This is a genomic window from Nocardia sp. IBHARD005 (genome assembly GCF_052814245.1).
The window spans coordinates 1601930-1655695 of record NZ_CP199935.1 but is presented as its reverse complement, the minus strand read 5'-3'; the positions used below and the strand labels follow the sequence as shown (position 1 = coordinate 1655695).

72 protein-coding genes and 2 pseudogenes (2 of these 74 only partly in view) are annotated in these 53766 nt (G+C 66.1%); 16 read left to right on the top strand and 58 right to left on the bottom strand.

Annotated features, from left to right (window positions below):
- From ACTWPB_RS07835 to ACTWPB_RS07820, 4 genes are all read left to right on the top strand, one after another.
- Positions 1-375 carry the end of a DNA cytosine methyltransferase gene (locus tag ACTWPB_RS07835; RefSeq protein ID WP_446225012.1) on the top strand. Its footprint begins 1302 nt before the window's first position, so the window shows 375 of its 1677 coding nt (coding positions 1303-1677); its start codon lies off the left edge, out of view; the stop codon is at positions 373-375.
- 444 nt (positions 376-819) lie between these two features.
- Complete coding sequence (locus ACTWPB_RS07830; protein ID WP_446225011.1) at positions 820-1266, top strand: hypothetical protein; 447 nt, start codon at positions 820-822, stop codon at positions 1264-1266.
- A 175-nt stretch (positions 1267-1441) separates the two neighbouring features.
- A complete protein-coding gene (locus tag ACTWPB_RS07825) occupies positions 1442-2785 on the top strand; it encodes a hypothetical protein (RefSeq protein WP_446225010.1) in 1344 nt (447 codons plus the stop codon).
- 866 nt (positions 2786-3651) lie between these two features.
- The gene (locus tag ACTWPB_RS07820) at positions 3652-4695 is read left to right on the top strand and encodes an HNH endonuclease (protein ID WP_446225009.1); all 1044 of its coding nucleotides are present in this window, start codon (positions 3652-3654) and stop codon (positions 4693-4695) included.
- Between the two features lie 120 nt (positions 4696-4815).
- On the opposite strand, the pseudogene ACTWPB_RS07815 reads toward ACTWPB_RS07820, so the two are convergent.
- Positions 4816-5959, bottom strand: a pseudogene (locus ACTWPB_RS07815) (IS3 family transposase).
- A gap of 1256 nt (positions 5960-7215) precedes the next feature.
- Between ACTWPB_RS07815 and ACTWPB_RS07810 the strand changes: the two are divergent.
- A complete protein-coding gene (locus tag ACTWPB_RS07810) occupies positions 7216-7767 on the top strand; it encodes a type II toxin-antitoxin system PemK/MazF family toxin (protein ID WP_357371344.1) in 552 nt (183 codons plus the stop codon).
- A 55-nt stretch (positions 7768-7822) separates the two neighbouring features.
- On the opposite strand, the gene ACTWPB_RS07805 is transcribed toward ACTWPB_RS07810, so the two are convergent.
- The 4 genes from ACTWPB_RS07805 to ACTWPB_RS07790 all read right to left on the bottom strand — a co-directional run bounded on the left by ACTWPB_RS07805 (position 7823) and on the right by ACTWPB_RS07790 (position 12112).
- Positions 7823-8599: an aquaporin gene (locus ACTWPB_RS07805; protein ID WP_446225008.1), complete on the bottom strand. Its 777-nt coding sequence runs from the start codon at positions 8597-8599 to the stop codon at positions 7823-7825.
- 66 nt (positions 8600-8665) lie between these two features.
- The gene (locus ACTWPB_RS07800; protein ID WP_446225007.1) at positions 8666-9508 is read right to left on the bottom strand and encodes a transglutaminase family protein; all 843 of its coding nucleotides are present in this window, start codon (positions 9506-9508) and stop codon (positions 8666-8668) included.
- Positions 9505-10482 carry an alpha-E domain-containing protein gene (locus ACTWPB_RS07795; RefSeq protein WP_101463949.1) on the bottom strand — a complete coding sequence of 326 codons (978 nt, stop codon included), beginning with the start codon at positions 10480-10482 and terminating at the stop codon, positions 9505-9507. Before ACTWPB_RS07795 ends, ACTWPB_RS07800 begins: the two co-directional genes overlap by 4 nt.
- 4 nt (positions 10483-10486) lie before the next feature.
- Positions 10487-12112 carry a circularly permuted type 2 ATP-grasp protein gene (locus tag ACTWPB_RS07790; protein WP_446225006.1) on the bottom strand — a complete coding sequence of 542 codons (1626 nt, stop codon included), beginning with the start codon at positions 12110-12112 and terminating at the stop codon, positions 10487-10489.
- Between the two features lie 309 nt (positions 12113-12421).
- On the opposite strand from ACTWPB_RS07790, the gene rpsT reads away from it, so the two are divergent.
- Together rpsT and ACTWPB_RS07780 are read left to right on the top strand one after the other, a co-directional pair.
- Complete coding sequence (gene rpsT, locus ACTWPB_RS07785; RefSeq protein WP_056821462.1) at positions 12422-12682, top strand: 30S ribosomal protein S20; 261 nt, start codon at positions 12422-12424, stop codon at positions 12680-12682.
- A 184-nt stretch (positions 12683-12866) separates the two neighbouring features.
- A complete protein-coding gene (locus tag ACTWPB_RS07780; protein ID WP_378637424.1) occupies positions 12867-13121 on the top strand; it encodes a hypothetical protein in 255 nt (84 codons plus the stop codon).
- A 1-nt stretch (position 13122) separates the two neighbouring features.
- Here ACTWPB_RS07780 and ACTWPB_RS07775 read toward each other — a convergent pair whose 3' ends face one another.
- The 5 genes and pseudogenes from ACTWPB_RS07775 to ACTWPB_RS07755 all read right to left on the bottom strand — a co-directional run.
- Positions 13123-14331: an LCP family protein gene (locus tag ACTWPB_RS07775; RefSeq protein ID WP_446225005.1), complete on the bottom strand. Its 1209-nt coding sequence runs from the start codon at positions 14329-14331 to the stop codon at positions 13123-13125.
- A 165-nt stretch (positions 14332-14496) separates the two neighbouring features.
- The gene (locus ACTWPB_RS07770) at positions 14497-14622 is read right to left on the bottom strand and encodes a hypothetical protein (RefSeq protein WP_446225004.1); all 126 of its coding nucleotides are present in this window, start codon (positions 14620-14622) and stop codon (positions 14497-14499) included.
- Positions 14623-14627: 5 nt separating this feature from the next.
- Complete coding sequence (gene holA / locus ACTWPB_RS07765) at positions 14628-15599, bottom strand: DNA polymerase III subunit delta (protein ID WP_446225003.1); 972 nt, start codon at positions 15597-15599, stop codon at positions 14628-14630.
- A 9-nt stretch (positions 15600-15608) separates the two neighbouring features.
- A complete protein-coding gene (locus ACTWPB_RS07760; RefSeq protein WP_446226258.1) occupies positions 15609-16934 on the bottom strand; it encodes an MBL fold metallo-hydrolase in 1326 nt (441 codons plus the stop codon).
- Between the two features lie 123 nt (positions 16935-17057).
- Positions 17058-17747 (bottom strand): annotated as a pseudogene (locus ACTWPB_RS07755) (ComEC/Rec2 family competence protein); the annotation flags it as partial.
- 55 nt (positions 17748-17802) lie between these two features.
- Between ACTWPB_RS07755 and ACTWPB_RS07750 the strand changes: the two are divergent.
- Both ACTWPB_RS07750 and ACTWPB_RS07745 read left to right on the top strand, forming a co-directional pair.
- Positions 17803-18381, top strand: coding sequence for a hypothetical protein (locus ACTWPB_RS07750; protein ID WP_446225002.1), 579 nt, complete (start codon positions 17803-17805; stop codon positions 18379-18381).
- Positions 18378-19082, top strand: coding sequence for a hypothetical protein (locus tag ACTWPB_RS07745; RefSeq protein ID WP_446225001.1), 705 nt, complete (start codon positions 18378-18380; stop codon positions 19080-19082). Before ACTWPB_RS07750 ends, ACTWPB_RS07745 begins: the two co-directional genes overlap by 4 nt.
- A gap of 481 nt (positions 19083-19563) precedes the next feature.
- Here the strand turns inward: ACTWPB_RS07745 and ACTWPB_RS07740 are convergent, their stop codons facing one another.
- Together ACTWPB_RS07740 and ACTWPB_RS07735 are read right to left on the bottom strand one after the other, a co-directional pair.
- Positions 19564-19920 (bottom strand): hypothetical protein, encoded by a 357-nt coding sequence (locus ACTWPB_RS07740; RefSeq protein WP_446225000.1) that lies wholly within the window; start codon positions 19918-19920, stop codon positions 19564-19566.
- Positions 19917-21107, bottom strand: coding sequence for a hypothetical protein (locus ACTWPB_RS07735; RefSeq protein ID WP_446224999.1), 1191 nt, complete (start codon positions 21105-21107; stop codon positions 19917-19919). Before ACTWPB_RS07735 ends, ACTWPB_RS07740 begins: the two co-directional genes overlap by 4 nt.
- 183 nt (positions 21108-21290) lie before the next feature.
- Between ACTWPB_RS07735 and ACTWPB_RS07730 the strand changes: the two genes are divergently transcribed.
- From ACTWPB_RS07730 to ACTWPB_RS07700, 7 genes are all read left to right on the top strand, one after another.
- Positions 21291-21488 carry a hypothetical protein gene (locus tag ACTWPB_RS07730; protein WP_446224998.1) on the top strand — a complete coding sequence of 66 codons (198 nt, stop codon included), beginning with the start codon at positions 21291-21293 and terminating at the stop codon, positions 21486-21488.
- Positions 21485-21724 (top strand): helix-turn-helix domain-containing protein, encoded by a 240-nt coding sequence (locus ACTWPB_RS07725; RefSeq protein WP_446224997.1) that lies wholly within the window; start codon positions 21485-21487, stop codon positions 21722-21724. Before ACTWPB_RS07730 ends, ACTWPB_RS07725 begins: the two co-directional genes overlap by 4 nt.
- The gene (locus tag ACTWPB_RS07720; protein WP_446224996.1) at positions 21721-22149 is read left to right on the top strand and encodes a hypothetical protein; all 429 of its coding nucleotides are present in this window, start codon (positions 21721-21723) and stop codon (positions 22147-22149) included. Before ACTWPB_RS07725 ends, ACTWPB_RS07720 begins: the two co-directional genes overlap by 4 nt.
- Positions 22150-22186: 37 nt before the next feature.
- Positions 22187-22321 (top strand): hypothetical protein, encoded by a 135-nt coding sequence (locus ACTWPB_RS07715; RefSeq protein ID WP_446224995.1) that lies wholly within the window; start codon positions 22187-22189, stop codon positions 22319-22321.
- Positions 22322-22777: 456 nt separating this feature from the next.
- The gene (locus ACTWPB_RS07710; protein WP_446224994.1) at positions 22778-22921 is read left to right on the top strand and encodes a hypothetical protein; all 144 of its coding nucleotides are present in this window, start codon (positions 22778-22780) and stop codon (positions 22919-22921) included.
- Between the two features lie 47 nt (positions 22922-22968).
- Complete coding sequence (locus ACTWPB_RS07705) at positions 22969-23136, top strand: hypothetical protein (RefSeq protein ID WP_446224993.1); 168 nt, start codon at positions 22969-22971, stop codon at positions 23134-23136.
- 130 nt (positions 23137-23266) lie between these two features.
- Positions 23267-23914, top strand: a complete 648-nt coding sequence (locus ACTWPB_RS07700) for a hypothetical protein (RefSeq protein ID WP_446224992.1) — start codon at positions 23267-23269, stop codon at positions 23912-23914.
- 66 nt (positions 23915-23980) lie between these two features.
- Here ACTWPB_RS07700 and ACTWPB_RS07695 read toward each other — a convergent pair whose 3' ends face one another.
- From ACTWPB_RS07695 to ACTWPB_RS07470, 46 genes are all read right to left on the bottom strand, one after another.
- Complete coding sequence (locus ACTWPB_RS07695) at positions 23981-24433, bottom strand: hypothetical protein (RefSeq protein ID WP_446224991.1); 453 nt, start codon at positions 24431-24433, stop codon at positions 23981-23983.
- Positions 24433-25788 (bottom strand): hypothetical protein, encoded by a 1356-nt coding sequence (locus tag ACTWPB_RS07690; protein ID WP_446224990.1) that lies wholly within the window; start codon positions 25786-25788, stop codon positions 24433-24435. The genes ACTWPB_RS07695 and ACTWPB_RS07690 overlap by 1 nt, the downstream gene beginning before the upstream one ends.
- Positions 25789-25801: 13 nt before the next feature.
- Complete coding sequence (locus tag ACTWPB_RS07685) at positions 25802-26074, bottom strand: hypothetical protein (RefSeq protein ID WP_446224989.1); 273 nt, start codon at positions 26072-26074, stop codon at positions 25802-25804.
- On the bottom strand, positions 26075-26284 hold the full coding sequence (locus tag ACTWPB_RS07680; RefSeq protein ID WP_446224988.1) for a hypothetical protein: 210 nt from the start codon (positions 26282-26284) through the stop codon (positions 26075-26077).
- Positions 26284-27003, bottom strand: a complete 720-nt coding sequence (locus ACTWPB_RS07675; RefSeq protein WP_446224987.1) for a peptidoglycan recognition protein family protein — start codon at positions 27001-27003, stop codon at positions 26284-26286. Before ACTWPB_RS07675 ends, ACTWPB_RS07680 begins: the two co-directional genes overlap by 1 nt.
- Complete coding sequence (locus ACTWPB_RS07670) at positions 26987-27604, bottom strand: hypothetical protein (RefSeq protein ID WP_446224986.1); 618 nt, start codon at positions 27602-27604, stop codon at positions 26987-26989. Before ACTWPB_RS07670 ends, ACTWPB_RS07675 begins: the two co-directional genes overlap by 17 nt.
- Positions 27601-28644 (bottom strand): hypothetical protein, encoded by a 1044-nt coding sequence (locus tag ACTWPB_RS07665; RefSeq protein WP_446224985.1) that lies wholly within the window; start codon positions 28642-28644, stop codon positions 27601-27603. The genes ACTWPB_RS07670 and ACTWPB_RS07665 overlap by 4 nt, the downstream gene beginning before the upstream one ends.
- On the bottom strand, positions 28641-29717 hold the full coding sequence (locus ACTWPB_RS07660) for a hypothetical protein (protein WP_446224984.1): 1077 nt from the start codon (positions 29715-29717) through the stop codon (positions 28641-28643). The genes ACTWPB_RS07665 and ACTWPB_RS07660 overlap by 4 nt, the downstream gene beginning before the upstream one ends.
- Complete coding sequence (locus ACTWPB_RS07655; protein ID WP_446224983.1) at positions 29717-30778, bottom strand: hypothetical protein; 1062 nt, start codon at positions 30776-30778, stop codon at positions 29717-29719. Before ACTWPB_RS07655 ends, ACTWPB_RS07660 begins: the two co-directional genes overlap by 1 nt.
- 8 nt (positions 30779-30786) lie before the next feature.
- Positions 30787-32391: a Gp37-like protein gene (locus ACTWPB_RS07650; RefSeq protein WP_446224982.1), complete on the bottom strand. Its 1605-nt coding sequence runs from the start codon at positions 32389-32391 to the stop codon at positions 30787-30789.
- Positions 32392-32423: 32 nt separating this feature from the next.
- Positions 32424-33296, bottom strand: coding sequence for a phage tail protein (locus ACTWPB_RS07645; protein ID WP_446224981.1), 873 nt, complete (start codon positions 33294-33296; stop codon positions 32424-32426).
- Positions 33293-36049 carry a phage tail tape measure protein gene (locus ACTWPB_RS07640; RefSeq protein ID WP_446224980.1) on the bottom strand — a complete coding sequence of 919 codons (2757 nt, stop codon included), beginning with the start codon at positions 36047-36049 and terminating at the stop codon, positions 33293-33295. Before ACTWPB_RS07640 ends, ACTWPB_RS07645 begins: the two co-directional genes overlap by 4 nt.
- 314 nt (positions 36050-36363) lie before the next feature.
- Positions 36364-36786, bottom strand: a complete 423-nt coding sequence (locus tag ACTWPB_RS07635; RefSeq protein ID WP_446224979.1) for a DUF5361 domain-containing protein — start codon at positions 36784-36786, stop codon at positions 36364-36366.
- Positions 36747-37043, bottom strand: coding sequence for a hypothetical protein (locus ACTWPB_RS07630; protein WP_446224978.1), 297 nt, complete (start codon positions 37041-37043; stop codon positions 36747-36749). Before ACTWPB_RS07630 ends, ACTWPB_RS07635 begins: the two co-directional genes overlap by 40 nt.
- A 107-nt stretch (positions 37044-37150) precedes the next feature.
- On the bottom strand, positions 37151-37735 hold the full coding sequence (locus ACTWPB_RS07625) for a phage tail tube protein (protein ID WP_446224977.1): 585 nt from the start codon (positions 37733-37735) through the stop codon (positions 37151-37153).
- Between the two features lie 57 nt (positions 37736-37792).
- Entirely contained in the window at positions 37793-38191 is a 399-nt protein-coding gene (locus tag ACTWPB_RS07620; RefSeq protein ID WP_446224976.1) for a hypothetical protein, read from the bottom strand.
- Positions 38191-38463 carry a hypothetical protein gene (locus ACTWPB_RS07615; protein WP_446224975.1) on the bottom strand — a complete coding sequence of 91 codons (273 nt, stop codon included), beginning with the start codon at positions 38461-38463 and terminating at the stop codon, positions 38191-38193. The genes ACTWPB_RS07620 and ACTWPB_RS07615 overlap by 1 nt, the downstream gene beginning before the upstream one ends.
- Positions 38456-38830, bottom strand: a complete 375-nt coding sequence (locus ACTWPB_RS07610) for a hypothetical protein (protein WP_446224974.1) — start codon at positions 38828-38830, stop codon at positions 38456-38458. The genes ACTWPB_RS07615 and ACTWPB_RS07610 overlap by 8 nt, the downstream gene beginning before the upstream one ends.
- Positions 38827-39366 (bottom strand): hypothetical protein, encoded by a 540-nt coding sequence (locus ACTWPB_RS07605; RefSeq protein ID WP_446224973.1) that lies wholly within the window; start codon positions 39364-39366, stop codon positions 38827-38829. Before ACTWPB_RS07605 ends, ACTWPB_RS07610 begins: the two co-directional genes overlap by 4 nt.
- Before the next feature lie 9 nt (positions 39367-39375).
- The gene (locus ACTWPB_RS07600) at positions 39376-40056 is read right to left on the bottom strand and encodes a hypothetical protein (RefSeq protein ID WP_446224972.1); all 681 of its coding nucleotides are present in this window, start codon (positions 40054-40056) and stop codon (positions 39376-39378) included.
- A 3-nt stretch (positions 40057-40059) separates the two neighbouring features.
- Positions 40060-40221, bottom strand: a complete 162-nt coding sequence (locus ACTWPB_RS07595; protein ID WP_446224971.1) for a hypothetical protein — start codon at positions 40219-40221, stop codon at positions 40060-40062.
- A 3-nt stretch (positions 40222-40224) separates the two neighbouring features.
- A complete protein-coding gene (locus tag ACTWPB_RS07590) occupies positions 40225-40506 on the bottom strand; it encodes a hypothetical protein (protein WP_446224970.1) in 282 nt (93 codons plus the stop codon).
- Between the two features lie 60 nt (positions 40507-40566).
- Positions 40567-41961, bottom strand: coding sequence for a phage major capsid protein (locus ACTWPB_RS07585; protein WP_446224969.1), 1395 nt, complete (start codon positions 41959-41961; stop codon positions 40567-40569).
- Positions 41962-42091: 130 nt separating this feature from the next.
- Positions 42092-42820, bottom strand: a complete 729-nt coding sequence (locus tag ACTWPB_RS07580; RefSeq protein ID WP_446224968.1) for an HK97 family phage prohead protease — start codon at positions 42818-42820, stop codon at positions 42092-42094.
- Complete coding sequence (locus ACTWPB_RS07575; RefSeq protein ID WP_446224967.1) at positions 42801-44048, bottom strand: phage portal protein; 1248 nt, start codon at positions 44046-44048, stop codon at positions 42801-42803. The genes ACTWPB_RS07580 and ACTWPB_RS07575 overlap by 20 nt, the downstream gene beginning before the upstream one ends.
- Complete coding sequence (locus tag ACTWPB_RS07570; protein WP_446224966.1) at positions 44045-44212, bottom strand: hypothetical protein; 168 nt, start codon at positions 44210-44212, stop codon at positions 44045-44047. Before ACTWPB_RS07570 ends, ACTWPB_RS07575 begins: the two co-directional genes overlap by 4 nt.
- A complete protein-coding gene (locus ACTWPB_RS07565) occupies positions 44209-45666 on the bottom strand; it encodes a terminase large subunit domain-containing protein (protein WP_446224965.1) in 1458 nt (485 codons plus the stop codon). Before ACTWPB_RS07565 ends, ACTWPB_RS07570 begins: the two co-directional genes overlap by 4 nt.
- A gap of 109 nt (positions 45667-45775) precedes the next feature.
- Positions 45776-46195 (bottom strand): terminase small subunit, encoded by a 420-nt coding sequence (locus ACTWPB_RS07560; RefSeq protein ID WP_446224964.1) that lies wholly within the window; start codon positions 46193-46195, stop codon positions 45776-45778.
- Positions 46189-46470: an HNH endonuclease gene (locus ACTWPB_RS07555; protein WP_378913121.1), complete on the bottom strand. Its 282-nt coding sequence runs from the start codon at positions 46468-46470 to the stop codon at positions 46189-46191. The genes ACTWPB_RS07560 and ACTWPB_RS07555 overlap by 7 nt, the downstream gene beginning before the upstream one ends.
- 170 nt (positions 46471-46640) lie before the next feature.
- Positions 46641-46853, bottom strand: a complete 213-nt coding sequence (locus ACTWPB_RS07550) for a hypothetical protein (protein ID WP_446224963.1) — start codon at positions 46851-46853, stop codon at positions 46641-46643.
- 173 nt (positions 46854-47026) lie between these two features.
- Positions 47027-47206, bottom strand: coding sequence for a hypothetical protein (locus tag ACTWPB_RS07545; protein WP_446224962.1), 180 nt, complete (start codon positions 47204-47206; stop codon positions 47027-47029).
- A 453-nt stretch (positions 47207-47659) separates the two neighbouring features.
- Positions 47660-48196: a GIY-YIG nuclease family protein gene (locus ACTWPB_RS07540; protein WP_446224961.1), complete on the bottom strand. Its 537-nt coding sequence runs from the start codon at positions 48194-48196 to the stop codon at positions 47660-47662.
- A 14-nt stretch (positions 48197-48210) separates the two neighbouring features.
- Positions 48211-48978: a hypothetical protein gene (locus ACTWPB_RS07535; RefSeq protein ID WP_446224960.1), complete on the bottom strand. Its 768-nt coding sequence runs from the start codon at positions 48976-48978 to the stop codon at positions 48211-48213.
- Positions 48979-48988: 10 nt separating this feature from the next.
- Positions 48989-49186, bottom strand: coding sequence for a hypothetical protein (locus ACTWPB_RS07530; protein WP_446224959.1), 198 nt, complete (start codon positions 49184-49186; stop codon positions 48989-48991).
- The gene (locus tag ACTWPB_RS07525) at positions 49183-49473 is read right to left on the bottom strand and encodes a hypothetical protein (RefSeq protein ID WP_446224958.1); all 291 of its coding nucleotides are present in this window, start codon (positions 49471-49473) and stop codon (positions 49183-49185) included. The genes ACTWPB_RS07530 and ACTWPB_RS07525 overlap by 4 nt, the downstream gene beginning before the upstream one ends.
- A complete protein-coding gene (locus ACTWPB_RS07520) occupies positions 49470-49991 on the bottom strand; it encodes a hypothetical protein (RefSeq protein WP_446224957.1) in 522 nt (173 codons plus the stop codon). The genes ACTWPB_RS07525 and ACTWPB_RS07520 overlap by 4 nt, the downstream gene beginning before the upstream one ends.
- Complete coding sequence (locus tag ACTWPB_RS07515; RefSeq protein ID WP_446224956.1) at positions 49984-50502, bottom strand: hypothetical protein; 519 nt, start codon at positions 50500-50502, stop codon at positions 49984-49986. The genes ACTWPB_RS07520 and ACTWPB_RS07515 overlap by 8 nt, the downstream gene beginning before the upstream one ends.
- Positions 50495-50725, bottom strand: a complete 231-nt coding sequence (locus tag ACTWPB_RS07510) for a hypothetical protein (protein ID WP_446224955.1) — start codon at positions 50723-50725, stop codon at positions 50495-50497. Before ACTWPB_RS07510 ends, ACTWPB_RS07515 begins: the two co-directional genes overlap by 8 nt.
- 72 nt (positions 50726-50797) lie before the next feature.
- Entirely contained in the window at positions 50798-51127 is a 330-nt protein-coding gene (locus ACTWPB_RS07505) for a hypothetical protein (RefSeq protein WP_446224954.1), read from the bottom strand.
- On the bottom strand, positions 51120-51455 hold the full coding sequence (locus ACTWPB_RS07500; RefSeq protein WP_446224953.1) for a hypothetical protein: 336 nt from the start codon (positions 51453-51455) through the stop codon (positions 51120-51122). Before ACTWPB_RS07500 ends, ACTWPB_RS07505 begins: the two co-directional genes overlap by 8 nt.
- 87 nt (positions 51456-51542) lie before the next feature.
- Positions 51543-51884: a hypothetical protein gene (locus ACTWPB_RS07495; RefSeq protein ID WP_446224952.1), complete on the bottom strand. Its 342-nt coding sequence runs from the start codon at positions 51882-51884 to the stop codon at positions 51543-51545.
- Positions 51877-52311 carry a hypothetical protein gene (locus tag ACTWPB_RS07490; RefSeq protein ID WP_446224951.1) on the bottom strand — a complete coding sequence of 145 codons (435 nt, stop codon included), beginning with the start codon at positions 52309-52311 and terminating at the stop codon, positions 51877-51879. The genes ACTWPB_RS07495 and ACTWPB_RS07490 overlap by 8 nt, the downstream gene beginning before the upstream one ends.
- Positions 52311-52721: a hypothetical protein gene (locus ACTWPB_RS07485; protein ID WP_446224950.1), complete on the bottom strand. Its 411-nt coding sequence runs from the start codon at positions 52719-52721 to the stop codon at positions 52311-52313. The genes ACTWPB_RS07490 and ACTWPB_RS07485 overlap by 1 nt, the downstream gene beginning before the upstream one ends.
- Complete coding sequence (locus tag ACTWPB_RS07480; RefSeq protein ID WP_446224949.1) at positions 52718-52921, bottom strand: hypothetical protein; 204 nt, start codon at positions 52919-52921, stop codon at positions 52718-52720. Before ACTWPB_RS07480 ends, ACTWPB_RS07485 begins: the two co-directional genes overlap by 4 nt.
- Entirely contained in the window at positions 52918-53094 is a 177-nt protein-coding gene (locus ACTWPB_RS07475) for a hypothetical protein (protein WP_446224948.1), read from the bottom strand. Before ACTWPB_RS07475 ends, ACTWPB_RS07480 begins: the two co-directional genes overlap by 4 nt.
- On the bottom strand, positions 53091-53766 hold the 3' portion of the coding sequence (locus tag ACTWPB_RS07470) for an AAA family ATPase (protein WP_446224947.1). The gene runs 629 nt beyond the window's last position; 676 of the gene's 1305 nt are visible here — the last part of the coding sequence; its start codon lies off the right edge, out of view; it ends in the stop codon at positions 53091-53093. The genes ACTWPB_RS07475 and ACTWPB_RS07470 overlap by 4 nt, the downstream gene beginning before the upstream one ends.

Here is a 53766-nt window from a genome sequence, read left to right as displayed (position 1 = left end):
CACCACGGCATTGTCACTCCGCCGACCGGAATGTCGACTCAGCTGTGGAACTCGATGCTGCTGCCCTACTACGGAACCGGCACCGCGCGCCCAGTCGCGGACCCGATCGGCGCACTCAGCACTCGCGATCGGTTCGCTCTGGTCGACACGATCACCGAGCAAGACATCGACGACGTGCGCTTCCGCATGCTCGAGCCAGAGGAGATCCAGAACGCCATGGCGTTCCGTTCGGACTACATCGTCCTGGGCAACAAACGCCAGCGAGTGCGGCAACTCGGCAACGCAGTTACCCCGCCCGCCGCCGAAGTCCTCATCTCCGCACTGGTGGAGGCAATCACCGGCGAAGAACTCGACCGCTACGTCCTAGCCGCGTAACTAACCAGTGAGGGCTCGGCCCCGACAGCCCGAGCCCTCACCGGTTCCCTCCTCTTTCGTCCACTCTCGCAAGCACTTCCATAACCAACCCCCGCATGTTCGAGGCAACCATCCAGCCAACGACAGCGGAGTCAGGGTCGTCGCGGCCAGCAGACCGCGACCGTTATGAATTCAGCGTCGCCGGAACCGAACCATCGGTGAATCGCAGACAGAGGTCGGGCGGCCTGGCGAAGCCACGATCGACAGACCACAGCTCGGACACGCCAAGCCGCCCGAAAGTGCCCCACTCGCAAAAGGAAGGGCATCACCAGTCTAGCAAGCCAATCCCACCGCCACGGGTGCGCCGCCGTTCGCAACCCACCTGATGAAAGGAGGCCGCTGATGATGCCCGTCGGGACAGATCCTGGCGTGGGCGCTGCGTGAGTGACCGGCCACAATGAAGGGGTGGGAACACTGATCACGTTGAAGGAATGGGCCGCCCTGAACGAGCGCAGCTACGGCTCGATTCGCAACACCTGGGTAAGCCATCCCGACTTCCCGGACCCGAAAAACCCCCGCTCACGCACCGTCATGGGCCGAGGCACCCCCGCCCATGAGTACGACAGCGACGAACTCGATGCCTTCGCAAACCATTGGGAAGCCACCAACCGGCCACCACAGCTGCCCATGCCCGACGAACCCGACGAATACCGAACCCTCGGCGCGATTGCTCGTTTGCTCGGCGTCGACGGCAAGACCGTGACCCAGTACCGCGAGACCATCAACGAACAGGTCGATCACACCGACCGCGGCACCCGCACCATCTACCACACCAGGGGTGTCGTCGAGGTACTCAACAAACGACGCGGTATGGGCATGGCCCGCCCGCGCAAAGACCGATCCCCCGAGTAGCAACTCTTCGCCCAAGGTCATGTCTCCCAATAGCTTCGGTGATCAACACCGCCAGGCCCCGTCCATTGGGTCGGTGCGGCAGCAGTTTCTTTGACATCGAGTAGAGACAACGGAAACATTGCCGATCATCGGGGCGGGCGCATCGGTCTGCCGGGACCGTCAAGGGGGAACAAGCGTGTTCATGCCGCAATTGTTAGATGAGCGCCGGAGGACGGCGTTGTTGGCCGCAGGAATGGCCATGGTGGCGTGTGCGGTAATGACCAGCTGCGGCAGCTCCAGTTCCGAATCGTCTGCGGCTGGCAGCCCCTCGGCGGCAACGACCACCGCGCCGCGAGCGAGCTTCGACCCGCCCAAGACCTTCGGCACGCAAGCTGCCGCGAAAATCGCTATCCCAGATCCGCAGAACTGGTCGAGGGAATGCGCCCTCGCCGACAGCGACCTGAAGTGCACGTCGCGGCGCGGCTGGATGAGCGCCTTAGATCCAGCATCGGGTACCGCTGCCTGGAAGGTCTCGTCGACGCTCACGCCGGTCGAAGTCTCACCGTCCCCCAACTACGGGGTCGTCTCTGCGCCGGTTACCCAGGGTACGACCGTGGTCGGTGCGTTCGCTGGCGTCGTCGCGGCGGTCGGGACAGCTCCCGCCCAAGACGCGATCGAAGTCGTCGCGGTCGATACCACCACCGGCAAGTTGGCGTGGAACGCGGTACTCAACATCGGTGCCTCACCGCAGGACGGGCGTCGGGCGATGGCTGACATCCCCGCGGTCTCGGTGGTTGGGGTCACTGACACCTCTGTCGTGGTCGGTGCGTCCCTTGGGTGGAAGAAGCGGTCAACTTGGGTGCTAGATCGTGCCACGCATCAGGTGAAGTGGCAGAACAACGACTTCCTCGCGAAATATGTCGGTGGCGACACTGTCATCGGTGAAGCGCCAGGCACCCCGGACATGCTCGGGTCAGTCGGAGTCGCACGGAAAGGACTTGCACTCGCCGACGGACATGATCGCTGGACAACTGAGATGCGCGGCAATGAGACGGCCTACCTTGCGCCCAGCGTCTCGAATGCGGTCTTCGTGGTGAGTTACAAGAAGTTCGCGGTCCTTGATCCGACGACCGGAACCGCGATGTACTCGATCGACGACCCCGACGCCAACGGCACTGGCGCAGGTCTGGGCATGACCACCACCTGGAAGTGCTACTACGACAACCGCCAAACGGTGACTTGCCAGAACAAGTCTCAGGTCGCAGGGTTTGACCTGAGCAATCTCACCACCCCGGCGTGGGGGTTTCGGGCCGACAGCCACCGCGTCCCGCCCACAATCACCGCCGCGTACCACGGTGTGCTTTACGGGCTAAACACGAGCAATCAGCCCATCATGCTCGACGCTACGACCGGAAAAGACCTCCCCGGTAACCCTGGGATCGCGCCCGCGATGGTGAACCGGTCCTACGGCATCGTCTCGACCCCGGTGCCGCTCAGCATCAACGAGACCAATGGGATCGTGTACCGGGCAACTTCATAGTCCGGTGTATTCCACGCCACACGGGCCCACCGTGCTGGAATAGGCCGCGACGCTGGGCCTGCCAGCGGGTAGCAGAGCCAGGCGCGCTCGCTTCATGGCGTGCTACGGCGGCCTACGCCCCGCATCGCCATCGCCGCGCGACGACCCCAGTGCTCAGCCAGCAGGTCCGCTACCTGGAGAACGGTACGCATGGTCGCTACCGTCTCGCGGCCGATCGCATCGGCCCTTCGCCACCGCCGCTGAGGTCCTCGGTAGCCAGAGAGCTTTGGTAGTCAGCCCGCCCCGAGACCGGCCGATACCGTGATCAGCCGGCTCATAACTCACCATCTGGACCGGCAGCGGGCCCGGCACCGCGACGAGTGTTGGCGCCGTGCTGATGAACCCGCACGATCGTCGAATCGACCGAGACCACCCAATCGAGGTTCCCGGTCGCATCCGCCAACGCGGTCAACGCGACCAGCACCCGATCCCAAGTGCCATCGGCGGCATATCGGCGGTGCCGTTTCCACACCACTGCCACGGACCGAACACCTCGGGCAGATCACGCCAGGGCATCCCGGTCCGCAACCGGACAACATTCCCTCCACGACCTGGCGGTTGTTGGAGAAGTTACCGGCCCACGCGGCCATCGGATTTCGGTAACAGCAGCTCGAGCAGTTCCCACTGATTGTCCATCAGAACCTGATGCCGATCACCGACAGTCTCCGCCACTGCGAACATGATGCCCGATCTGACGGGCTACCGGCCGTGAACCGAAGATCCGATTGGGAGACATGACCTAGCAGCCAGGCGCAAGGTGCGAAACGTACTGTCTCCCTATGCGCATGGCCAGATACCAGCCAAATGGTGACAACACAGTCCTCCGTATGGCTATCTACGAAGTTTGGGGTTCGAAGTGCTACCTCTGTACGCAGCCTAAGGACTACAACGACATCGAGATCGATCACATTCTGCCCAAGACCGCCAGCCAAGCGCAGTTGAGGGTACTCGTATCGCAGTTGGCTTCCCACGAAGGCACCGTCTACGACGTGCACGACCCTTATAATTTGGCGCCCATCTGCGGCCCCTGCAATGTCAGAAAGCGCGACATCGACCTGACGCGCTCTGGGATCTTCGCCACATACCTCCATCTAGCCCAAGAGCGTCGCGCTCAAGTTGCGCGCCGCGTCGAAACCTTCGCTACGGCGGGAAAAGTCAGCAAGTCGCTTCTCGTCGCGTTGAAGGCGAACATTCGGGATCCCGCGGCAAGGAAGGCACTCGACCGTCACGGGCCAGCAATCATTCAGAAGTTCGCTCTTATGGATCCAGCAGTAGCCGAAGGTTATGTGATCCATAGGGAGCTAGCGTTTGAAGACCGGAACATCTGCTGCCGTGTTCACATATTGCTCGACAACGTCGCAAGACGGGCTATCCAGCTGCTCGAAGATGTGGCTGGAGCAAGGCTGGAATCTGTGCTGGATGACCCGATACGGGACCTTGAAGACCAACTTGTTGAGCATATACGGGAAGCGCTGCACGAGTTCCCGGAGATCATCGACGCACCGCAACGCAGCCATCTGCGGGGAACGATCGATGTTGGGATCGAGTCCGTCGTACTGGACAGGCAAGGAACGGAGTTCGAATTCCGGTTCCGTGGCGACTATGAAGCAAACTTATCGGCACCGACCGATGTAACGAGCGAGGAGGAGAGCCACATGCAGCATGCGGACGCAGATGCTCGTTGCGACGGCACAATACTTTTCGCCGCGTGGTGGAACCCGGCGAAGGACCGCGAGCTTGAATCCAGTGACTGCACAATTTCGATTTCTTACGAGAACTACCAGATAGAGGGCACCGACCACACCGGCAGCCGGTTCAGGGCGAGTTTCGGGACAGGAGAGGACGACGCGGACAACAGCACCATCTATTGAGTGAACGAACCAGCTCCACACGAGGCCCAAACGCCATCGCGTTCCACCCGCTACGTCTCTTGGCAGGTCCCCGATATCGAGTCCACCCGGTCATAGAGCCCGGGTTGTGTTCGATCCGTTTCAGTTGATACTGCAGGCCACCGGATGGTGGCGGTGGCTGCAGCGGGCAGAGTACTCGGCCGGGGTCAGATAGCCCAGCGCCGAGTGCCGATGCCGTAGGTTGTGCTCGGTTTTGAAGTCGCCGATCACGACCCGCGCTTCGAGCAAGCTCGTCCAGTGGTTGCGGTTGAGGCATTCCGCCCGCAACCTGCGGTTGAACGATTCGATATGGCCGTTGTTCCATGGCGTGCCCGGCGGGATATATGCCAACCCGACCCGGCCGTCGCAGAACTGTTGCAGCGCAACAGAGATGAACTCTGGTCCGTTGTCCATCCGTAACACCTTCGGCGGCCCGCCGGCCGCGTCGAAGACCTTGGAGAGCTCGGTGACCAACCGGTCGGCGGTGATGGACCGCTCGACCAGGTGTAGCAGCGACTCGCGGGTGTGTTCATCGATCATCGATGCGATCTTCACCGCCTTGCCATCGATGGTGGAATCGAACTGGAAGTCCAACGCCCACACCACCTTCGGCGCATCAGCATCGACCTGAGGGACCGAGGAGATCCCGGCCCGTTTTCGTGGGGAATGCGCCCGGATCTGCAGGCCTTCCTCGCGCCAGAGCCGGTGGACCTTCTTCTTGTTCACCTCCTGGCCCTCGTCATGACGCAGTGCTGCCCACGCACGCCGGAACCCGTGGCCTGGATGTTTGGTCGCGTACACGCGCAACCAGGCCCGAAGATCGGCATCCGGGTCAGCGGGGTCTGCGCCAGAGGTGAACGTCTGTAGGTGGATCGAGCGAGCCCAACAGCTTTGCAGGCCAACCGTTCCGACATTCTCAACGTGTCTTTGAGCATGTCCACGGCGCGGCGTTTAGCGGCTGGGCTCAGAATTTTCCCTTCGCGACCTCGCGCAAGGCGTCTTTTTCCAGCTCGGCGTCGGCCAGCAGACGCTTGAGCCGGGCGTTCTGTTCGCGGAGTTCTTTGAGTTCTTTGGCGGCGTCGGTGTCCATGCCCGAGTACTGGCGGCGCCAGTTGTACAAGGTCGCCGCGGAAACTCCCAGCTCAGCAGCGATCTGCTCGCCTGTTTTGCCTTCCGCGGTCAACTCGTCCGCGCGACGCAGCTTGCGCACGATGCCCTCCGCGGAATGCCGCTTCCGACCAGCCATAACTCTCAGTGTCCCTTCCAGCCCACGTCGGGGCCAACAGGACTCTAATAGCGAGTGGTCTCATCCACGGGGGTCAGGCCACTCTCTCGGCAACCAACGCCAACGAGTGCGTCAACTCGGCAATGCCACCACTTTTCGAGGCGAATACCGGCGACGAACTCGACTGCTACGCCCCCCGGCCACTACGCACGAGGGACCCCAATCGGGGGCCTAGCCCGAGACCTTCGGACCCCGTCCCTCGGCTCTCGCGGGTCAGCGAATCGCAACCCGGTTTCCCGAACCCCGGGCGGGGAATTGTCCGACGAACCAACTAGTCACCCGCATCAGAAACCCGACTGTCGCGCGCACTGCAACCCCTTCGAGCGAAGCAGCCGACGTGACCCCCTCAAGGCCACCCCGGACAGAGGGAAGGGCGGGGGCTTGACGAAGCCATGATCGTAAGACCACAGGTCGGACACGCCGAGCAGCCCGACATGCCGCACTCGCAGGAGGTAGGGCACCTAGAGCTCATCTGCACCAGCCGATGGGCTACGACGTGATCACCGACACATAGGTAGCCAATAGATTGCTGTCTCGAAAAACCCGTCGGCGTGTCGGATTGCGACACGCCGACGGGGTCTCAGCCCCCGACGCGGCAACGTGGGCTGGATACGCGCACAGGGGTAGCCGAACTCATCCCATTCTCGTCCCATCGCCCAGGAAACCACCACGGGAAACGCCAGGTCGCAGTAGGAAGCAATGGGAAGTATGGAAATAGGCCATTACCTGGCAAAACAGGCCACTACCGGGCGATCAGGAAATTACTCTGCGCGATGATGCAGAAGTTCCGGATCCGGGACGGATCGGTGAACGTCGTATCGGCAAAACTGGAAGCCACTCCACTCCTCGAGGGGTATCGGCGAACTGCGCCCATCGTCCCATGCACCCAGCCACACACCTGTCACCGGTGCACCCGACCGCGAGTAGACGACACATTTCACCCAGCCACACCCCCGCCACCGGTACACCCCACCGCGAGTAGACGACACATTTCACCCAGCCACACCCCCGCCACCGGTACACCCCACCGCGAGTAGACGACACATTTCACCCAGCCACACCCCCGCCACCGGTACACCCCACCGCGAGTAGACGACACATTTCACCCAGCCACACACCTGCCACCGGTGCACCGAAGTGCGAGCGGATGACACATTTCACCCAGGCACCCCCTGTCACCGGTGCACCGAAGTGCGAGTCGGCGTTATATTTCAGGAATGGCCAGCAGTTGGAACAGTCTCGGCAAGCAGCTCGGCGTCATCGCCAAGGAGCAGGGGCCCAAAATCGTGCGCAAGCAGGGGCCGCGACTGCTCGAGAAGCTGGTGGACGCACTGGCGACCAAATCAGGACCCGCCGTCGCAGTGCGCCCGACGGCCTCGACACCCGTGCCGACGGCACATCGCGCCCGCCAGATCGTCTACTGCCCGCAGCTCGACGGGCGCGCCGACCCCGGCGAGATCGTCTGGACCTGGGTGCCGTTCGAAGAAGACCCGACCAATGGCAAGGACCGGCCGGTGCTGGTGGTGGGACGCGACCGCAAGACCCTGCTCGGACTGATGCTGTCGTCCAAGGCCGACCGTGCCCACGACCGCAACTGGGTCGGGATCGGCACCGGGCCATGGGATCACGACGGCAGGCCGAGCTGGGTGCGGCTGGACCGGGTGCTCGACGTGCCGGAGGACGGCATCCGGCGCGAGGGCGCCATCGTCGAGCGCAAGACCTTCGACCTGGTCGCGCACCGCTTGGTCGCCGAATACAGCTGGAGCTGAACGACCATCGAACCCCGACCCGGTTACACCGGATCGGGGTTCGATGGTTCCCAGCTCAGGAGTGCACGTCCTTGGACCGGCCGAAGATCAGGCCGTAGAGCAGTGCGCCCAGCGCCCCGCCGATCAGCGGGAACACGATGAACGCCCACACCTGCGCCATCGCACCGTCCTGATACGGCGCGACCCCCAGGCTGCGCGCCGGGTTCACCGAGGTGTTGTCGATCGGCAGCGACACCAGGTAGATCACCGTGAGAGTGACGCCGATCGAAAGCCCGGCCAGCGGCACGTCGGAGATCTGATCGGTCGAGGCGAGCACCACGAACACCAGCAGCGCGGTGAGCATCACCTCGATGATGATGGTGGCCGCCAAGCCGTACCCGTTCTGCACCACGACCTCACCAAGCGGCCCGGTCACCGCCGAGGGGCTGTGCGCACCCCAGCCGTTGGCGCCGAGACCATCGACCGGGCGGTCGTAGGCGGGCAGATTGTTGGCCAACGCGAACAGCACCAGTCCGGCGAGGAACGCACCGACCAGCTGGGCGATGACGTAGGCGACCGCGCCCATCGCGCTGATCCGCCCGAGCAACAGGTGCCCGAGTGTGACAGCCGGATTGACGTGGCAGCCCGAGATCGGCCCGATCGCATAGACCAGAAACAGCAGCGATAACCCGAAGGCGAAGGCGATACCGAGCGCGCCTACCCGATCGCCCGCCAAAACCATCGTGCCAACGCCACAGATCACGAGGATGAAAGTGCCGAGCCCCTCGGCCACCCACTTCTTAGGCTCGGGGACTACTTCGATTTCGACGAGTTCCTGTGCAGTGGGAGACATCGGCTGCCACCTCTCCGGGAGGAATCATCCCCGCGGCGAGCGGGGTCCGCACGAGCCTCTCGGACACTACGCGAGGCGGGTGACCTCCACAACGACCTCGAGGTCTGTCGAGCCGCCCCCGGAGAACACGCCTTTCAACGGCGGCACATCCGCGTAGTCACGACCGACACCGACCGACACGTGCTGTTCGTTGACGGCGAGATTGTTGGTCGGGTCATACCCCCACCACTGCCCGGTCCATGCCTCGATCCACGCGTGCGACTGACCCGCCACCGTCTCGCCGATCTCCGCGCCCGCCTTCGGATGCAGGTAACCCGACACGTAGCGACTGGGAATTCCCATGCTGCGCAACAACACCAGCGTCAGATGGGCGTAGTCCTGGCACACGCCTCGGCGCTCGGCGAAGGCCTGCAACGCCGAGGTGTGCACCGAGGTCGTGCCCGCGATGTAGTCCATTTCCTTGTGCACCCACTCGGCCGTGCGCACCACCGCCTTGGCCGGCTCCTCACCGCGCGAGAGCTGGCGCGCCACGGTCGCCAGTTTGCGATCGTGCGGCACATAGGCGGTGGGGCTGAGCATTTCGTCGAACCGGTCGACGACACGCCCGCCCTGCAGTTCGTCCCAGCTCAGTTCCTCGGCGGGTTCGGCGAACGGTTCGGTCTCCACCACCGAGGACCCGGTCACCTCGAGTTCGGTGTGCGGTGCGTGCAGGTCGAAGGCCGTGACCGCGGTGCCCCAATAGTCGGTGTAGCGATAAGCCCTGGTGGCAGGCACGGTTTCGACGCGATTGAGGATCACGTTCTGTCTGCTGTCGGCGCGCGGGGTGAGCCTGGCCTCGTTGAACGATCGCGTCACGGGCGCGTCGTAGACATAGCCGGTGGTGTGCACCACCCTGATCCGCCAGCTCATAGCTCTCCCTCTACCTGCACGCGGCTGTCCTGCTTGCTGCGCACATCGGTCCACGCCACCCACGGGGCGGCGTGGAAGTACTGGCGTGACACGGCTTCGCTGAGCTCACGGCACGATTTCTGCAGGGCGAGCAGGCGGCTCTGCAGATCTTCCAACAACACTCCCGGCGGCAGGAATTCGAGTTCGCTGCGTGCGCGTCCGAGCACCCGTTGCGCCTCGTGGCGCGCGCCGACGCGGCTGCCGGGTCGCTGATCGAGCTCGGTCAGGCAGGCCTCGGCGACCCGCAGCGTGTGGAACACCGAACGCGGGAACAGGCGGTCGATCAGGATGAACTCGGCGACCCTCGCGGCGTCGAGGGCACCGCGATGGGTGCGCAGGTAGGTGTCGTGCGCGCCCGCCGAGCGCAGCACCGTCACCCAGGCGGGCGAGGAGGTCTTGTCACCGGCACGCGAGAGCAGCAGCCGCACCATCATGTCGACGCGTTCGATGGAGCGGCCGAGCAGCAGGAAGCGGTAGCCGTCGTCGCGACTCAGGGTCGAGTCGGTCAGTCCGGTGAACATCGCCGCCCGCCCCTTGATGTAGGAGAAGAACTCGTGCGGGCCGAGGCCACGTGCTGCCCGCTCGGCCGCGGCCATGCCGTTGTAGGTGGCATTGAGACACTCCCACATCTCGCTCGAGGTGACTTCGCGTGCGCCGCGGGCGTTCTCGCGAGCCTTGGTGATGGAGTCACTGATCGAGACGCCGTGGTCGTGGCTGTAGGCGACGAGATCGGTAACCGACCACACGTCCAGTCGCAGGCCCTCGGGCGGTTCGATCCCGAGCACCTTCAACAGCACGCGGGAGGTGCGGTCCGCGTCGACGGTGGCGTCTTCGAGCAGCTGGTGCACTGCCACGTCAAGGATGCGCGCTGTGTCGTCGGCGCGCTCGACGTATCGGCCGATCCAGTAGAGAGATTCGGCGTTTCGGGCAAGCATGTCTCTATTCCCCGATCAGCCGCTGTGTCTGCTGCTGTTGCTGCTGTTGCTGATTGGCCTGCGGCGTGCTGAGTTCGCGACCGAGTTCGAACGAATCCGCTTGCGGCGGTTCGCTGACGAGTTCGGGTCCGGCCAGTTCCCGGTCGACCGACCCCGCGCGCCCGGCCAGCACCCAGGTGTCCTTGCTGCCGCCGCCCTGACTGGAGTTCACCACCAGCGAGCCCTCCGGCAACGCGACCCGGGTGAGACCGCCGGGCAGCACCCAGATGTCGTCGCCGTCGTTGACCGCGAACGGGCGCAGGTCCACGTGGCGGGGCGCGAGATCGTCACCGATCTTGGTCGGCACCGTCGAGAGCTGCACCACCGGCTGGGCGATCCAGCCACGCGGGTCGGCCTTGATCTTGCGCTTGATCGCCTCCAGCTCGCGCGGTGACGCGTCGGGCCCGATCACGATGCCGTAGCCACCGGAACCCTCGACCGGTTTCACCACCAGTTCGCCGACCCGATCGAGCACTTCCTCGCGTTCGTCGTCGAGCCAGCAGCGGAAGGTGTCGACATTGGGCAGGATCGGCTTCTCGCCGAGGTAGTACTCGATGATCTTGGGCACGTAGGTGTAGATGAGCTTGTCGTCGCCGACGCCGTTGCCGACGGCGCTCGAGATCACCACGTTGCCCGCGCGAGCGGCGTTGAGTACCCCGGCCACGCCGAGCACGGAGTCGGGGCGGAAGTGCATCGGGTCGAGGAAGGTGTCGTCGATGCGCCGGTAGATCACGTCGACCTGACGCTCGCCCGCCGTCGTACGCATATAGACCACGTTGTCCCGGCAGAACAGGTCGCGACCCTCCACCAGCTCGACGCCCATCTGCCTGGCCAGCAGCGAATGCTCGAAGTAGGCGGAGTTGTGCACGCCCGGCGTGAGCACCACCACGGTCGGGTCGACCTCGTTGGGCGCCGCCGAGGCCCGCAGCGCGCGCAGCAGGTGGCCCGGATAGTCGCCCACCGCGCGCACCCGGTGCGAGGAGAACAGATCGGGGAAGACCCTGGCCATCGTGCGCCGGTTCTCCATCACATAGGACACTCCCGACGGCGAGCGCAGATTGTCCTCCAGCACCCGGAAGTCGCCTTTTTCGTCACGGACCAGGTCGATGCCGGAGACGTGGATGCGCACGCCGTTGGGCGGTACCAGCCCGGCGGCCTCGCGATGGAAGTGTTCGCACGAGGTGACCAGCCGCTTGGGGATCACCTGATCACGCAGAATGTTCTGTTCGCCGTAGACGTCGGCCAGGAACAGCTCCATCGCGGTAACCCGCTGTTTGATCCCGCGTTCGAGCTTGGCCCACTCCGCGGCGGCGATCACCCGCGGCACCAGATCCAGCGGGAAGGGCCGCTCCTGACCCGAGAGGGAGAAGGTGATGCCCTGGTCGATGAACGCGCGGTCCAGTGCGTCCGATCGTTTGGCCAGGTCATCGACGTCATTGGCCGCCATCGCGGCGTGGATGCCCTTATAGGGCGCCCGCACTCTTCCCGACCCGTCGAACATCTCGTCGAACGCGTCAGCGAAGCGGCCGGGGCCGTACCCCTCGAACAAGCCGGTGTGCGTGGCTGCCGGACGTCCGTTCGTTCTCACCATCGCCGGTGATGCAGATCGAGCCGTACCCGGCGCAGTGGTGGAGGTCATGACAAAAACTGTGCATCACCCGGCAGCAGCGTCGTGTGTGACACAGGTAAATTCTTTGCATCACCTGAAAGGGGTGAAATCGGCGTCGTCTCCCCGGTCCGGTGGATGCAGGGCCGATTTCGCCGGGGGGTGCCGAGCTGGTAACCTCGATCTTCGGCGCGGTGTTACCCGTAGTTCAGCACCATCTGCTGCATCGTGGGCGCGCGCCCGACGAGCTTTCAAGGAATACCACCCAGCGACAGGAAACCAGAGGATACAGGCGTGGCCAACATCAAGTCCCAGATGAAGCGGATCCGTACCAACGAGGAAGCGCGCAAGCGCAACCAGTCGGTCAAGTCCGCGCTGCGCACCGCGATCCGCAACTTCCGTGAAGCTGCTTCCAGCGGTGACAAGGAAAAGGCTGCTGAGCAGCTGCAGTTCGCGAGCCGCAAGCTCGACAAGGCCGCGTCCAAGGGCGTCATCCACGCCAACCAGGCGGCCAACAAGAAGTCCGCGCTCGCGCTGGCTCTGAACAAGATCTGATCGTCGGCGAGCCTGGTGCTCGCTGGTAGTACTTCGTAAGACGCAGCCGCCGTGGCCTCGATGACCACGGCGGCTTTTGTCGTTCCCTTCGGTGCTCATTTGTCAGCTTCGCGAGGGCCTAGTTGGTCATGCTGCGCTACCGCCTCCGGCCCGCCGACTCAGCTGACCGGCTACCATTCGCGCCATGTTGACGGTGTACGCGAATCAGACGGTGGTACGAGGCGACGACCTGGCCGAGGTGATCCGCGCGGCGGAGATCCTGGGTATCGGTCTCAAAGTCGAAAATGTGATGGTGCCCGACGAGGACGGTGGTTACGGCGCCGCGTGGATTGTCACCCGTGAGGACGAGGTTCCCCTCTACGACGAGTGGGAGGGACGCTACGACGACCTCGACGACGACGAGGATGTGGACGTCTCGCTCGTCGTCGCCGGCGAGTAGCTCAATTCACGCAGGGCACCTGCCCCGAGGTGATGTCGCTGCGGACCGGCTTGCCCGCGTCGGGAGTCTTCGGCACCGATGCGGTCGTGCTGGTCTGCCAAGCGCCTGCGGTCGACTCCGACGACCAGGCCGCCGGCGGTTCGGTGCGTCGTCGCGTGCGCTCGGCCGTGGTGGAGGTCGGTACGGGCATACCGAAGGCCGCGGCGATCTCTCGGCGGATCGCGGGCCGGTCGACGATGTTCACGTCCTGGCCGTTGATCACGTCGTAGCGCAGCACCGGCAGAGTGCGGAATTCGACCTGCGGATCGTCGGCGGTACCGAGCGTGCGGACGAATTCGGTCATGTTCCAGTCGTCCGACAGCACGATATTGCGGTGCGCCACCTCCATCAGCGCCGAGAGCTTGCCCGGGTCGGTGAGCGTGCCCGCGCTACGTAGCTGCCGGGCCACCGAGGTCAGGAACGCCTGCTGACGGTGGGTTCGGTCGAGGTCGCCGTTCTCCAGCCCGTGCCGCTGCCGGACGAAGGCCAGCGCCTGTGCCGGATTCAGCTGCTGGCGGCCCGCGGGGAAATCGGCACCGGAGAACTCGGAGTCCTGCACCGGCTTGTTCAAACAAACTTCCACGCCACCCAGCGCGGCGGCCAGATCGTAGAAGCCTGCCAGGGTGACCTCGGCGAACCTGTCGATCGGCACCCCCGTCAGATCCCGGACCGCGGCCACGGTCGAGGCCCGCCCCGCCTCCCGGCCCGCCTGTTCCAGCTTCCGCTGATCGGTGACGCCCCGCGCGATCAGCTGGTCCTGCACGGCGGCCTTCTTCAACCCGTACGCCTCCTTGATCTTGGCGTGGGTGTAGCCCGGGATGCCGGTGACCGGTACGTAGTCGTCACGCGGAATCGACACCGCGACGATCTTGTTCATCGCGGCCGGAATGTGTACCAGGATCAGGGTATTGGCGTTGTATCCGCCTTCGTCACCGTCGCCCGCGTGCAATTGATCGAGGACCTCGGCCGGTAGTTCGTCGCCGTTCTGATCGCGCCGGGTATCCAACCCGATCAGCAAGATATTGAGATCGCCCCCGAGTGAGTGTGGTGCGTCGTCACCGATCGCGCGCGACCGCAAGAACCCCGCGTCGAAACTCCCCGCCGTCGACCACCCATACGCCGTCACCACGACGACCGCGGCCGACAACACCGCCGCGACAAACTTCGCCACCTGCCGCGCTCTTGGCCCCGCCGAGCCCCGACCGCGTCGACCGCGCCCGCCTTGTCCATCCCGGCTACCACTCGGCTCAACCATCTCATGATCAACTGTGCCAGCCGCGATAGCGAGCAGACATCGCGATTGGATCCCGATTGGATGGCGGTGCGGCGCGCCTGTTCAGTCGGGACGGGTGCCGAGGTCCCGCGAAATCCGCAGCAGATAGCCGTCCGGGTCCTGCCCCGCGAACTGGCGCACCCCGACCGCGTCGACGGCCCGCCGGTACCAGCGGATCAGACGGGGCACCTGGTTCAGCCGGTGGCGCGAAGGTCCAGGATGCGGGCGAGGGCGTGTTCTACGGCGTAGGTGGCGTCGGCGGCGCCGCCCTTGACGTCGGCGTTGAGGGTGGCGACTACCTGCAGGGCGGTGCCGATGGTGGTGGGATTCCAGCCGCGGGCTTGGGCCTGGGCCTTTTTTATCTTCCAGGGGGGCATGCCGAGTTTCTGGGCGAGGGCGAACGGGTCGCCGCGGCCTGCCGAGCCGACTTTGGCGATGGTGTGGACGGAGTCAGCGAGTGCGTCGGCCAGCAGGACGTGTGGAACACCGCGGTCGGTGGCCCAGCGCAATGCCTCCATCGCGCCGGGGCGGTCGCCGGCGACGGCGAGGTCGGCAACGTCGAAGCCGGTGACCTCGGCCCGACCGGAGTAGTAGCGACGGACCGCGTTCGCGTCGACCTTGCCACCGGTGTCGGACACCAATTGTGAACAGGCGGCGGCCAATTCGCGCAGTTCCGAACCGACGGATTCGAGCAGGGCCGCAACGACTTCGGTCGGCACCTTGACCCCGAGGGACCGGAACTCGCCCCGCACGAACTCCACCCGCTCGGCGCCCTTGTTGAGCTTCGCGCACTCGTGGACGGTCGCGCCCTTCTTCTGTAGCGCGGGTGCCAGCGCCTTGGCCCGCCCACCGCCCGAATGCAGCACCATCAGCACCACGCCGTCGGGTGGATCGGCCGCGGCCTCGGTGATCACCGCGACCGCGTCCTTGCCCGCTTCCGCCGCCGACTCGAGCACGATCACCCGGTCTTCGGCGAACAACGACGGACTGAGCAACTCGGCCAGCTCAGCGGTGCTCGCGTCACCGGCACGCAATCGATCGACGGGCACCGAATCCGGATCGGGCGCACCGGCCCGCACCTGCGCGGTCACCTTCGCAACCGCGCGTTCGACCAGCAGTTCCTCGTCTCCGAGGACCAGATGTACCGAGGCAGGGCGTTCGCTCACCAGCCGATCCTACGTACGCCCACCGACAACCGGGACACGCGCCACACCCGGCGGCTTACCCTGCGACCGTGCCCCACGCCATCGAGTCGCAGGTCCGTACCGCGCACGCGGTGCGCGTCGACGGGACGTGACCGTCCGTAGGTCAGCGGCGGTACCCACGACCACGACGTCACCATCGAGGTCGGTCCGGGCCACGGATGTGCCGAGCGCGGCGAAGGCGGTGGTCACCGTGGGGTGCGGATGACCGAAGGTGTTGCCCGACCCAGCACTGACCAATGCCAGGCGCGGACCGACGGCACGCAGGAATTCGGTTGTGGTGGTGCGAGATCCGTGATGGGGCACCTTGAGAATGTCCGCCCGGACATCGCTTTCGCGCAGCAGCCGCCCCTGCGCCTGCGCCTCGATGTCACCGGTGAACAGGATCGTCCCGGCCGGAGTACGAGCCCGCATCACCAGAGACCGATCGTTGGCCTCATCGGCGGTCAACGATGTCGGCACCTCCTGGCTCGGGGCCAGCACACGTAATCCGACTGTCCCAAAGGTCATTTCGTGCCCTGCGTGGAGTTCCATCAGCGGAATACCGGCCGCACCAGCGAGTTCCGCCACCCGCTCGACTCCACCGGCATCGTCATTGTGGCCATGCGATTCCCGCTGGGAGACACTGTGGTCCGTTGACCGGCTATCGCCCGTCGCCAGCCTCTCCCCCGGGGTCCCACTCGGGCACACGACATGATCACCTCCCGTCCTCGGCCGCGCATCAGCGCCCACAGTCGACGCTCGCTCCACCGGATGTGAGGCTGCCGCCGACTCCGGTTCCCATGGCGCGGTCGGTGGCGCCGAGTGCGACGGCGTTCCGACGAGGCCGTCCGGAGGCAATGGTGAAACCGCCACGTCCGCGGAGGGAACCTGCGCGGCGATCACACCCGGTGCGCGCGGTGGCGATACCGACGATTCCACTGGATGCGATGGCTCTTCCGCGGCTGTTGTCGGGCGCGAGGGAGTTCCGGTTGCCGCCGCGAGGTTCGGCGGTGTCGGCACCGAAACCGAGGCCGACTCGTGGGTTCGGTTCGCGACGGCGCAGATTTGGGCGATAGCTGGGCGGAGTTCGCCTGGGGCGGTGGCTATCGCGTCGACGGTGCGGCCGCGGAGGGCGCCTGCGAGGCCGTTGATGTGGTCGGCGTGGGGGTGGGTTAGGACGAGAAGGGGAATGTGGGTGATTCTCAGGCGGTCCAGGCAGGCCCGCATCGGGCGAGGGTCGGGGCCGACGTCTATGACGACCGCGGCACCAGGAGCGACCGACAAGGCCAACCCATCGCCCTGGCCGACGTCGCACATCGCGAGCACCCAACCCGGTGGCGGCCACCCCGGTTGCAAGAAGCGCACCGGGAGCAGCACCAGCGACACAGCCAACGCCGTGACGGCGAGGTATCTGCGGGTGTGCGACCAGCGCAAGGCCGCCACGACGGCAACGACCACCACTGCCGCGACCGCGCCCCCGACCGCGCCTCCCGGCACCGTCACCGTGGCGCCCGGCACCGCGGCAGCGCGATCGGCGACGCCGAGCAACCACCACATCGGTGGGCGGGCACACCAGAGCACCCCCACCGCACCATCACCCCACACGCACGCCACGATCGCGCCCACCGCACCGATCACCGTGATCAGCCCCACCACCGGCGCGACGAGCGCATTCGCCACGATCGCCACCAGACTCACCCGCCCCGACAGGGCGACCATCAGCGGCAACGTGACGACGAACGCGGCCGCCGACACCGCGACGATCTCCGCGGGTGCGCGCCACCATCCGCGTGCGCGCAACCAGTCTGCCCAGCTGGGTGCCAGCAAGATCAATCCCGCCGTCGCGACCACAGACAGTGCGAATCCCGCGCTCACCGCCAATTGCGGTGCCACGGCGAGCAATCCGATCACTGCCGCACACAGCGCCGGGAGCGCCTGCTTGCGTCTTCCGGTGAGCAGGGCCAGCACTGTCACCGAGCCCATCGCCGCCGCGCGCAGCACACTCGGATCGGGACGCGCGATGACGACGAACAGTGCGACAACCCCCGCCGCAGCAGCAGCACTGGTCCGCGGGCCTGCCGTGAGCAGTCGGGTGAGCGCCAGCAGGGCTGTCAACAGAATCGTGAAGTTGGCCCCACTGACTGTTCATTAGGGGTACTTCTCACTCCAATCTGCAGGAGCCCGCATGACCACAACCGCACCCGCCATCCGTCTCACCGCCGCCGACGTCAACCACGCCTCCCCCGACGCCCAATCGCTCGCCGTCCATCTCGATGACCGATGGGTCGGCTGGGTCGGCACCGCCCGCAAGTGGCGCGGCCACAGCTACGGCGGGCTCAAGTGGTGGGCATGCTGGCGCGAGGACGGCGACACCCACGCACGATGGTCGAGCGAGAGCACCGCGTACCCCACACGAAAGGCCGCTCTCGCCGCGTTGCAGGCCGAGCGCGCCCGCCCGCGAGACCCGAACGAACGAACCTCCCCGAAGGCGTTGACCACCGCGGTCGAGCGATGGTGCACGCACGGCCTGGTCACGCGTCGGCGCGACTGGTCCGACGGATCGGCCGAGCTCGAGCTGCGGGGCAACTACGCCATCAGCATCGTCCGCGAGGACGGCGTCGTCGGGTGGGAAGTCATCACCCGCGGGCTCGGCCAGGTGCTGCCCAAGGACCTCGACCAGGTCACCGAAGGTGAGCTGGTCCACGACCGTGAGGCAGCGGTCAGCAAGCTGGTTGCCCTGGTTGAGAAGTGGGCCGACCGATGACCACCACCGTCACCTACGTACTCACCCACTCCAAGTCCCGCCCCCGCCAGATGCACATCCTCGCCCGCGCCCTCACCGACCGGTACGGCGTGCCGTTCACCGCCGCCTACCAGGAGTCGACGCACGACTGGCGCATAGACTGGTCCAACGGGCCAACGGAGGAGGAGGTGCGCGGCATCCTGACCCGCCTCGCCGCCGGGCTCCCTGCGGTCACCTCGCTGACCCTCTCCCGCGGATACACCGACCTGGCCGAGGCGACCGCGCTGCTGATGTGGATCGACGCCGACCCGACCAGGCTGACCGACGTGTCCAGCTACTGGTCCTGCCGCGAGGCGTTCGGTTCGACCCGATTCCCGGAGCGGGCGCCGGAGGTGTGGATCGCACGGGCACAGCGACTGCTTGAGGTGGGCCACTTCCACACCGCTGGGTTGGACTGGCTGCGGGCACGCGACTGGGCAACCGCGCTCGGCGATCTCGACGCCGCAACCCCGGCGCCGACCCTCAACGCATCAGCGCTGCGGCGGCTGGAGGCCGCCGGAGTCACCGTCGCCGATTGGGCGAAGCTGAACCATATGTCCGGTGGGCAGTGGTGCGGCGACGTGTGCGGGTGCCCGGACGACCGGTGCATCGGCCGCCACCACGCCGAGAGCAGCGAGTGTGGATGCCTGGGCGCTCTGTTGGCCGTCGCTGTCCGGTCCTGACCGATGCTGCCGTGCGCGTAGCTGCTCCAGGCCCACGCGCACGGCAGCCATCCGGAGCTGGACTCGCCAGTCATCGGGATCGTGGCCGGACTCGATCAGAGCATCGCGATCCTCGGGTGTCATGCCTGGTTAGACGCGGCACGGACAGTTTCGGCTCCCGGCATTTCGGACGACTTCACCGCTGCCGTACGGAGCGGTACGATTCGAACGTGCGTTCGATCATCTGGCGTCTTGGATCGACCGCCGGCCTCGACCCGGACCAGCTGTACGCGGTGCGCGGCGGATGGACTCACCCCGCCCCAGTCGCCTGCCCCCATGGCCACCCACTCGGCCCGGGGCAGGTACTCGTCGGAACGATCGCATGCCTCGCGATCGAGGGCCACCACCGCACCTACACCTGCCGTCGTTGCGATGCCGTCGTCATGTGGCCGCCGCGCTCCGAGGCGTGCGACCACCGCGCATTCGATGAGCGGCGAGCTGGCTAGTCGTCGAGGTTCACCGCGAGCGGGTCCTGCTGACCGAAGACATGGTCGCGTAGCAGGGCCGACCCCGTGCGAGCGGTAGTGATGATGTGGACCGCGGCACGTCCGGTCAGACCGAATTGCTGCGCCACCTCGAGCGGCACCGCGTCGGCGTCGCCTACGACCTCGACCAGCAGGCGGGCACGTGCCTGCTCTGCCAAATGGATTGCCTTCTGCGCATCCCGGAACCGATCCGACCGCACCGGGGCACGACCGTTCGCGCCGACGTCGAAGCTCTGCCCCGTGCCGAGAAGCTCGATCTTCGCGGTTTCGAGGCGACCCATCACGGCCGCGATCCGGTCTGCCATGTCGCTCACACCACCACGATATCCCGAGCGACCAGCTCAGCATCGAGCGCACGAACCGCGCTGCTCGTCGCCCATGGCGCCAGCTCGCGACGGCCGTCACGGATCGCCGCAGACAGCCGCGGCGACCGGTTCTGCTGGGTCAGCCGCGCGGCCTCGGTGACAGCTGCCGCCGCCTCCTCGATCTCGTTGAGCTGGATCAGTCCACGCTCCAGCTCGAGCAGCGTGACCGCCCGGTCCCTGGTGTAACTCTCGGGCAGGGCGGCGATCGCCCGCCGCGACGCCTCGACCGCCTCGCCTGCTTCGCCGATGAGCGTCAAGCACCCGCCGACGTAGCTCTCGAAGAACGCCGGTCCGACGTAGTAGGCGCGGCTCTCAGACGGATGCCCGGGGTGGACTCCATCCATTGCACGCTCGGCGGCGTCGAGCGCGTCGCGGCAGGCGCGGTCCTTCCTGGCGATGGCGGAAGCCTCGGCCATCCGCAGATGCACGTACACCGACAGCTGCCGGTCCTCGCTGCCGCGGATCCATGACGTCGCCGCGGCTGCGTGGTCCATCGCGATCCGCGGTTGCTTCTGCCAGATCGCCAGTTGCGACAGGCCGGTCAGCATGTAGGCAGCGAGGTCGTCGTCCTCAGCCTCGTGCGCCTTGTCGCGCGCGAGGTGGTACAGCCGCTGTGCGGTGGGGTACTCGCCAGCATCCCAAGCCAGCGCGCCGGCGAATCCAATCCACTCCGCGTGGAGGGAAAGCAGCGCGGGCTGCACCTCAGATCCGCAGTCACGCAGCATCGCCTCGGTAACTTGCTCCTGTGCGATGACCATCCCCTGAGCGGCTGGAGAACCGAGCGTGTCATCGAGCTGCATTGCCGCGTAGAGGGTGTGGCGGATCGCGTCGACGGCCGCCATGTCGGCTCGGCCAGCGCCCGATGCCAGCCACTCGGCTCGATCCGTGTCGAGCCCGACCGTGAGCAGTCCGGCAGCGACGACCGGGGCGGCCTTGAATAGGTTGCGGCGCTTCACGTCTTCTCCTCCGTGCAGCAGTTCTGTGAACCGCGCGAGCACGTCTTCTGGAGCGCGGCTGAGCAGGCGGTCGAGCTGGCGGCGCCCGTGCGTGCTGATATTCGAGCCGCCCTCCCACCGATAGACAGACTTCTCGGTGACCTTGAGCTCAGTGGCGAAATCGAGCTGGCGCAGCCGCATTGCGTCGCGCAGCGCGGTGACCTCTGTGCCTGTCCATGCTCCGACGGTAGCCATCGGTCTCCTTACCTGGGAACCCGCGCTGACGTGATGTCTGAAAATTGTCTGTTTGGTGTCCGGTGGTGTCCAAACCACCTAGGGCAAGGTCGATTTCAGACCCACACACCAGCCTATCGAGGTGACCCCATGACCGCGCTCGAATCCGAAGTACTGGAAGCGCTTACTCCGACCACGCGACTCCTGCGCCCCGAGACCTTGGCCGCGATCCTGCAACGCCCTCGAGCTGAGATCGACAAAGCATCCAAGGCACTTCGGGCGCAGGGCCTCGTGGGGCGCAACGCATCTGGCCAGTGGTATGCGTACCGAGAGCAGCGGGTGTCATGACCGAGGGAGAAGCCCGCACCCTCGGCGCACTCGTCGACGGCGCACTCACCGCCGACGGAATTGCCAAACGCACCCAGATGTCACGCTCCCAGGTCGGCGAGCACCTGCGCCACCTGGCCATGATCGGATTCGTCACCGGTAACACCGCGACCCCGCGCTTGTGGGGGATGACCGGGCTGGCACAGGAGTGGTCTCGGCAGAGCGTCGGCCGATGCGCGCTGGGAATCCAGGCGTGAAGCCGCCCGCCATCGGCTACCTCCGGTCCGACATCTCCGGCGTCAGCAAGGCATGGGACCAGATCCAGATCCGCACCACTGCCGAACGCCTCGGCTACGAGCCCATCAAGACGATCGAGTTCAGCGAGTTCACCGCCGACCCGGTCGGCCAGCTCCTCGGCGCCATCGCGCGCGACAAGGTCGATGCCGTCGTCGTGCCGTCCATCGCCCACCTCGGCGGCGAGATCCCCGAAGCGCTGATGTCTGCAGCCGACGTCATCACGGTGTCACCCGAGGCGACCTATGCCCGAAGGCTTCCATCCCTGTTCGATCCGCCCGCGAGCCAAGGAGATCTGCATGGAGACAGCCATTCTCGTGATCGTGTGCCTGCTGCTGGCGGGCGTGGCCTGGCTGGTGTACGACGCCCTGTTCCGCCGCTGACCTGATCCATCCGAGCTCTACCGACATCCGAGAGGAGGTGACATGAACGAGTTCGCAATCCCGGGCCCTGACGGCAACGCCGGTCAGACCGACGTAGACGCCCTGCCCCGCACGCTCCGTATCGACGGAGCTGACAGCTGGGTCAAGCCGACCCAGCTGGATGCGCGGAATAGCTGAGCACGGATAGACGACGAAAAGCGCCCTGCCGGACACGATTCGGCGGGGCGCTTTTGGTATCGACAGAACTTTACCAGCGGCGATGCGCGAATCTCCCCTGCCCGCAATTTAATTCAGGAAAGGGCTGTGTAGTGTAATACACTACACTATAGTTGTTCCTGTGAGGGCAGCCAGCCTCCACAGCACACAACTCAAGAGGGGTCCACATGGACAAGGGAGATGTTTACTTCATCATCGGCCTGGGTTGGACGACGATCTTCGGGATTTACCCGGTGGTCGCTCCGAAAATCTCCGAGTGGCGCGCTAAGCGTCGCTACAAGGGCAGGCACCGGAAGAAGTAACACCCGCTAGGAAGGCGGCCCGGGTAGCCACTAACTACCCGGGTCACCGACCACCAAGTAGACCCCTCCGACGTTGTGGAAGTCAACCAAGGCACCACCATCGAAAGGCATCACGATGAGAATCTTCGCCCTACTGGCAGGCCTCGCCGTCCTCGGCGCTCTCATGCTCGCCGACAACTGGAACCCGGTCCGCGCCGCGGTCTACGCGGTAGCGTGGCTCGCCGTCGCATTCATACTCATCAAGTTCGCCCGGAGGTAGACCCCATGCCCAGACCCGGACCACGCCGGCCAGTTCTCACACTGCGCATGTCCGATGACCAGATCGTGGCCCTGGACGACCAGGCCATTGCCGAGGAGCTGCTCACCAAGCAGGGCGAGCCGAACCGCTCTGAGCTGATCAGGATCATGGTCGACTACGCACGCGAGAACATGCCTGCCGGTTGGCGTCCGGAGGGCTGGATCTACCGCGGCTGAACAACGATTGAGCCTCAACGCACATCAGCGCCCCGCCGGCCCCCTTCCGGCGGGGCGCTTCTCGTGGCGTAACGCGTTGCTATACCCGGCCGATCATCCGGCGAAACCCAACCTATTCCAAGGGGCAATTTTGACCCAGCCACCGAACTACCCGATGCCACCGCAGCAGCGGCCACCAAAGCCGAAGACGCGAGCAGCATGGCTGATCGGTGCCGGCGTGGTCGCGGTCTTCGCCGTCCTCGTCGTGATAGGCACCGTAATGAAGGACGAAACGACCGACGCCGAGACGGCAACGACCTCGGCGGCCGAGTGGCCGACAATGCCGGATCCGACCGTGGCCAAAACCTCGGCTCCCGCGCCTGTGCCGACCACCGTGCCGACGGTCCAGCGCACAGCAACCGCCACCCTGTCGGCCGACTACCCCTCGGGTTTGAACGCGCGGTGTAGCCAGGCGCCGGCGGATGATGTCACGAAGATTCAGGCGAAGTTCAAGGACTCGACTCAGCGCCTGGCACACGCTGTCATCCTGACCGGTGCCGACGGCCGCAAGTACCTGGGTGCGTCAGTCGTCAAGGCTGATGGTGTCCTGGTTCAGAAGTCGGACGTGTGGGTGCACACGATCTCGAGCGGCTGGACGGCTGCGACCGGCGGTGCCCGGTCGACCACCACCTGGCCGAAGACTTCCGATGTGGTCACCAATGTCGACCTTGGCGGCGAGGACGTGCAGACCGCAGACCGGTGTGCCTACGACTGGGCGAAGATCAGCGGCTACAACTGACCTAAGACGACGAAAAGCGCCCCACTGGACGGGATCCGGTGGGGCGCGCTCGCGTTCTGCGGGTGGTCAGGATTCGGTGATGCGGACCCAGCTGTTAACGCCCGTGACGATGGTCATGCTTGACCCAGACGACGCCAGAGCCTCCAGTGTGACGGCGTCGTTGAGGACCACGTCTGTCGTGAAGTTGAGCGCGACGGTGTTGGTGCCGCCGAACCCCGGCACGGATATCGATCCGCTGGTGATCAGCACCGTGGCCCCCAACTTGAGACGAACCTGGACGGTGCCGCCGCCCGCAGCGGCCGACGAGGCCACTACCGAGCAAGAGACCTTCGCGCCCGCACGGGTGCTCTGCACAATCAAGCCGTTGCTTACCACCGAGCTACCGGGGTACGGACCGGTATCAGCCGTCCACGTAGTCACCAGAGCAAACGACGTGCCCAGGGTGGCGCTGGCACCGTTCTTGAACATGCCAGACGGGAAGAACGGCGCACCGCGGCCGCCAGTGACGATGGCGCCCATCAGGCCAGCCCGGTGATATCGGCGACCAGCCCCTTGCCGGGGGTGGTGCCGACGGCGGTCACCTGCACGGTGAGGATGTCACCCACTGAGAACGACCAACTGCCGGTAGACGTTCCACCAGCGACTTGGCTTGCCGCGGCGATCGTGGCGGCGCTGCCCGACACGGCCACGCCGTTCTTTCGCAGCTCGACGACGAGGTTGCCCGACGCATCCGGTGTGCTCGCCCTGTAGGTCACCGACGTGAACACCGCTGCGCGTTGCAGTTTCACACCCATCGGGAAATCGCCGGTGCCAGCCGCGCGCACCGTGTCCTTGCCGAACCCGCAGACGTTGAGGTCGTACGGGCTGGTACCCGCAGTGGGGGTACGCGTGTTGGACAGGCGCGCATCGTTGCCCACGCACGCCGTCGAGCTGGTGGCACCGAACGCTGCAGCGTTGAAAGCTGGCGCTGCTGCCGTTCCCGCGAGCACGCCCGCCAACTGCACGATGCCCTTGACTGATGTAGTCGCGTCCGGAGCGGCCGGGCCGGTAGCGCCGACATCACCGCGCGGGATCGTCAAGTCGAGCACCTGGTTCGGCGGGGTGCCGGTGATCAGTGCGCCCGCCGAGCTGCCGGGCGTGCCGGTCGTGACCGAGCCGATCTCCAGCTCGTTCGCCGGACCGGTCGCGCCGGTCAATCCGGTGATGCCCTGCGGTCCACGGATGATCACGCCCTGACCGTCGGCCATCCACCCGTCGCCGGTCCGGTAGACGTACAGCAGGCCATCGGCGGTGACGACGTACTGTGCGCCGTCGCCTTCGGGGGGGACGCTGGGCAAGGCCGCGTAGGTGGCGACCTTGCGGTCGACCTGGATGCCTTCGCCCTGGGGCCCGCGCACGACAGCGTCGCCCGGGGATGCCGGAACCGGGGACACCACGGTCAGGTCGACTAGGCCGGTCGACCCAGTGTCGGGGTCCTCGGGGTCCGGGCCGGGCAGGTACTCGACAACCTCGAACGAGAACGGCGCGATGATCACCGGGTCGCCGTCGTACTCGAGGTCGAACGTCACCCGCCACGTCCAGTCGGCGGGGTTGGTGTCGGCGGACGGTGCGACCAGGCGGACGCCGCGGTCGCCGCGCCACGTCAGGTACCCGAATTCATCGAGCGACGCGGTGTAGTGCTTGGGCAGTTGCACGTAGGTCGCTGGCGCCGGGACGCCGTCGGCGACGAGGATCTTCGGTGCTTCGGCGGCGAACGTGATCGTGCCCGTCAGCGGCGGGAACTCGGGCAGGTCTTCGATGTCGGGGCCGTCGATGACGTTCGCGAGGAATCGTCCGACGACCTTGCCGTACTTCAGTGGCGCCAGTTCGGCCATCAGATACTCCCGTTCATAGCTGGTCTTTGAGGCTGGCCGGAAGTTCAGGCTGTGATGGCACCGGTTCGCCGCGCTCGTGAGCTATGTCGCGGCGATCACTCCACACCCAGAAGCGGCGGATGTACTTCATCGCGTCGACGCCGAGCTCTCGCCAGTGCGCCAGCTCGGCCTCCAGATTGTCGACCCGCCCCTGCAGCTCACTGACCTTCTTGCCCTGCCAGGCCGAGATAGCGCCGAGGATGACGGCGATGATGCCGCCGTAGGCGACGATGTGCTCGGGGCTCACTCAGTCCTCCCGCGCGTGACGACCGGACGAAACCGGGATTACAGCGGGCCGGATGAGGGCACCTGCCAGGACCGGAGTCGCCAGGGTGTAGAGCATTGTCAGAGTTTCGACCCATTCGATCGAAACGTTGCGGCCGAGGATGAACGCGGCAACGCCGGTGATCGCGACAAGCACCGACCGGACTAGGGCGGGCTCCGGAACGCGCGTCATCACTTGCCCGCCTTCGGATCACGGCACCCGGCGACGCCGAGCTTTTCGCCGATGGCGGCCAGAGTGTCGACGACTGTGCGCCCGCCGAGCTGCGGCCAACCGGGGAACGGTGCGCCGTCCTTGGTGCCGGGTCCGGCGAGCTGGTCGAGCGCGAGACCTGCGTTATCCATGGTGGGTGCCTTTCGGTCGAGTTGTACCTGCACGTCGCGGCGGAGCTTCGCCATGTCCATCTGGCCGGGATCCCATTTCCCCTGCTTGCGCCCGGCCCATTCCTTGTGCCCGATCACCCGATCGGCGCCGTAGCCGAGACGGCGCACGATGGCCGCGCAGCAGCGCACGTACGCCTGGTACTGCGCCGGCGGCCACCCCTCCTCGCCGTTGTTCGCGGCCTCGATGCCGATCGTGTGCCAATTCGCGTTGTCCTCGGGCAGGCCCGGGTACTCGCCCATTCCTGCGTGCCAGGCGACGCCGACAGCGACGACAGTGGCGGTGCCGTCCTTGCCGAGGTGGATCTGAGAGAGCGGGCCAGGCAGGTGCGCGAAGCCCTCGGCGATCTCGCGCGGCGGGGTGTTCGATCCGCCGGTGTGGTGGCAGATCACGCCCCATACCGACCGGAAGTCGCCGTGTCCGCGCTCGCGCCAATCGGGGTACTCGAAGACTCGCACGCCCTCGGCGCGCAGTACATCGGCCAGCCATACGGGGTCACCTGTCCATGGCATTGGTTGCCTCCTCGATCTTGGTGCGGATGGTCTCGACAATCCCGGCGAGTGCCTCGGACTTCGATGCGGCCTGGAACCCGATTCCTCTGGGGTGTTCGGCTTTCCAGCTACCGTCGGGGAGCTGGGACACCTCGACATCGTCGACGTCCCAGTAGGCCTCGATGTCAGGGATCGGCCAGGTGCCGTCCTCGTCGCGCCCGTAGTGCAGGCCGGTGTCGTACGGGCCGGGCAGACCGCCGGGGGTCGGCGCCCAGCGCACCACCTCGAGCGTGGGATCTCGCCGCCATCCGCGCGCGATCAGGAAGTCGGCGATCCGCGGTGCTTGGGCCACCTGGATCACGGCGGGATCAGCAAGCTTGCGGCCGGCCGGATTGGTCCACTCGGGCAGGTGCACCACCGCGAGCTCCTCGGCGAGCTCGCGCACTTCGGGCGCGACCTCGGGCACATCCATCGTCGGCAACGTGCCTTCGACCACGTGGCGCAGAAACGCCTGCATTCGGTCGGTGACCTGCACGCCTTCTTTGCCTGTGGCGTGGTATCGGATCTTCTCCTGATCGCGCCCAGTTGGGGTCGTGACCTCTTCGATGATCTCGCCGCTCACGGCTGGCCCTCCATTGGCTGGGCGCCGATGATCAGCTGGGCGCCGGTGGTGATCACGCTGTAGTTCTTCGCGCCGACTCTGCGGACGATGACGTAAATCTGTGCGGTCTGATTCGCGCCGACGGTGGCCTGCGTGGAGGCGGGCGAGTTCGGAGCATCCCAGCGGGGGAAGAACTGGGTCTGAGTGTGGTTCGCCGCAGCCCATCCGAATCCGAACCCGATCAACGGGCCGTCAGCAGCGCCCAGCCGGATCTCCACATCCGGCCGGGACTCGCCCACTGTCGAGACGTGAGCCTGCAATCCGATCGACCCACTGAGGACGATCGGCCGCCACGGGATCGGCTGTGCCGGAATCGTCATGGTGGCGATCGTCTTCGGCGACTGCGACAAGTTCGAGCCGCCGGTGAATTGAGATCCGGCGATAGCCCACGGTCCGCCGAGGCGGGGCGCGGGGATCGGCAGCCATTCGGAGGTGGCGGTGTGCCACGCGAGCACCGCGCCTTGTCGGGCCGCGGTCAGGTCGCCGACATCCTCGGCGTCGGAGATCGCACCGGGCTCGCCGGGATCGCCTGCGACACCGGTCGCGCCGCGCGGGAACTGGACTTCGAGCACCTGGTTCGGCGGGGTGCCGGTGATCACCGCGGTCGCCGTGCTGCCGGGGGTGCCGATCGTCGCCACACCGGACAGCACGTTCGGTGGGCCCTGGCGTCCGGCGTGCTGGAAGGCCACCGTGAAGCGCACGAATTCAAGACCGGTCCACAGGATCACAGAGTTCTCGTCGAGCAGCCGCCAGGCGCGACGCGCATGCGCCTCCCCTAGGCCCAGGGCCTGCAGCGCGGCGAGATCGGCGAGATCGCCCATCCACTGCCACGGCCACGCCGGATCACCCTGCGGGCCAGGGTCACCGATGGAACCCTCGCGGATCTCTAACAGGCCCTCGCGGTCCACCAGCTCGAGCGGGTTCACCGTGTAGGGAAGGCCGATCGGATCCGAGACCCCGCGCAGGGTGAGCGTGATGTCGCTGTCGTAGACGATGGTCATGGCGCTCCTGTCACGGGCACCGCGAACACCGTGACGTGCGCGCCAGTGCGGGTGTACGTGTAATTTCCGGAGCCGAGGTTGCGACGCAGGACGATCGCGATCACCGCGGGCACCCCCGCTGCGATCACCCCGACCGAGGACGCCGGGGTCATGCTGGCGGTGTTGAACTGCGGGTAGACCAGGTCGACGGCGTCAATGCCGAACGGGGTACCCGGGCCGTAGCCGACGATCTGCCCTGCAGCGTTGGTGATCCGGGCCTCGATGTCGATCCGGTTGGATGCGTCGGTGGCAGCGGTCCGCACCAGCACCCCGCCGAATACCAGGGGGCGCCATGCAACGTCCTGGGCTGGGATGTTGATGTTGCACACTGTGTTGGGATTGGTCGAGACTCCGCTCTGCGTCGCCGCGAAACCCGCAGCGCCGTCCCATGAGTCGCCTTCGAAGGCCGTCCATGGGCCACGCCATCCCGGGTACGGTTCGGGCGCCCACTTGCTCGTCACCGGATCCCAGAGCGGCACAGCGCCGTCGACCGGCGGGGCGCTGTCGTCGTAGTCGGTGGCCTCACGCAGCGGGCCAGGTGACCCGATGGGGCCCTTCACGCCTGCCACGCCGCGCGGCACGACAATGTCGAGCGTTTGGTTCGGCGGGGTTCCGGTGATCGTGATTTCCAGATCGCTACCCACCGCGCCGGTGGTGACCGCACCGATTTCGAGTTCGTTGACATCACCGGTTGGGCCGTGCCCGCCGAAGGCTTCCGGGAAGGAATCGAATGCCTCGCCGTTCCAGTACATCAGCGTGTTGGTGCTCTCGACGCGCCACGCTTTGCCCGCGTGCGCGGGGCCGAGGTTCTCGGCGAGCGCGGCGAGCGCGCTCGGGTCGGAGACGTCGCCTTCCCACCGGAATCGGTACGCGGGCGGGCCCTGCGGGCCAGTCGCGCCCGGTGACCCGGTGGGCAGCTCCAGCGTGCCGTCCGTCGGCGTGCCGCCGAAGGACTGCACCACGCCCGGGGTGCCGATGCCCTCGTTGAGTCCACGGATCTGGGTCTGCTCGAAATACTCTCCGACAGTGGGCATTACGTCACCACCTCCGGAACGGGTTGGGCCCAGACGGTAAGCGTCGCGGCCGTCTGGCTGTGGCCGATCTTGTAACCGACGCCGTTGCCGACGCGCTCCACGCAGACATACAAGGTCGCGGACTGACCAGCAGGTACGGTCGCGTAGGTACTCGACGGCGACAACGGTTTGGTTCCCTCGTCGCCGTAAGCGGGCGCCCAGGATAGGGGAAAGTAGACGGATGGGCTGCTGATGCGGTGGCCGGCGCCGGAGGCAACCATCACTCCGGCCGCAGAGCCGAGGCGGACCCGCAATTCGACACGAGCCTCTGCGCCCTGCTCCATGAAGCAGTGCATCTGACCCCAGCACATCGGGCGCCATTGGAACGGCATTGCGGGGACGGTGAAGGTGCCCGCCACATAGCTCGGGATCGCTTCTTCATGGGCGGCAGCAAACTCGCTCTCCCACCATGCCCACGGCCCAAAGCCGTTGGGGGGCTGGGTGGCCTGCCACCTACGCCCGGAAGACGTCAGCCCGAAGGCGGACCGGTTGACCGGGCCGACCGTATCGTCCCAGTCCGTGGCAGCAGTGATCGCTCCGGATGTGCCGGGCGGACCGGCCGGACCTGGCAAACCAGCGGGCACGGTGGCCTGCACAGCCTGCGCGGCGGTCGATCCGGTGATCCGGAGCGCGGCGCCGACGAGTGCCGGATCATGAGTAGTTGTCACCGTGACGGTATTGCCTGGGGCGACTGAGCCTTGCGCACCGACGGCGTCGGGCGAGTGGATCCACGTCGTGCCATCCCAGAAGTCCATAGCGTCGTTGTCGAGCCGATGCCACCACTTGCCGCGGTCGGCCAGGCCGAGGCCGACCGGGCGCGCGGCTGCGTCGGCGATGGCACCCTGTTTGGCGAACGTGGTTTGTGGTGCTCCTCGCGGGCCCGCCGGACCAGTCGGGCCGGGAGGCAACGGCAATGCCGCCGCTGCCTCGGTCGGGGTGACTGTCGCGGTGAGGATTGGTAGACCGTCGAGGTCGACCTCTTCGGTGGCGACCAGGCGCGCGGAGATCTGAATATCGGGCAACGGTCCTCCTAGAAGATGATCAGGTCGAGGTCGGCACCGACATCGGTGGCGATGGACTGCACCGCGGTGGCGAGCTGGCCGAGGCGATTCCATGCCTTGGTGACGGTGTCTTCCTCGTCGCCGCCGTCGCCAATGGTCAGCTCCCACCGGGCCCCGTTGTCGCGGTCGTCGGTGAAAGTCATCTCGGTGACGAAATCCGTGAAAATCTGGCCGCCGAGCTCGAACCCGATCTGATCGCCGAGGGTGAAGTCCTTGCCCAACGTGTACGGGGCGCCGTCGCCGACAGAGACTTTGTTGCTTGTGTATCCACGGGTTTGGTGCAGGCCCGCGCGTCCGGCCATTACGCCGTCCAACGTGAATGCTTTCGTGCTGTTCGCTACGACGTGTTCCTTAAATGCGAACGGCCCTGCCTCCCTTGTCCTTTCGGAATTGCTGTAGGACATCCACGCCAGGAACACGTCATCGAGCTGGCCTTGATACAGCGAGTCGAGACCGGGAATTCCGATGAGCAAACCAACCCAGGACAGCAAATTTTTCATCGCAATTTCGATGCCAGCATTTACCCACCCCGGCGACTTACCGCCGACGATCACCGACGTAGCCAATGGCTTGTGCACGGCGATCTCGGATGCGCCGATACCGGAGTATTCGCCGTCGAGGTACCACACCCACGGCAAATTTTTGGTGGTACCGAACGGTCCCGAATTCGAATACACCGCTTCATATTCCGACTGTGCATTGAAATTCGGATACCGCACCGGTGTGGTGTCGTCGATGAAGTCTTCGAACCACGAGACCAAGCCGTCGATCAATGTGCCGGTCGGCCCAGTGACGCCGGACTTGTCCGTCGTCCACAGCACTACGGTGGGCTTGTCCAGGTGGAACCACTCCGGGGCGGGCTGCTCGTCCTCGCCGGGGATGTAGAACTTGGCTTCGAGCAGCACTCCGCTATCATCGAGCCAGCCCTCGAAGAACTTATCTGCCATGTCAAAGCGCGCTGTACCGGCAGCCCATTTCGATGTGTCGGTGAGGATCCATACCGGCACCATCGCGATCGGCCACAAAGAATCGCCGGCACGAACCCATTCCGGAGCGTCCGACCACTGCCCCGGATAGGCCGAAGACTGTTGCCGAATCAAATTGCAGCTCATATAGATGCCGATGAGAGTTTCGGTCGGCCCGAAAAGCACCATGTGCCGGGGCCATTGCGCCAGGATCGGCGCGAATGGCGAGGCCCACAGCGCGGTCGTGGCGATGTGCTGCCAGCAGTGAATGGCCTCGACGTCGATGTATTCCGTGCCATCGTCCTCGCGCACCAGGGCGACCCTGGTGATATACCCGTCCCACCGGAAAGCCTTGGTGTTCACGGTGATCGGAACGGTTCGATTCTCCGGGCCGACGCCGTCTTCATCCGCCCGGAACAGGTGGTCGAAGTACAGGGTGTCGCGCGCAACCTTCATTTTCAGGCCGCCCGCCTTGTTGCGGGAGTAGGCGAATTGCAATTCGAGGTAACGGTTTTCCTCGCCGACCTCCTGCAGGAATTTGTCCCAATACCGAACCATGACAGTCTGGTCGGCACGGTCGGCCTGGTCCTGGCGCTCGGCCAGGTCCATCCGCCGAACCTCGACGGCTTTGTCCCACGTCATCAGAACGGCCTCGACGAGCGCGGGGTGACAGACACGGTGATCTCCGAATCGGTTGTGCCGCCGTCGGATACCGCGACGGTGATCGGCAGCGACGACCACGGATCCACCGACCGGAACCAACGACGGCCTGCCAGCTGCCCCCAGACGTTGCGCCCGGACGGCTCCGCGCCGGAGTAGACGCGGGCCGTTCGGTGGCGGGGATGCGAGTCGATCCGGAGGGTCTCCCCCGCCTCGATCGTCGGCGTCTCCACGATGCGGGTCGGGTCATCGGTGAGCGGGTCGCCAATGCGCCACCGGCCAGGCCCGTTCATCGTGTAACGCGGCCATGCGGGCTGGTCGGCGGCGTTGCGCGCCATCAGCACACCCTCGCCGAATGCGTCGGAATTGACCCACGTTGTCGACTCATCGAGGTGATGCTCCAGCGGGTCCATCGCGGTCGCCGACATCTGGTATGTCATCGCCGCATTCACCGCGGGGTCGAAATCTTCGATCGGCTCCGGGGGCCCATCGAGCTGGAACAGTTGGAAGCGCCAGCCCTGGTGCCGGGTGAACCAGCCCAATTTGAACGGCTGGTCCGTGGACCAGCCACGGAACCAGGCGTCGTGGATCGCATGGAATCCGCGCACCGTGGGGCCCTGGAGGAAGACGTTGAAGTCCCACTCCTTCTTCGAGCGAACGGACCGCAGGAAGGTGGCACCGTCCTGGCGGGCACCCTCGGAGACGAGCAGCCCTGTCGGGGCAAACATGTGCCCGGACTGCGCGATGATGCGGGCGCCCTCACGACCGACGCCGGTACCGTGGAGGTGCCAGCACCGGCCGTGAATGTCCCAACCGACAATCTTCGTCGCCTCGCGCAACAGCAGCGGATTCATCGTCCGAACCCTCCCGACGATCGTGTGGCCATCGTTCGGCGCCGGACCATGCGCTCGACGGCGGCCGCGGCACTGTTCGGGTCCATGCCGTTGTTGGTGACATTCAGCGTGGTGCCACCGCCCATCGCGCCCATGCCGAGCACGCCTGCGCCGGTTTCCAGCATTTCCCTCCAGTTGTCCTGGAAGAATGACTGGAAGCCTTCGCTGGTCTCCGTCCACTGCGCTGAGGCCTGCGTTTGCAGGTTGGTCAGCGCCTGCTCAGGAGAGGTCGCCTGGTACCAAGGGGCGTCGCCGTTGAACAGCTCACCGGTCAGGGGCGTGCCCATCAGTGGATGATCGGCCTGGTCCGTTGTGGAGGGTGCGGTGCTCGGGGTCTCTGTGGTCGGCGTGGCCGTGGCGGGGTCGGGACTGTTTGCGGCAGCGTCGGTTCCAGCGTCGGCGGTGATGGCGCTGCTGCTGCCGCCTGGCATGTTCACGACGAACACTTCGGTCGCACCGGTGGTGTTGGCGCTGCCGCCGCCAGAGCCGAGCGACCCACCCGTGCTGGCGCCGGATCCGCCGCTTCCACCACCGGAACCGCCGGAGCTCGCCCCGCCGCCGGTGCCGCCACCTGAACCTGGTTCTCCGGCTGTGACGTTCGGACGGTTGGCCATCGCCCAATGCACATGGTCGGAATGGCCGGCCATGGTATCGGCCCCGTAGTAGCCGTATCCGTCGCCTACGTTTTGGCCGTTCTTGATGTTGGAGCCGAAGCCGTTGGAATGGATCAGCTCGAGGCTTCCTGGATAGTTCTTTGCGATCCACGCGGCAATGCCAGGCATGTCCGGGCCGACCACATCCAGCGCTTTGCCCTGCATGTGGTAGTCGTAGCCTGCGCCGACATCCACGGTGCGGGTCGCGGAGGTGATCGTGGCATCGGGGAAGGCCTGCTGCAGCGCCTCCCACATCCCGCTCTGAACATCGGTCAAAGACCCAGCGCCCCCGGTGATTCCACCGTTGGCCATGGACAACAGGCCGAATCGTTTACCGACTTCGCGCCAGATCGCCACCGAACGGGCACGCTTCGACTTCGCCAGCGGGATGAAGGCTTCCTCTTCGGTTTCGCCCTCGGCCCACTGAACCAGGCCGCTGCCGCGGCCCTTCTGGATCAGCGCATCGTCGGGCAGCTTGCCGTCGGCAAACGACAGGATGCCGCCGTCGGCTTGCTTGGTCGCCCACGGTGACGCCTTCGATACGGTCAGGTCGCCGTTGTTTACGCGAGCCGACAGAGAGACCTCGGCCTCGATGGCAATCTTCTTGCCCGTGTTCTGGGCGTAGAAGTTGTTGAGTACTCGCTGACCTTCATCAGTCAGCGCCACCATCTCAACTTCTTTGGTGCCCGGGATTTCCTTGATCGTGATGCCGAGCGCTTCGAGGCGTGCCTTGGCCTCGGGGCTGTTGTCGGACAGGTTGATCCCGTGCGCAGTGGGGATCGCGGTGACCGATTCGCCGAGTGCCCGCATCAACAGCTGTGCGTCCTGTGCGGCGGTCGCGTTCTCGTTGAAGGCATCGCGCATGCTGTTCAGCGCTGGCCGCGCCTTGTCGTTGATCGCGGTCGCCGCAGCGTCGGCCTTGTCGGCGGCGCCGTTGAGCTTGTCCTGGAAGTCCTGCATCGCGACACCGGCGTCTTCGATGCCCTTGTCGCCAGTGAGCTTGCCGAAGACCTCTGTGACCAGGCCGAGTGGTTGCAGCAACCCTTCGATCTGCTCGCCCAGTATCCGCGAGAAGGTCGCGAAGTTCGACAGCGACGTCGACGCCCACAGCAGCAGGATGTCGCCGAGGACGAACGCGGCGTCGCCGACGGCGATGAAGAAGCCGGTGATCTCCGGCTGATGCGTCTTGACCCAGTTGGCGACCTTCTCTAGCGACGGACCGAAGGCCTGCGCTAGCGAAGTCTGGACGCCAGCCATCGAGACTTCGATGGATCGGCGTGCGCCCTCGATCGTGGACGCGGTGTTGCCGCCCATCACGTTCGCCGCGGTCTCGGCCGCACCGGCGACCTGGCCCAGCGAATTGACGGCGGTGTCGAGGTTGAAGTTGTTCAGGGCGCCGCCGAGATCTTCGGCCTGCGTGCCGAACAGGGCGAGTGCGATCTGGTTCTTCTTGACCGGGTCTTCGATCTTGTTGATCTCGCCGAGCAGTTCACCGGTGGCTTCACGGGCGACTGACCCACCCTGGGCGAACCGGGCGCCGAGGTCCTCGGCGTTGAAGCCGAGCTCCTCAAATGCTTCGCTCGACGATTCGCTGCCATCCAGGACGCGGATGGAGAATTCCTTGAACGCATCGGCCGCGATATCGGCATCTCGCGCGCCGCCCTTGACGGCCTGGTTGATCAGCCCGACGGCCTCGGGCCCGTCCAGGCCAAGCTTGCGGAACTGGGTGCCGTACTCGTTGATCGTGTCGAGGAAGTCCTCGCTGATGTTGAGCCCGTTACGGTTTGCTGCCGCGAACAAGTCCATCGCCTCAGTGGCGTTATCTGCAAGACCGGTCTTGATGGCCTGACCGGCGGCCTTCGCGACGGCCGGGATCTCCTCGCCCATCAGCTCGCTGACACTGGAGAGCTGCTGAATGACCTGCTGGGTGTCCTTGGCATTCGCATTCGGGTCGAGCAAACCGGCCTGAATCGCCTTGCCTGCGGCATCCATGTTGGCCTGGACGGATTCACCGAAGGTGCCGGTGTAGGCGTTCGCGGCCGCGGTGCCGATCTTGGCCATGGTGCCCTCGTCGAGGCCGAGGCGAGCCTGGATCAGGTCGGTTTGGCGCTCGGTCTCCATGCCCGCCATCAGCGACTTGGCGAAGACCGCACCAGCGGCCAGGCCTGCGACGCCGAGCACCGCGGCGATCGGACCGGCCTTGCCGCCGAGCGAGCCGAGGGCGTCGGTGATCCCGCCGCCCATCGACCGCCCGCCCGCCTGGCCCGCCGACTGGCCGGCACCCTGCATTGCCTGCGCGAGCCGCGGCGCGATCTGCGACGTCTCAGGGACGATCGACAAATACGCGGTACCGATTTCGGTGCCGTCACCAGCCATTACGCTGCCTCCTCCCAGCCAAGGAACTTGGCCATGTCCTCAATGGGGATCGGCTGTGTGCCGTACTTCTCCACGCCGGAATTCACACCGGGCCGAGGGATCGGCTTCGGTGGTCGCCCGTGCCGGGCTGCGGTCGACTTCGCCCAGCGCAGCCAGCGCAGCGAATCGGCGATGTCGGCTAGCAGCAGCTCGGGTAGCTGCCACGCCCAGTCATCAGGGCGCAGCGCACGCGAGAGCGCCGAATCCGGCTTTCGGTGGGTAACGATGGCCCGCAGATCGCCCCAGGTGAGCTTGTTGGTGCCGAGTTGCCGCAGCCGCAGGCCGCGGTCGATGAGGTCGAATTCGATTGCCTCGCCGTGCTCTTGGACTAGAGCGTCGAGGCCTAGGATTCCCCCAGCGTGATACCCGAGTGCTCGGCCCAAGCGTCGAAGATTTCCTGGAGTTCGTCAGGGAAGGTTTCGTCGAGTGCGGCGATCATTTCCGGGGTCGCCATCTTCTCGATGACGTACCACATGGCGCCGCGGTCGTTGTAGCCCCGCATGGCGCGAACCATCCCCGTTTTCAGGTAGGCCAGCGACGGCAGGCGCAGCTCGATCGCGGTGTCGCCCTCGCCGAGGGTGCGGACGAAGTCCGCAGTGACTCGGGGCGGCTTCTTCTTGGTTCTGGGTGCAGTCGGCATGGCGCGCAAGCCCTTTCGTATGTTGATGCGCAGGCTTGGCCCGAGTGGCCCGGCGGCGGCCGGTGGGCCTGCGCGTTAGGTGACCGGCCGCCGCCGGGGATTGGGGGCTACGGGACGAAGACGCCGTCGTCGTAGTAGCGGAAGGACTTGGCGCCCGCCGCGTCCGGGAAGGCTTCGACGACGATCTGGAAGCCGATGAGTTCGCCTGCGTTGTAGGCGTTCTCTGAAACCTCGGAGATCTTGCCGTTCGGGACGACGATGCGGAGCTTCTTGCTCTCATGCTTCATGTCGAAGATCCACGAGCGCATCGGTAGGACCGCGCCTGTTTCGGTGACCTTGATCAGAGTGCCGGTGGATGCGGTGGGCGGAGTGACGACAACGTTGCCCACGCCGAACACTTCCTTGAGCACGTCGGCATCCCATGCGCCGTACAGGGTCAGGCCGAAGCGGACCGAGTGCTCGGTCTGCAGCTGGGCGATGATGTCAGCGTTCCAGTCCTTCACGCTGGTCACCGTGCGTTCACCCTGGGACTCCAGGCCGTCCTCGGACACGTAGCCGAGAGCTTTGAACGCCACGTTCGGAACTGCGGCCGCAGTCGCGGGCAGGGCGGTGCCGATCGGGGCGGCGAGGACGCCGCCGGTGGACAGCAGCGGGGTGCCCGCGCCGATGTACTGGGTAGACGGCAGTGCCATCACGGTCTCCTTAAGGGGTTTGCGCAGGCCCTTGGGAGATGGCGTTATGAAGTTGGATCAGAGAGGCATTCCATGCATGCGGATCTCGGCGGTGACCAGGTAGCGAGGCACGTCGGCCTCTAAGTCGGGTAGGAATGCCATGCCGAGATCGCGGACCCGGTCACACCAGGCGGTTGCAAGCAGGCCACCGGCCGCTGTGGTGAGGACTGCGCGCACCATGCGGGCCAGCGCGGCCGCCGCGGGTGCTGTGGCGGCGTAGCACTCCAGCACGATGCGCGGCTCGTCGGTGACAACGTTGACCTGGACGCCGCCGACGCGCACAACACGCACGCCTTCAACGGGACGCGGATTCGGCACCTTGGTCGCGACAACAGCTTCCGAGCCGAGGCCGGTAAGCTCGGGTGCCAGCCAGGCCACCAGTTCGGCCTCGATATCGGGGAATGCGACGGCTTCCATCAGCGGGCCGAGTCAATCGCACGCTGCAGGGTGTGGTTCGCGGCGTTGTCGCGGATTCCGGTGCCGTTGTAGGTCACGACCGAGGAACGCCAACGACCCTGGGGGCGCTTCGCGCCCTGGGTTGACCCCTTCTTGTACCCGGCGGCTTCACCACCGCACGCAGCAAGGACCTGGTCAGCGCGCTGGTCGATTTCAGCAACGACGCCTTCCATACGCCGGATCTCGTACATTGCAGCGAAGTTGATGTCCAGGCGGGTCACTCGACTAGCCATCAGTCCTCCTCAGGGTGAGCACGTATCCCCAGCCGCGGCCAAGAGGCCCTTTGAACGGGGATGCAGTGAAATCGCGGGGGTCGCCGACGACTTCGTACAGGCCGGCCACCGGCTGCTCGGCGATCCGGATCTTGTCGCGGGCTCGGGCGGGGAATCCCTTGGGCACCATCAGCTCGAGGTCGACCACGACCCGGTCATGCCCAGCCAGTGGGGGCTCGGCGGTAGAGGCACCAGACCAACCCGCGACCTTCCGTCCGATGCCTGGCGCGGTCAGCAATGGGGTGTAGGTGACGACGGGGTTGCCGTGTGCGTCCTTTGCGCCCGCGACGAAGGCGTAGTGCTGCACGGTGAACGGTGTCGGGATCATGCGATGCCCTCCAACCGATACCGGGCAAGCACTGCACGCTCCTCAAGGTTCAACGACAGGCCGCCTACCGATCCGTCGGGGTTCGTCGCCATCTGCACGTTGTAGACGCCCGCGCCTTGAGCGCGCACCGTGCTGGCCGGCGTCTCTATCCGCGCGGCAATGCCGAGTGCCACCGCTTTCACCTCGGGCGGAATCTCCGGGTAGCCGTGCGTCATGGTGACCACGACGCTGCGCGGCCGCCATCCCCAGCGGCCGCACCGGCGCGTCAAGTGCCCCAGTTCAGACCAGTCGTACTCCTCAGCGGGCACGAGCTCGCCGAGCTCGGTCACCGTGGTGACCGCGGACAGGTAGGTCGTCGGCAGCATCAGGATCGGGTGATGTGTCGGATCGACCGTGACCGTCGCGGTGATCGAATCCGCGATGTGCCAACCGCAGTGTTCGCGGATCAGTGACGTCGCGATTTCGAGGGCCTGGTCGACGTCGCCGTCTTTGTATTTCGTCAGGTCCGTGCTGGTGGCGAGCAGTGGCATCGTCACGGTGCCTCCTCACAAGATGAAGGTCATCGAGCATTTGCAACCGGCGGTTTCGTCGGCGCCGCCCTTTTTGTCGCCGGGCCAGCGCAGACCGTTGGGGAATTTCTCTTCCATCGGCACCAACAGGCCCCGCATTCGCGTGTGTGAGGACCGAGGGTTGGTGCTGTTGACGTTCCAGCGTTTCGAGATCGCCCCGTTGGACTCCGCCGCGTGGTGCCCGCCGAAGTTGCCCGTGGACGTGACCACCCCGGACGAGAAGCGGTCGAGGCGCGAGGAAAGTGCCAGATCGAACACAGCGCCGACCACCAGCGCCGCGACGACCTCACCGCCCTGCTCCTCGGCCGCAGCGAGCTCGGCTTCGAGATCCTCAGCCGTTTTCTGGTTCCATGCCTCAGCCGAAGTGGTTGCGTCGGCCAGCAGCCATGGGTCCATGTCATCGGGCTCGAAGTTGGCGCGCTTGTCGCCGAGATCCTTCGCGACCCGCCACCCGATCTCCCGGGCCGTGGTCTGATTCTCGGGGAACAGCGCGTCACGGAGCTTGCCGTCCCACGCGCTCGCGACCAACGTGCTGGCGCCGGTCTTCACGCGATGTAGGACTTCGGCGCGTTGCAGCTCCAGCACCGCACCGATCGCCGCCGCAGTATCGCGACGGCGGGTGGCACGCAGCGTTTCGTGCGTGGAATCCGCGCGCACAGGTCAGTCCTGCGCGATGATGCCTGCGGATCGCAGCGCAGCGAGGATTGCGTTGATCGCAGTCCTCGCAGGTGCATCGACCGTGGCGCCGCCGGTCGGGTCGGCAATCGCCGGTCCGTGAGTGGGGGCCGAGGTGTCCTCGTCCCAGAACTTCGGTTCAGGCATCGCCTACTCCTTACTTCCGGCGGCCGCGGTGTTCTCCGGTGCCGGAGTCGCGTTCGCGTTCTCCTTCGAGCCAGCGGCGGCCGTAGCCTTCGCCTTCTCGGCGGCTGCCTTCTTCTCGGCGGCCGTCTGCGGCTTTTCTTTCGGGATGATGCGTCCGTAGTGCTCGGCCAGCACCTCGGCGACCTGGTCGGCCTCGTCGGCGCGGTTCGCGCGGATCAGTCCGTCGTAGGCATCGAGGTAGGCGCGGTGGTAGTCGCCCTTGACGTCACGGATGTCGTTGCTCATCTGATTCCTTTCGGCCAGGCACCGTGGGGCGGCACGAAACCGCCCCACAGTGAGAGGTGGCTAGAACGTCGGAGCGACCAGGCCGACGCCACCGATTTCCACGACCGACTTCGGGTAGCGGCCCGCGGTGAACGCGAGGTAGCCGAAGACCTGCAGGCGGGTGGTCAGCGTGCCGCTGCCGACCTCGGGCAGGACCCGGGTGCGGATGCCCGACTCGTAGAGCAGGATGTCCGACGCCCGCATGATGAGCACGACATCTTCGTTGGTGCCCGCGCCGAGGTTGGTGGGGATCGACGGGTCGGTGACGACCGGCAGGCCGTGCATCGAGCCGACAACCTGCTCGGAACCGACGACGCCTAGGGTGGCCATCGCGTTCTGCGGGTTGCCTGCAGCGGGGAGCACCAGCGGGCGTCCGTTGGTGTCGACCGCCGCCAGCATGAACGCCCAGCGGCGCGGGTGCATCACGATGACCTCGGGTGCACGGAACCGCAGGGTGTGGACACGCTGGATGCCGTCGGCGACCTTCTTGTACAGGTCGACGGCGGAGGTGCCGGTCTGGGCGATGGTCTCAATGCCCGCGGTAGCGCGGATGCCGGTGACCTGGCCGGCGGAGCCGGAACCGGCGATCACCTGCCCGTTCAGCTTGTTCGCGTAGTCGCCGATGAGGTCGCGGAAGATGACCTCGTCGAAGTTGACCGGGGACTGGTCGAGCAGCTGCACGGCGACGTCCTGCTGACCGGCGATGGTGCGTACCGGCGCGTTCACGCTGGTGTCGGTCAGGTCGGTCTCCGACACCGCGCCGTTGTCCGCAGTTTGGATGCCGGTCGAGGTTCCGGTCAGCACCTTCGGGATATTGATGCTGTCGGTGCCGCCGGGCAGCGGCTGGTTGTTCACCAGGTTCGCGGTCGCGCGGCCCGCGCGGGCCAGCTCCACGAACTGGGTCATCAGCCAGGCCGGGGGCACGAAGTAGCCGCCGGTGCCGTCGGTGCGGTTCAGATCGCGGTATTCGGGGTTCGTCGCGACGTCCTGGGTGTGGCGGCGCAGGCGGTCGATGGATTCGCCGGAGGCGTCCATGTTCAGCGAGTGCCGGATCATGTCCTGCAGATAGGACCTGCCATTGCCCTTGACGTACACCGCAGCCTCGTTGACCGAGGTGACGCGGGCCTGTGCGCGGCGAACAGCAGCGGCACCGGCGGTGATCTGGCCGTCGCGCTCAATCTCCTCCGACAGCTCGGTGATGCGCTCGTCGAGCGACTTGAGCTCGGCGTCCTTGAGCTTGATGTCGGCGGTGAACTTGCGGAACTCGGCGTCCTCTTCGGTGGTGAGGTCTTGGCGGGCCTCCTCCTCCGCGACGTCCAGGATCGCCTTGCGCTTGGACAGCAAGGTCTCGCGGGCTTCTGCCTCGGCGGCCCGGCGGGCGATGAGGCGGGTGAGGCGTTCGTCCATGTCGGACATGGGGTTTCTCCTTGTGAGAAGCGGTGGTGGACACGGCCAGTGCCAGGCCTCATGGGTGGCGTGCCCAGTGCCAGGGCGCGCCGAAGGCCCGGTCGTCCAGTGCCAGGACGCCGGGTAGCTAGGGGGTGGATCAGTCGGGCAGCTCGGTGCCGTTGCCGAGGGCGCGCAGCGCGGCCAGGCGGCCGACGCTCCCGCTGGGCCGGTCCTCGACAGTGCGGAGAAGCCCGCCGAGCAGCTGGTGGGCGCGGGCGAGTTCGTCACGGCCGATGCTGCGGGCCTCGGCCATCGCGTCGTCAGCGGACAGGCCACGCAGGCCGTCGACGAAGCTGCGCAGCTGCGCGCTGGTCGCGGGGTTGGCGCCGAAGTTGACCACCGACACGTCGCCCTTGTGCAGGCTGACTTCGGTGATCGTGCGCTCGGTCTCGTCCTCGTTCCAGGACTGCGCCTTCACGCGGAACGCGAACGACATTTCGTCCATGTCGCCGCGGGCCATCTTCGCCTCGAGGCGCTGCACGTCCGGATCGGTGCGGTCCAGGTCGGCGCCGACCAGCAGGCCCTTCTTGTCGGTCGACAGCTGGAGGGTGCCGGACTTGGTGCGCGCCAACGGCATCCCCTCGTGATTGATCAGAAGATGCAGGTCGGGCTTCTCCGACAGGGTCACGTCGAAAGCCTGGCGGGCAATCGTCTCCGACCAGCCCATCGGCGCACCGCCGTAGACGTCGTACGGGGCGTCGAATACCGATGCGTACCCGGACAGCCGTAACGAGTCGCCGGTCTTCCGGATCTCGAAGTCGCCAGCGGGCAGCGACCGGTGTTCGGGGACGTCGATCAGCTTGGCCCTACGGCTGGATATCGTCATCGCTGGGCTCCTCCTCTGGCTCGTCCGGCTTGGCCGGATCGGGGGTCGGGTCCTGTGTGCCGGGGTCCTCGCTACCGAGCGGGGCCATGTTGAGCGGCTGGATGTAGGTGTCACCCTCGGGTCCGATGGGCGGCAGGTCTTCCAGTGCGCGGATCTCGTTGACCGACAACCAGCCACCGAGACGGCCGGTGTTGTAGGCCTCGTAGCGAGCCGGAGTGTCACCGCGCAGCAATGCGCTGACGTTGAACTTCACGAACTGGCCGCGAGGAAGCAGGGCCGACATCGCGGACTCGATGCATGTCAGCCACGGCCGCAGCGTGTAGGTGACGAACCCGATGGACTGCTGCTCGATGCCACTACCCCACGAAGTGGACTTCTCGGTGTCGCCGATCATGTGCGGCGGGACACCGAATAGCATTGCGATTTCGCCCCGCTGGAATGCACGCGTTTCGAGGAACTGGGATTCCTCGGGTGTGACCTCAATGGCTTTCCATTTCACACCGCCGGATAAGACGGCGGGATGCCGCTTTCCGCCGTGCGATGAGATCCACGACTTCTGCAGCCGCTTGGCCTGGGTCTCGTCGAGGTTCTGGTCGGTCTCCAGCACCGAGGACGGTGTGGCGCTCTGTCCGAACCATCGGGCGCCGAACTTCTCGGCGGCCAGACCCAGGCCGATGCCTACCTGTGCCTGCTGGATCGGGGACAGACCGACGACCGATCCGGGCAGGCTGAACCTGCGGATGTGCACGATGTCCGCGCGCGGCACGTGCGTGCCGTCGATGGCGTAGGTGGGCCGCCCGGTCGACTCGTCGTAGCCGACGCGCACACAGTCGGGGTGGACAGGTTCCATCTCAATGGGATATTCAAAGGCATCCCTTTTATTGATTAGATGAAAACTATTCCCGCGCAAAGCTAAAGAAGAAACTGTTTGAAATATATATTCAAAGTTCTCCAATTGCGCGGATGGCTTCTTTATCAAAGAAGGCGGCGGGGAAATCTCTTCCCGTACCGTTCCCTTCTTCCGATAGGCATCGAACGGCAGCGACGCAACCGAATCTGCGAGCAGTCGAACGCAGGCGTAGACCGCGGCCAGACGCAGCGCGGTCTGGTCGTTGACGTGCTCCCCCGCTTCCGTCCAGTAGCCCTCGCTGTTCTTCGGGATGGCGTCCGAGCGGGTGAACGCACGCGCCTCGTCGGGCACGTCGAACAGTCGAGACAGGATGCTCATCGCGCACCACCGCGCGAACTACGCTGCGGCGGATCCAATGCCACGCCCACAGCAACGAGGGCCAGGCCCGCGAAGATCACTCCCAGCCATCCGGCCAGCATCCCCAGGCCCGCGGCGATCACCGCCAGGCCGAGGATCTCGGCCACGGCCGAAACGTACTTCACCACCACTGCTCCTCGTCGTCGTTGACCATGTCGGTGCCGTCGCCGGGCTCATCCCAGACGTGCACCTGCGGCGTCGGATCTTCCGGAAGAGACTTCGGCTGCGCGAGCCACGCCGCGCCGGACCACGCGACCAGGCCTGAAATCTCGGTGAGCGACTTCTTGCGGTCCCACACCCATGCACCGTCGGACAGGCGCCGCATCAGCGCTGTGGCGGCCGCGAGGTCGAGCAGCGGCTGGGCAGTACGGCGAATCATGTTGTCGCGCACCAGGTCGTAGATCAGAGCGGTCGATGCGGACATCTCACGCCCGCCCGCCTCGAAGAGCGGAAGGCCAGCGACTTGCATGGGCTCCAGTAGCGACGACACCGGGGCGCCGCTGGCCTGCAGGCCGATCGCGACGATCCCGTGCTCGGCGACGCGCGGCACCAGCCAGTCGACGACCCAGTCCGTTCCCGAGCGGGACGCGACGACTTCGGCGTGGACCAGGCCGTCCTCACGGCGACCGGCGACCGCGATGCTCGCGCGCTGCCGATTCCAGGCCACATCGACCCACGCGTAGATCGGCGAGCCCTTCACGATGCGAGATCCGTTGTCGAGCGTGGCCTCGTAAGCGCCGGGCGGGAATGGGCCTTCCAGGCTGCCGTCCGTCCACTGGCACATGCACTCAGTCCGGAACACCCACTCGGGGTCGGTCTTCGCGGCGCTAGCCAGCGTGCGCTCGGTGATCGTGTGACCTAGTGACGGATTCGCCTGCGCCCAAGCGCCGCGGTCCCAGATCCCGGCACCGGGCGGGGCCGACCACTCGAACAGGCCGAGACTGTCGTCCTCCTGGTCCTCGGCGTCCTCGATCTCGACCGGGATCTCGGCCAGTTGGGACTCGGGGTCCTCGGCGGCGATAATTCCGTCCGGATCACCGAGCGTCAGGTGCGCCATCCGGCGCAAGTGCCGCAGCACCACGCTGGTCGCGTCGCCTGCATTCGACAACGCGACGATCAACGCGAAGGCGCGGGCGATCGTGGTCTTCGTGATCGCACCCCATGCGTCCCAGGTCTGGTGCTCGCGGAGCTCATCGAGCAGCACCAGGTCACCGGACAGACCGCGACCAGCACGCCGGTTGGCTGCCTTGACCTTGTACTTCTCGCCGGTGGTCAGCTCGACGAACTTCTTGCCGTTCGTCTGGCTGGTTTTCTCCTTGAGCTCGAGCAGCTCTGGAGTCTCGTCGATGACGTCGACCGCGGCCTGCCAGATCTCCTCGGCGACGTCGAGATCCTGAGCCGTTCCGATCACCAGATCGCGCGCCAGCACGTACATGAAGAACAGCGACAGCACAATCGACAGCGTCGACTTGCCGTTCTGGCGGGCCACCAGGATGACCACGGTGCGGAATCGAAGCTGTCCGTCGGGCAGCAGCTCCAGCATGTGAATCAGTAGCCACTTCTGCCACGGGAACAGCACCCAGCCGAGCGTCTCCTCGGCGAACTGGATACACGCAAACCCTAGCGAGGTTTTTGGCGTCAGCGGCCGCAGCGGTGGGGTGAACAGCCGCGGCTCCTCGCGGCCGAGTCTAGGTCTTGCCGCCGTGGACCGCGCGGAGCTGGCCGAGCTTGCTCGGGGCACTGGGCGGCTCCTTCGGCGCCATCTGTCGGCGCCCGGCAGGGGTGAGGCCGAGCGACTCGCAGTAGCGCAGGTAGGTCGGCATGCTGACGTTGTCGAACTTGCCGCTCTCCGTGACGAACCCCGTTTCCAGCAGCCCGTCCAGCGTCTTCGCCAGGCTTCGCAGGACGGCCACCGCTCCCATGTCCATGGCGGTCAGGTGAGTGGCCGCCTCGATCGCGTCATTGGTCTCGGACTCGATGCTCGTGGGCTGGGCCTCACGCGCGCGACCCCCCCTTGCCGACCGGGGAGGGAGATCACCTGACAGAGCCGGAGGTGGGCTGGTGGCTGGACCAGACTTTCGGGCCGCCCCTCCCCTTGCGGTCACCATTCCTGGCTCCTGACGCCAAGCCCTGGGGCTTCCGTCTCGTCCTTGTTCCCCCGTGCCTTGTTGCAACTTGCGTGCGCTGGTGCACAGTTGGAGGGGTCTAGAGCGAGGTGCGGGTGAGTCGACCGCGGCTTGAGGTGTTCGACGGTAAATGCCTCTGCATGTGAGGCAGGCAGGTCGTAGTCGATCTTCTGACGGCAGATCGCGCAGGGTTGGACGCGCCGAGCTTTGAGGCTGTCAGCGATGCGGTGTGCAGCAGGGCTGGCCTTGCTGGGCATGAGGTCACCTCCGTCGTACTGCTGCGCGCTGGATGGCGGCGCGGAACGTGGGGCTCGGTCGCGCATCACTGTTTCGGATCTGCTCGAGCTGGCCTGGCCGGACGAGGGTGCAGTCGATGAGTGGTGCGATGGCGCGGTGCACGATGGCGACGAGCAGTCGGTCGAGCCAGTCAGGCATGGTCGTCGAACACCTGACGCAAGGCATCGGCGAGTGCCTTGCCTGCATCCGCGAGGGGGCTGGGGTCCACGGTCTGGCGTACTCGGCCGGGTGCTTTGTGCGACAACAGGATTGGCAGGTCGACGGTGGCAACCTGGTGTGACTCGCTGCTGCCGTGTACCCGCATGAGGATGTCGACCGTGATGGTGTCGGGCGTGTGCGCCATGTGCCCTCCATGTGTTCGGACATCGGGGCCTTCCGCAGTGCCCCGATGCCACAGACCCACTGCGGTGGGTGTCTCGGTGAGCTACCAGTTCCAGAAGCCGGGGGCTGTGGTCATGGGCAGTTCCAGCGTGCGGATGGGCTGGTGCAGCAGGCATGACAGCAGGGCGGCGAGTGTCATTCGATGCCGTCCTCGGCTGCCACGATGCATGCGAGAGTGGCGTCTTCGGCGAGCGGTGCCAAGGACTCGTACAGCGCGCGTCCGGAGATGCCGAGCGCTGCGCCGATCGTCGCCGAGGTGCTGAACACGGCGTCGAGGAATGCCGCGCGAATCACCTCCGAGTCGGGCAGGGTCACAGGACGGCCTTGATGATCGCGCCGGTGACGTCGATGAGGGTCTCGCCCAGGATCTTCCAGTCGACGTCACCGGCGATGGCGGAAAGGGTGCTGAGCATGGCGGACTCCTTGTTGTGTACCGATTGGTTCATATGCGACCTGCAACGATGCGAGCCGCTTCCGGGGTTTTTGAGCCGCACCAGACCCGCAGCGCACTGGCGGCGTCGTTGATCGCGTCGGGTTGGTGCGACGTTGAGCAGCGCGCAGCGTGGCCCCCCGCTGTGTTCCGATTGGACGGGGTTGCGGCGCCGGGAAGTTGGCGCTTCGGGCTGCTTGCCGAGCATGACTTCGGTTTGACGCGCTGGGTTTGGGGGTAGACGCAGCGAAGCCCGAGCCGGGAAGGGATCGGCTCGGGCTTCGGAGGTCTCGCGCCGAATGGTCCGCCGTAGGCCGACCTCGCGCGCTAGCGCTAGCTTAACCCGCCAGCGTTCGGTGTTCCACCTTGTGCGGCGCGTGTTTCTTACGCTCGACGAACTCGGGGAAGTACCAGTCCGCTTCCCACCCTTCGAGCCCCGCCCTGGTCGCTTCGATCGCGGCGATCAGATCAGGATGAGGGATGAACCATTCGCGCCCGTCAGCCAGATATTCAGCGAACCGCCTGTGCTCTGCGGCTTCGAGTTTCTTGGTGCCGATTCGCAAGCACAGGACTTCCATACCTGGTGGATAGGTCGCGAGCCGACTGTGAACGTCGGTGGTGTACCCGATCTTGACTCGATCGGCGACACGAATGTAGTAGATGCGGCCCTTCTCGTGCGGGGCCTTCTCCTTCTTCTCGATCGGTCCTGTGGCTTCCAGGTCGATCATGTCCTGCACTCGCTGCCAGACCTGAATTGCATGCTCAGGGCAGAGGTATATTTGCTGGTCGTAGTAGCGACAGGTGACGCGGACCGTGCACAGCGGGTGACGGCAGCGAATATGCGTCGCTGAATCTGGCTTCTCCCGCTTCCGCATTCGCGTTCGCGTGTTCATCCGACAGCTCTTCGGCGAAGTTCTCGCAAGACGTCTCCCGCGTTGTAGAGGTTCTGTTGATCGTAGGTGTGCCCTCTGACAAGAACCGGGTTCGTCTTTCGGTATCCCATGTCGTGCACTGTCTTCGGCTTGATCGTGACCCCGAGACGGTCTCGAGCGATGGCCACCAACTCGGATGCGGTGTAGTTGCGGATCTCCAGCTCGCGATCGATCCGGGCGTCGTTGTCAGATCGGTTGACCATGCCGGCGCATTGGCCGCAGGTGATCTCGGATTCGCCCCGGACAGCCCACAGGTCTCCGCCGCATACTTCGCAGCCGCCTTGGTAGGTATGGGTTTTGGGCAGGTCGATGACCCGCACCGCGCGCTTGTATGCGTCGAGGATTTCGTCGGCGGCGTCTGGAGCTTCTTGGCAGAGCGCGAGATCGATGATGTTGCGGTCGAGCCAGCGTGCGTAGCCGTCGGCGCGAAGGTCTCCGGGCCATGGGCGGTGCCGGTTGTTGCAAACATGTTCGACCCAACTGCGCAGCGTCCCGTACAGGTCGGTGGCGACGTCGGCGGCAGCCTGGTGGTATGGGAGCGGTTGCTCGGTGCGTCCTGGTTTGCGGGTAGGGGTGGTGTTGGGGGTGCCGTAGCTGGTTTGTCGTGTGATTACGGTGTCAAGTTCCGGCAGCAGCCAGGTTCGGATGTCGCGGAGCTTCGCGACGATGTCCTTCTGTTCCAGACGAGACAGGTACAGGCAATCGGCTTCAGGAGCTACAGCCATCGGGTCCTCCTCAGCGTGTGGTGATCAGGGCGACGATCCAGCCGAGTAGGCCGGGCATGGCGGGGGTGTACGGCTCGTCGTCGGGCTCGATGGGCGGCAGGATCGGTGCGGGTGGTGGCGGGGTCGGCCGCGGCGGGGTGTTGCGCAGGCGTTCGGCGCGACGGCGTGCCGCTTCCTCGAACTGGACGTACACCGGTTCGCGGGTCATTCGGTCACCACTTGCGGGCGCCAGGCGGTGACGTACCGGGTACGACGGTCTCCGGCATCGTCGAGGGACACCGCGGTCTCCACAGCGACCGGCAGGAGACCAGCTCTGTCGATGGCCTCCGCCGCGACGGCCGCCAGCTCGCGATGGAACACACGATCCGCTTCCGGCGCGTCCTCCCACCGTCGTGGCTTCCGCTGGTGTTTGCAGGCGGTGACCATCTCGATGTGGGCGAAGTCGGCGCGCGCTATCACCTCGATCGCCTCGGCGAGGATCTGTTCGGGGGTCATCGGCCCACCTCACGCAGCTCGACCACCATGGCCTGGTAGCCGCTGTCGGTCAGCCAGTCATGACAGCGGCTATCGGCAGCAGCAGGGCTGCCGTCGAGGTTCACCGTGTCGGCGAACCAACCCTCCCCGTCGCTGACGAACACGGCGTGGCCGATGAGCTTGCCGGGTGCCTCGGGTGGGCCGTACGCCCACGCCACCACACCGCCGGGCACGGCTTGGTCGGATACGGGCAGGTGTTCGGAAGGTGCCAGCCGCCGCCGCGCGCCGCCGCTGTAGGTGACCGCAGGGAGGTACCCCAGCGGTTCCGGCTCGGCGAACTCCTCCGCGCCTGCCTGGTCGTGGTCGATGGATGCGGGCATGGTGTCGAGGCGGGCCTGGGCGAGGTCGGCCTCCAGCGCGGTGATGCGGGCGCGGGAGGCCAGCAGCTCGGCGGCCATCGACCTCACCCAGTCCTGCACGCAAACGATGTCGTCGGTGACGAGCTGGTGAAGGCGCTCGTCAGTCATTCGGTCAGCCACCGAAGGACTCCTTCCACTCCACGAAGTCGTCGTCGTCGCGGTCGATCTCGATGCCGTGCGCGTAGTGCAGGTACTCGACTACCTGCAAGTGCTCACGGCCGGCGGCCTCCAGCTCGGTGATGCGGGCACGGGCATCGGCTGCCGTCTTCCGGGCGCTGAGAATGGCGTCGAGCATTACGTCGATGGGCAGGCACTCGTTGTGGGCAGCCACCTCGCCCAGGTGGACGTGTTCGATGTGGACGAGGTCGTCGACCACACCGCACTCGCAGACAGGGCACAGCTGGGCGTTTGCGACGGTCGGCGGAGTAGTGGTGACCGGTCCGACGTCGATGGTGTGCCCGCCATGGCAGGCACCGGGAGAGCAAGAGCAGGGGGCGGTCATCGGCATGTCCTCGGTGGAGGTTCGGCGGGAACGGCGGGTCGCGAGCGCGTCCACCGAGGCGCGGGCGAGATCGTCCAGCCAGCTGGTCCCTGTGATGCGCTCACGCATACCGTCGTGTCGGTCAGGCATTGGTCTTCGCCTCCTCGGTGGGTTGGGTGAATCGATCGCCGCGGCCGTATCGCTCGGCGCACTCACGGCACTCGCGCTGGACCGGGTGGGCGATCTCGCCCATGCCGTCCTCACTGGGGAAACAGGTCCCGACGAGGTACAGGTCTCCGGCGCCGATGCTGTAGCGGTCGCAAACAGCGCACCAATGGACTTTCCGGGCGCGGCGCAGGATGGCGCTAGCCACGTTGCCCTCCTCGGGTGGTCAAGACGCCGATGACGTAGCCGACGGCGAGGGACGCCCAAATCCATATGTCCATCACGCCTCCTCGGTGGGGACGTACACGAGGGTCAGCAACTCGGCGGTGGCGAACAGGCCACCGGACGGCAGCGGCGGCCCGCCAGGCAGCGCGCAGTCCCAGGATTTTCCGTGGCGCTGCCAGGCGTCGCCGTCCTGGTCGCACACGATGGACCGTGACGGCAGCTCGGCCAGTTCGGCGGCCGTGGTGATCTCGCGGGCGGGTGGCCGCCAACCAGCGGTGAGGACGAGGTCCACCGCGCCTCGGAAGAACGGCGCCAGGAAGGTCTGGCCGTGGCCGCGCTGCGAAACCGCGTCGAATTGCTCGGCGAGGGTGTCGCGGTCACTCACCGGACACCGCCTCGAACAGGTCCCGTATGCCGCCCTTGTACAGGCTGTCGATGTCGAACTCGTCCGGTATGACGAGGGTGCCGACGACCTTGTTCGAGTAGTCCATGTACCCGGACTCACAGTTGGCGACCAACAGGTCAACGCCTGCCTCGTCCATCTCCACGTCGGTGAGCTTGTAGCAGTCGTATCCGTCGGTGGCTGCGGCGTCGAGCAGGTCGCCGAGTCGTTCGAGGGCAGGCCGGTTGCCGTCGGCCTGGAGCCAGAAGTGCCAAACCTCGCCCTCGTTGTCGTTGGTCTCGGTGAAGCGGATGAACGTCAGGTCAGCCATTGGTTTCGGTCTCCTCGGTGATGTCGCGGTGGGCGTAGCCACATGCGGTGTTGGGATCGCGCTCCGGGTACAGGCATTCACTGGCCATCACGCACCCGCCTTGCCGTCGAGGAGGGCGAGGATGTCGCGGCCGTCCTTGGCCTGCCGGTATCGGGTATCGACGTGGTGGACATTGGGCTGGTTCACCCACGTGGTGGCGAGGGCACGGACCGCGTCGAGGGTGGTGCGCATTTCTGCCGTCGGGTCGTAGCGGTCCTCCTCGGCTTCGAAGTCGCCCAGCTCGACCTTCGACGAGCAGTGGTGGCACAGGCCGGTGTCGAGGTCGGCGTACGCCTGTTCGATCGCCTCGTCCCGGGTCTGCCCGGTGTTCGGCACATCGACCGCGGTGGACGCGCCGGTGGTGAAGTTGATGCGGTGCGGTTCAGGCATTCGGAGTCTCCTCGGGGAGGGTGCGGCCGTCGATGAGCAGGAGCAGGGCGCACCCGTCCTCGATCTGCTGCACGGCAGCGTCGTCGACGGGTACCTGTGCCACCCACTGGGAAGCCAGGGAACGGACGGCGGTGAGCTGGTCGCGGCGGGCGGTGCGGTCCAGGCGGGCCAACAGGTCGCGGCGGCGGTACTTTTCCATCCAGTTCGCGCGGGACTTCCACAGGGCTTCGATGGTCCGTTCGGCGGTGCGACGGCGGACAACTTGGTGGTTGTGGCGTTCGGTGCGGGCTTCGATCTCGTCGGCCAGCTCGGCGAGCAGATTGCCCGCGACGGCGAGCGCGTGCCCGCCTGACGGGATGCCGCCGCGCGGTCGGGCGAAGGCGGCCATGGTGCGGGCGTCGGCGACCAGGTCACGGGGCGTGGTCATCACCGGCCGCCTTCGGGGAGCAGGTACAGGGCGACGGTGCGCAAACCAGTCGGGCGCTCGGCTCGAACAACGTTCGACGAGTACAAGCGGGCGGGCGTAGCGATGACCCAGTCCCCGCCGCATGCGCGGACGTGCGTGTACCCGATCAGTGAGCCAGGTGGCGCCGGTTCGTGGTCGGTGGTGATGCGCAGGCCGTGACGGGCAGCGACAGATTCGAGTTGGCTGGCGAGCTGGCCGAGGTCCGGGGTTCGAGTTGAGCTCTGGAGCCAGGTGCGAAGCTCCCGCGCCATCTGCACCAGGGGTGAGGCGATCTCGGCAACGGCGTTCAGGGAGTGCCCGCCATCCACGCCAGGCACGCGGAGCAGCAGTTCGCGGGCGGCGGTGATCTCCTCAGGGGTAGGGGTGGTCATGCTCGGATCTCCTCGGTGATGGTGAGCGGGACAGGCGCGCACTCGGGGCAGGTGTCGGTTTCGCGAAGCAACCACCCCTCTGCCTCGAGCTCGGCGCGGAGCTGGGGGTGGATGACGGCGGGGTCCTCGGTGGCGGTGAGGTGCCGGCGGACCATCGCTCCGCACCAGTCGCAGGTCAGGGTCAAGGTGCGGCGGGTCACCGGATCTCCTCGGCCGTCTCGGCCATGAACGTGAGAGTGACCAGCGCGGTGTCGTTCTCGTGCCGCACCTGCGGGCCCTCCTTTGTGATGCACCAGGGGAATTCCTTGCCGCCGACGGTGAGGGTCTTGGCGGTGTGGTTGACGATCACGTGCGGGGCGATGTCGAAGCTCATGCGGATCTCCTGGGCAAGGTGTCGTAGTAGGCGGGATCAGCAGGCATCCACGGCAACGTGGTCCCGTGCTGCAACTGGGTCGGCCAGGCTCGTTCCTCGCGGGACCCACGCCAGGACACGACGTCGACCAGCTCGGCGCGAGGACGGCCAGGGTCGTTCTTCGCCCGGCGCAGGCCGAATCCGAATTCCGACCAGCGGCGGAACAGGCTCGATCCGGACGGGCGCATCATGCGGTCGCCGTTGCCGTCGCTGGCATTGCCCGCATGCGCCTCGGTCAGCAACGCAAACCCGTGCTTCTCGCGGAGCAGGTCGAGCTGCCACACCAGTTCGCGAGCAGCGGATTCGTCGTTGGCGTTGGCGTGGTGGAGCTTGTACAGCGGGCCCAGCACCAGCAGGTCCGGCGAGGTCGCGGTGACCGTGCGGTCGAGCCAGGCGGTATCGCGTGGGGAAAGCAGGTCGATTCCGGCGGGGCGCATCTCGATGAACATCTGGTCGGACCATTCAGTCGCGGTCAGTCCATGCTTGGTGCGGGCGGCGTCGACCATGGACACCATCCACCGAAACCGTCGGCGGGACTGGGCAGGTGAGTTCTCGCAGTCCACGACGAGCACCCGGATACCCCGGTGCCCTGCACCGAGCGGTTCGCCGGTGAACGGGTGCACCCCCGCGGCC

Bases quoted from the DNA above. Each gene is read 5' to 3' on its own strand.
- ACTWPB_RS07820 (WP_446225009.1), top strand. From the start codon at position 3,652: ATGGCTATCTACGAAGTTTGGGGTTCGAAGTGCTACCTCTGTACGCAG.
- ACTWPB_RS07810 (WP_357371344.1), top strand. From the start codon at position 7,216: ATGGCCAGCAGTTGGAACAGTCTCGGCAAGCAGCTCGGCGTCATCGCC.
- ACTWPB_RS07805 (WP_446225008.1), bottom strand. From the start codon at position 8,599: ATGTCTCCCACTGCACAGGAACTCGTCGAAATCGAAGTAGTCCCCGAG.
- ACTWPB_RS07800 (WP_446225007.1), bottom strand. From the start codon at position 9,508: ATGAGCTGGCGGATCAGGGTGGTGCACACCACCGGCTATGTCTACGAC.
- ACTWPB_RS07795 (WP_101463949.1), bottom strand. From the start codon at position 10,482: ATGCTTGCCCGAAACGCCGAATCTCTCTACTGGATCGGCCGATACGTC.
- ACTWPB_RS07790 (WP_446225006.1), bottom strand. From the start codon at position 12,112: ATGGTGAGAACGAACGGACGTCCGGCAGCCACGCACACCGGCTTGTTC.
- ACTWPB_RS07780 (WP_378637424.1), top strand. From the start codon at position 12,867: ATGTTGACGGTGTACGCGAATCAGACGGTGGTACGAGGCGACGACCTG.
- ACTWPB_RS07760 (WP_446226258.1), bottom strand. From the start codon at position 16,934: ATGTGCGACGTCGGCCAGGGCGATGGGTTGGCCTTGTCGGTCGCTCCT.
- ACTWPB_RS07750 (WP_446225002.1), top strand. From the start codon at position 17,803: ATGACCACAACCGCACCCGCCATCCGTCTCACCGCCGCCGACGTCAAC.
- ACTWPB_RS07745 (WP_446225001.1), top strand. From the start codon at position 18,378: ATGACCACCACCGTCACCTACGTACTCACCCACTCCAAGTCCCGCCCC.
- ACTWPB_RS07735 (WP_446224999.1), bottom strand. From the start codon at position 21,107: ATGCGGCTGCGCCAGCTCGATTTCGCCACTGAGCTCAAGGTCACCGAG.
- ACTWPB_RS07730 (WP_446224998.1), top strand. From the start codon at position 21,291: ATGACCGCGCTCGAATCCGAAGTACTGGAAGCGCTTACTCCGACCACG.
- ACTWPB_RS07725 (WP_446224997.1), top strand. From the start codon at position 21,485: ATGACCGAGGGAGAAGCCCGCACCCTCGGCGCACTCGTCGACGGCGCA.
- ACTWPB_RS07715 (WP_446224995.1), top strand. From the start codon at position 22,187: ATGAACGAGTTCGCAATCCCGGGCCCTGACGGCAACGCCGGTCAGACC.
- ACTWPB_RS07710 (WP_446224994.1), top strand. From the start codon at position 22,778: ATGAGAATCTTCGCCCTACTGGCAGGCCTCGCCGTCCTCGGCGCTCTC.
- ACTWPB_RS07705 (WP_446224993.1), top strand. From the start codon at position 22,969: ATGTCCGATGACCAGATCGTGGCCCTGGACGACCAGGCCATTGCCGAG.
- ACTWPB_RS07695 (WP_446224991.1), bottom strand. From the start codon at position 24,433: ATGGGCGCCATCGTCACTGGCGGCCGCGGTGCGCCGTTCTTCCCGTCT.
- ACTWPB_RS07690 (WP_446224990.1), bottom strand. From the start codon at position 25,788: ATGGCCGAACTGGCGCCACTGAAGTACGGCAAGGTCGTCGGACGATTC.
- ACTWPB_RS07680 (WP_446224988.1), bottom strand. From the start codon at position 26,284: ATGACGCGCGTTCCGGAGCCCGCCCTAGTCCGGTCGGTGCTTGTCGCG.
- ACTWPB_RS07675 (WP_446224987.1), bottom strand. From the start codon at position 27,003: ATGCCATGGACAGGTGACCCCGTATGGCTGGCCGATGTACTGCGCGCC.
- ACTWPB_RS07665 (WP_446224985.1), bottom strand. From the start codon at position 28,644: ATGACCATCGTCTACGACAGCGACATCACGCTCACCCTGCGCGGGGTC.
- ACTWPB_RS07660 (WP_446224984.1), bottom strand. From the start codon at position 29,717: ATGCCCACTGTCGGAGAGTATTTCGAGCAGACCCAGATCCGTGGACTC.
- ACTWPB_RS07650 (WP_446224982.1), bottom strand. From the start codon at position 32,391: ATGGACCTGGCCGAGCGCCAGGACCAGGCCGACCGTGCCGACCAGACT.
- ACTWPB_RS07645 (WP_446224981.1), bottom strand. From the start codon at position 33,296: ATGAATCCGCTGCTGTTGCGCGAGGCGACGAAGATTGTCGGTTGGGAC.
- ACTWPB_RS07640 (WP_446224980.1), bottom strand. From the start codon at position 36,049: ATGGCCAAGATCGGCACCGCGGCCGCGAACGCCTACACCGGCACCTTC.
- ACTWPB_RS07630 (WP_446224978.1), bottom strand. From the start codon at position 37,043: ATGCCGACTGCACCCAGAACCAAGAAGAAGCCGCCCCGAGTCACTGCG.
- ACTWPB_RS07625 (WP_446224977.1), bottom strand. From the start codon at position 37,735: ATGGCACTGCCGTCTACCCAGTACATCGGCGCGGGCACCCCGCTGCTG.
- ACTWPB_RS07620 (WP_446224976.1), bottom strand. From the start codon at position 38,191: ATGGAAGCCGTCGCATTCCCCGATATCGAGGCCGAACTGGTGGCCTGG.
- ACTWPB_RS07615 (WP_446224975.1), bottom strand. From the start codon at position 38,463: ATGGCTAGTCGAGTGACCCGCCTGGACATCAACTTCGCTGCAATGTAC.
- ACTWPB_RS07610 (WP_446224974.1), bottom strand. From the start codon at position 38,830: ATGATCCCGACACCGTTCACCGTGCAGCACTACGCCTTCGTCGCGGGC.
- ACTWPB_RS07595 (WP_446224971.1), bottom strand. From the start codon at position 40,221: ATGCCTGAACCGAAGTTCTGGGACGAGGACACCTCGGCCCCCACTCAC.
- ACTWPB_RS07590 (WP_446224970.1), bottom strand. From the start codon at position 40,506: ATGAGCAACGACATCCGTGACGTCAAGGGCGACTACCACCGCGCCTAC.
- ACTWPB_RS07585 (WP_446224969.1), bottom strand. From the start codon at position 41,961: ATGTCCGACATGGACGAACGCCTCACCCGCCTCATCGCCCGCCGGGCC.
- ACTWPB_RS07580 (WP_446224968.1), bottom strand. From the start codon at position 42,820: ATGACGATATCCAGCCGTAGGGCCAAGCTGATCGACGTCCCCGAACAC.
- ACTWPB_RS07575 (WP_446224967.1), bottom strand. From the start codon at position 44,048: ATGAGCATCCTGTCTCGACTGTTCGACGTGCCCGACGAGGCGCGTGCG.
- ACTWPB_RS07560 (WP_446224964.1), bottom strand. From the start codon at position 46,195: ATGGTGACCGCAAGGGGAGGGGCGGCCCGAAAGTCTGGTCCAGCCACC.
- ACTWPB_RS07555 (WP_378913121.1), bottom strand. From the start codon at position 46,470: ATGCCCAGCAAGGCCAGCCCTGCTGCACACCGCATCGCTGACAGCCTC.
- ACTWPB_RS07550 (WP_446224963.1), bottom strand. From the start codon at position 46,853: ATGGCGCACACGCCCGACACCATCACGGTCGACATCCTCATGCGGGTA.
- ACTWPB_RS07540 (WP_446224961.1), bottom strand. From the start codon at position 48,196: ATGCGGAAGCGGGAGAAGCCAGATTCAGCGACGCATATTCGCTGCCGT.
- ACTWPB_RS07535 (WP_446224960.1), bottom strand. From the start codon at position 48,978: ATGGCTGTAGCTCCTGAAGCCGATTGCCTGTACCTGTCTCGTCTGGAA.
- ACTWPB_RS07530 (WP_446224959.1), bottom strand. From the start codon at position 49,186: ATGACCCGCGAACCGGTGTACGTCCAGTTCGAGGAAGCGGCACGCCGT.
- ACTWPB_RS07525 (WP_446224958.1), bottom strand. From the start codon at position 49,473: ATGACCCCCGAACAGATCCTCGCCGAGGCGATCGAGGTGATAGCGCGC.
- ACTWPB_RS07515 (WP_446224956.1), bottom strand. From the start codon at position 50,502: ATGCCTGACCGACACGACGGTATGCGTGAGCGCATCACAGGGACCAGC.
- ACTWPB_RS07500 (WP_446224953.1), bottom strand. From the start codon at position 51,455: ATGGCTGACCTGACGTTCATCCGCTTCACCGAGACCAACGACAACGAG.
- ACTWPB_RS07495 (WP_446224952.1), bottom strand. From the start codon at position 51,884: ATGCCTGAACCGCACCGCATCAACTTCACCACCGGCGCGTCCACCGCG.
- ACTWPB_RS07490 (WP_446224951.1), bottom strand. From the start codon at position 52,311: ATGACCACGCCCCGTGACCTGGTCGCCGACGCCCGCACCATGGCCGCC.
- ACTWPB_RS07485 (WP_446224950.1), bottom strand. From the start codon at position 52,721: ATGACCACCCCTACCCCTGAGGAGATCACCGCCGCCCGCGAACTGCTG.
- ACTWPB_RS07475 (WP_446224948.1), bottom strand. From the start codon at position 53,094: ATGAGCTTCGACATCGCCCCGCACGTGATCGTCAACCACACCGCCAAG.